Genomic DNA, 56023 nt, shown 5'->3' with positions numbered 1-56023 from the left:
GGACTGGGCCGAGTCCTTCTTCAACTTCTACTACACGTCCTTCCACTTCGTGGTGCCGCTGACCATCATGGGTGTGCTGTACGTCCGCCGCCCCAGCGACTACCGCTGGGCGCGCTCGTCGCTCGCGTTCGCGACGGTGCTGGCGCTGCTCGGCTTCTGGCTGTACCCGCTGGCCCCGCCGCGACTGATGCCCGGCATGGGCTTCATCGACACGGTGCACGGCCCGCAGGACCTGGCCAACCCCGACTACGGGGCGATGACGGCGGTCACCAACCAGTACGCGGCGATGCCGTCGCTGCACTTCGGCTGGTCGCTCTGGTGCGGCCTGGTCGTGCTCGTCCTCGCGCCGAAACTGTGGATGAAGCTGCTCGGCCTGCTCCACCCGCTGTTCACGGTCTGCGCGATCGTGGCCACGGCCAACCACTGGGTCCTGGACGCGGCGGGAGGCGCGGCGGTGGTGGGCGCGGGCTTCGGCCTGACCTACCTGCTGGCGGGCCGGCGACAGCTGCGGGTGCCGGCGGGGTCGGTGCCGGTCGCAAGAGCGGACACCCAGGTGGAAGCCCCGGTTCCGGCCGCCCCGAAGTAACACGCGCGCACCCAGGGAGTACGGGTCTTCCCCGCACCCCCTGGGGTGGATCGTCGCGTTCAGGCCAGCATCCGCCCACGGGGGCCGTTCCGCCACTTGGGGGAGTGGTGCATACCCTCGGCGCATGATCCGCCGCTTCGCCGAACGCCTGCTGCACACCCTTGCCCGCGACGACGAGGACCTGGTGTGCTCACCGGCCGGGCTGTGGCAGGGGCTTGCCGTCATGGCGGCCGGTGCGCGCGCCGAGACCGCCGACGAACTGCGAGAACTCCTGGGCGTGGCGGGCCCCGTCGCGGCCGAGGCGGTCCGTGAACTCGCCGTACGCCGTGAACCGGCGCTCGCCGCCGCGGTATGGAGCAGGAAGCCGATGCGCGAGGACTTCCGGGCCCGGCTCCCGCATGTCGGCTACGGCGGGCTGGACGACGCTGCGGCGATCGACGCATGGGTGCACGGGGCGACGTCGGGCCTCGTTGAACGCCTGCCTCTCGCACCGGACCCAGATACCTCGTTTCTCCTGGTCAGCGCCTTCGGGGTACGGGAGGCGTGGGCGACGCCCTTCGAGGACGAGGACACCGAGTACCGGCCCTTCACGGACGCGCGGGGCAATCGGGACAGGGTGCCCATGATGACGCGGAAGGTGCCGGCGGCCGGCGCGTGATGGATGGTCTTGTCGGGGTTCTGGTGGGGCCGCCCTCTGGGTCTTGATGGTTGCGACTTCGGGCCGGGTGTCAAGGGCGCTCCTGCGTCGCGTCGGCTGCGCCGATTGCGCTGCGCTTCACCCTTGACTCCCGTCCCTGCGCCGCTGAAGGGGCCTTGGGAGGGCGGCCGGGGAGCGGGGCGGTCCGCTGCTCGCGCGCGGTGCGGCGCCGTGGCCGTCTGCGGCGCGGTTCGCCCTGCGGGGCTGCGCGGTAGTGGAGTGGGGTGACGCGGGCTGGCTTAGCGGCCGTCCGTCGGGGAGCAGTTGGCGTTCAGACCCTCGCTTCGGTGGGCGGGTGGAGCCCTCCGGTCCCGGCGAAGGGGCTGTCGGCGGCTGTCGGGCCGGTGGGGATGTGACGGGTGGGGTGTTGGGGGCGGGTGTGGTGGCCCTGGGCCTGATCCTGTACACGGATTCCGGCTCCACCGGAATCCGTGTACGGGATCTGTTCTGGCGGGGTCCCGGTGGCCCCGCCGGCTGTCCTGATGCCCCGCCGACCGGCCTCGTCCGGTACCGGAGGGGCGCCACCCGCCCACGGTAGCGAGGGTCTGAACGCCAACTGCCCTCCGGCGGGCGGTCGCTGAGCCGGGTCGCCACCACCCCATTCCACTGCTGCGCAGCCCCGCAGGGCGAACCCGGCCGCAGTCGCCGACGGCGAATCGCGCCCGACCACCCCTTGCGCCGACCCTTCCCCGGCCGCCCTCCCAAGGTCCCTTTCAGCGGCGCAGGGGCGGGGGTCAGGGGTGGGCGGAGCCCATCGCGCAGCGACGCGACGCAGGAGCGCCCTTGACGCACGGTCCGGAGCCGCGACCATCAAGACCCAGAGGGCGGCCCTTGCCAGGAACAGCCGGGGCGCAGGAACCGCCAGGCCCCAGCAACCCCGGGGTCCGGCGGGAGGCAGGGGCGTGGCGGGGGGTGAGTGGCCCCTGCCTCCCACGGCAGGCCGGGTCAGCCGTGCGTGACCTGGAGCTCCTTGATGCCGTTGAGCCAGGCCGAGCGCAGCCGCCGCGGGTCGCCGGCCAGGCGCAGGCCGGGGAGGACGTCCGCTATCGCGTTGAAGATCAGGTTGATCTCCATCACGGCCAGGGACTTGCCGAGGCAGAAGTGCGGGCCTCCGCCGCCGAAGCCGAGGTGGGGGTTCGGGTCGCGGGTGACGTTGAACTGCTCGGGTGCGTCGAAGGCTTCGGGGTCGTTGTTGGCCGAGGAGTAGAAGATCCCGACCCGGTCGCCCTTCTTGATCTGCCGGCCGCCCAGCTCGAGGTCCTGGGTTGCCGTGCGCTGGAAGGAGACCACGGGCGTGGCCCAGCGCACGATCTCCTCGGCCGCCGTCTCCGGCCGCTCCCGCTTGTAGAGCTCCCACTGCTCGGGGTGGGTGAGAAACGCGTGCATGCCGTGGCTGATGGCGTTGCGGGTGGTCTCGTTGCCCGCGACCGCCAGCAGGATGACGAAGAAGCCGAACTCGTCGTTCGACAGGTTGCCTTCGTCCTCCGCCGCGACCAGCTGGGACACGATGTCCTTGGCCGGGCACTCCTTGCGGGCGGCGGCGAGGTTCATCGAGTACGAGACGATCTCCATCGCCGCCTCGGCGCCGATCTCCTCGGTGATCGCGTACTCCGGATCGTCGTACGCCGCCATCTTGTTGGACCAGTCGAAGATCTTGGCTCGGTCCTCCTGCGGTACGCCGATGAGTTCGGCGATCGCCTGGAGCGGGAGCTCCACCGCGATGTTGGTGACGAAGTCGAAGCTGCCGTCGTCCTTCGCGCCTGCCAGCGCGGTCTCGACGATCGTGCGGGCGCGGTTGCGGAGCGCCTTCTCCAGGGACCGGATCGCCCGGGGTGTGAAGCCGCGCTGGACGATCTGGCGTACGCGGGTGTGCTCCGGCGGGTCCATGTTGAGCATGATCAGCTTCTGGACCTCGATCTGGTCACGGCTGATCGACTCGTTGAACCGGATGACGGCGGTGTTGGTGTTGGAGGAGAAGAGCTCGGGGTGCGTGGAGACGTGCTTGACGTCGGCGTGCCGGGTGACGGCCCAGTAGCCGTCGTCCTGGAAGCCGGAGATACCGGACGGCTGGGTGCACCACCAGACCGGGGCGGTCTTGCGCATCTCGGCGAACTCCGGGTGGGGGACCCGGGCTTGGAGCAGATCGGGATCGGTGAAGTCGAACCCTTCGGGCAGATGGGGGCAGTCCTTCGGCAGCTTCAAGGTCAACTCCAGGTCTGGCGGTGGTGTCGGTGACACGGGTGGTCACGGGGGTGTTGATGACACGGCTTGTCTGACGACCCATCAGAAGTTGACCGAAAGGTAGTAACGAGTTCTACAAGTGGCAAGGGTCACGGCGGGATCTGTTGCGGGCAAGGGGTGCGGTAGGGGCGTGCAAGACCCTTGCGTACCGGGGGTAGCACTCATAAGACTGCTCTGAGAACTAGAACGCGTACTAGTTCGGCCGTAGGGCGCCGGGACGCTCAGCGGCTGAGTGAGGAGAGGACGAGCTCATGGCCGCGGAACCCGTCATCGTCGAAGCCGTACGCACCCCCATCGGCAAGCGCGGAGGCGCGCTCGCCAACCTGCACCCCGCCTATCTGCTGGGCGAGACCTACCGCGAACTCCTCGGCCGCACCGGCATCCACGCCGACTGCGTCGAGCAGGTGGTGGGTGGCACGGTCACCCACGCCGGCGAACAGTCCATGAACCCCGCGCGCAACGCCTGGCTGGCGATGGGGCTTCCGTACGAGACCGCGGCGACGACCGTGGACTGCCAGTGCGGTTCCTCGCAGCAGGCCGGCCATATGGTCGCGAACATGATCTCGGCCGGTGTCATCGACATCGGCATCAGCTGCGGGGTCGAGGCGATGTCACGGGTGCCGCTGGGCAGCGGGTCCAAACACGGCCCCGGCAAGCCGTTCCCCGACGAGTGGAACGTGGATCTGCCGAACCAGTTCGAGGCGGCCGAGCGCATCGCCCGTAATCGTGGGCTGACCCGCGAACGGGTCGACTCCCTGGGGCTGCTGTCGCAGGAGCGGGCGGCCGCGGCGTGGTCCGAGGAGCGCTTCAAGCGCGAGACGTTCGCCGTGCAGGTGCCCACGACCGAGGAGGAACAGTCCGCCGGGCAGGGCATGTGGCGGCTCGTCGACCGTGACGAGGGGCTGCGGGACACCAGCATGGAGGCGCTCGCCAAACTGAAGCCGGTCATGCCGACCGCTGTGCACACCGCCGGCAACTCCTCGCAGATTTCGGACGGAGCGGCCGCCATCATGTGGTCGTCCAAGCGGATGGCGCGCGCCCTGAAGCTCAGGCCGCGCGCCCGGATCGTCGCGCAGGCGCTCGTCGGCTCGGACCCGCACTACCACCTCGACGGGCCGATCGACGCGACGCGCGCGGTGCTCGGCAAGGCGGGCATGTCGCTCAGGGACATCGACGTGGTGGAGATCAACGAGGCGTTCGCATCGGTGGTGCTGAGCTGGGCGCAGGTCTTCGAGCAGGACCTGGAGAAGGTCAACGTCAACGGCGGCGGGATCGCGCTCGGGCATCCGGTGGGCGCGACGGGGGCAAGGCTGATCACCACGGCTCTGCACGAGCTGGAGCGCAGGGACAAGGAGTTCGCACTCATCACGATGTGCGCGGGCGGGGCGCTGGCGACCGGAACCATCATTCAGCGGCTCTGAGCGGCCACGAGCACGAAGGCCCCGAGTTGCTCGACCAGGGGAAAGGCCGAGCATCTCGGGGCCTTCAAGAAAGCCCTGTGGGGCGCCTCACCCTCCAGGGACCCTGTCCGGGGTCTCGAATGTGACCTGCGCCTCGAAGGCGGCCCGTCGTGTGGCGCGGCGCAGCGCCTTGAGGACCGTCGAGCCGATGGTCAGGGTCAGTACGACGGTGAGCACCGCGCGCCCCAGGTCCCAGCCGAACGAGGTCGCCGCGCAGTAGGCGAGGAAGCGGACCAGGTTCTCGTGGACCGGGTCGCCGGGGTGGAACGAGATGCCGGTGGAGAGGCCGCCGATGTACGTCCAGCCCTGGAGGTTCATGACCGTGCCGTAGGCGAAGGCGGCGAGGGCCCCGTACGCCCCGAGCATCAGCAGCTCGGCGCGGCCGCGCAGCCGGTCCGGCCCCGGCAGCAGTCCGGCGCCCATCGTGAACCAGCCCATCGACAGCATCTGGAACGGCATCCACGGGCCGACACCGCCGGTGAGCAGCGCGGACGCGAACATCGTGACCGAGCCGAGTACGAAGCCGAAGCCGGGTCCAAGGACGCGGCCGCTCAGCACCATCAGGAAGAACATGGGCTCCAGGCCCGCGGTGCCCGCGCCGAGAGGCCGCAGCGCGGCGCCGACCGCGGCGAGCACGCCGAGCATCGCCACCGCCTTGGCGTCCAGCCCGGTGTCGGCGATCGTCGCGACGACGACGGCCACCAGGAGCGGGAGCAGCGCGGCGAAGAGCCAGGGGGCGTCGGCGGAGTGGGCGAGACCGGAGTCGGCGTCGGCGAGGAGCGGCCAGCCGAAGGCGATGACGCCGATCGCGCTGATCAGGGCGAGGGCGGCGATGGAGCGCGGACCGAGCCTGATCGGGCGGGCGCTCACAGGGCGTCCCTGACCTGGGCGACGGTCAGCCACTTCTGCGGGGCGAGGATCTTGGCGACCTGGGGTGCGAAGGCGGGGGACGAGACGACGACCTCGGCGGTCGGGCCGTCGGCGACGACCTCGCCGTCGGCCAGGATCACGACCCGGTGCGCGAGGTCGGCGGCCAGCTCCACGTCGTGGGTGGCCAGGACGATGGCGTGGCCCTCGGCGGCCAGATCCTTGAGGACGGCGACCAGCCGGGCCTTCGCCGCGTAGTCCAGACCGCGGGTCGGCTCGTCGAGGAGGAGGAGCGGGGGCCGCCCGGTGAGCACGATGGCCAGGGCGAGGGCGAGGCGCTGCCCCTCGGAGAGATCACGTGGGTGGGTCGCGTCCGGTACGTCGGGGAGCAGCTCGCTCACCAGGGCACGGCAGGAGCCGGGCACGGCGCCCGCGTCGTCATCGGCCGCGGCGCACTCGGCGGCGACGGTGTCCGCGTACAGCAGATCGCGCGGCTCCTGCGGTACGAGGCCGACCTGGCGGACGAGCTCGCGGGGGTGGGTGCGGTGCGGGGTGAGTCCGCTGACGAGGACGGTGCCGGAGGTGGGCTCGACCATGCCGACGAGGGTGGCGAGGAGGGTCGACTTACCGGCGCCGTTGCGCCCCATGAGGGCGACGGTTTCGCCGGGGGCGACGGTGAGGGTGAGGCGGCGGAGAGCGTCGACGCGGTCGCGACGGACGGTGAGGGCTCGGGCCTCGGCGAGCGGGATGCCGCCGTCCGGGCCGGAGCGCGCCGCCCTTGCCGGGGCGCTGCCCCGGACCGCGAGCCTCCATCGCCGGCGGGGCTCGAGGTTGCCGGCTGCGGCGGCAACGTGAGCCTGTCCGGCGTTCGAGGACACGCCCGAAGGGTGCGCGGGGTCTGGGGCGAAGCCCCGGTTACGGGAAGGGGCGGGGTGGGGAAACGCCCCGCCAGGCGCTCCCGCAGCGCACCCGCCCGCCGCCTCGCGTCCCGCACCGACAGTGCCACCGGATCCCACCCCGCCAGCCGGCCCAGCGCCACCACCGGCGGGTGCACCGGCGAGACCGCCATGATCTCGGCCGGGGCCCCGACGACCGGCGGCGTACCGGGCGCGGGCAGCAGGATGACCTGGTCGGCGTACTGCACCACCCGCTCCAGTCGGTGCTCGGCCATCAGCACCGTCGTGCCGAGGTCGTGGACCAGCCGCTGCAGCACTGCCAGCACCTCCTCCGCCGCCGCCGGGTCCAGCGCGGACGTCGGCTCGTCGAGCACCAGCACCTTGGGGTGCGGGGTCAGCACCGAGCCGATCGCGACGCGCTGCTGCTGGCCGCCGGAGAGCGTCGCGATCGGGCGGTCGCGCAGCTCGGCGAGACCCAGCAGGTCCAGCGTCTCCTCGACGCGGCGGCGCATCACCTCGGGGGCGAGGCCCAGCGACTCCATGCCGTACGCCAGCTCGTCCTCGACCGTGTCCGTGACGAAGTGGGCGAGCGGGTCCTGGCCCACCGTGCCGACGAGATCGGCGAGTTCGCGCGGCCTGTGCGTACGGGTGTCGCGGCCGTCGACGGTGACGCGGCCGCGCAGGGTGCCGCCGGTGAAGTGCGGGACCAGTCCGCACACGGCACCCAGGAGTGTCGACTTGCCGACACCGGACGGGCCGACGAGGAGCACCAACTCGCCTTCGGGGACGGTGAGATCGACCCCGCTGATCGCGGGCGCGCCGGCGTCGCCGTACGTCACCGACACGTTGTCGAAGCGGATCACGGGGTCGACTCCTTGGGTGGTACGGGGGCCACGAAGGCGGGCAGCAGCCCGATGAGGATGCTCGCGGCGGGCCACAGCGGCAGGGTCGGCGCGGTCAGCGGTACGACTGGGGGGTGCAGGGCCTCCGGATCGTAGGTACCCGCCCGGATCATCAGCACCGCGACGACCGCACCCGATCCGGCCACGAGCCAGGACCGCGGGCCCCAGCGGTCCGGGCGGTACCGGGTGCGTACGGAGCGGCGGCCGCCGAGCCGCAGCCCCGCCATCGCTGCGAGGAGCCCGGCGATGAGGAGAGGCAGCCCGTACGAAGCGCCCGCCGCGGCGAGCAGCCCGTAGGAACCGGCGCACACGCCGAGGAGCCCGCCGAGGGTGAGGACGGTGGTGGTACGGCGGACGGCGGGCGGGACGTCGGCCGTCCGCCCGTAGCCGCGCGCGTCCATCGAGGCGGCGACGGCGACGGACCGCTCCAGCGCGCCCTCCAGGACGGGCAGCCCGATCTGCACGATCGCCTTGACGCCGCCGGTGGGGCGGCCGCGCAGCCGGCGGGCGGTACGCAGCCGGACGACGTCCGCGACCATGTTCGGCGCGAAGGTCATGGCGACGACTACGGCGACGCCGGCCTCGTAGAGCGCGCCGGGGAGGGACTTGAGCAGGCGGGCGGGGTTCGCGAGGGCGTTGGCGGCGCCCACACAGATGAGGAGCGTGGCCAGCTTCGCGCCGTCGTACAGGGCGAAGAGGACCTGCTCGGCGGAGACCCGGCCGCCGATCCGGACGCCTCGGGCCCAGTCGGGCAGCGGGACTTCGGGGAGGGCGAAGAGGACGTGCGTGCCGGGGATCGGGGAGCCGAGGACGACGGAGAAGAGGACGCGGACGGCGATGACGAGCAGCCCGAGCTTGACGAAGGCCCCGTAGGAACGGGCCCAGGGCGCGTCGGTGCGCCGGGCGGCGACGACGTACCCGGCGACGCCGACGAGGAGCCCGAGGAGGAGGGGATTGGTGGTCCGGGACGCGGCGGCGGCGAGCCCGAGCGCCCAGATCCACCAGGCCCCGGCGTGCAGGGCGTTGCTCCGGTTCGCCTCGGGCGTCCGCAGCCGCGTGCGCATTCTCCAGCCCGTCCGGCGATTGAGGACACCCGCAACGGTCGTACGGGAGTTTGCGGGCGCAGCCCCCGGTTCGGAGTCCATCGTCATCGCTTGCGGCGGCGGGACTGCCACACCGCCGCCGCGCCCAGCGCCAGGACAGCCGCGAGTCCGGCCAGCAGACCTGCCGACGGGCCGCCGCCCGCCGAGTCGCCGGCCCGGTCGCCGGCCGGCTGCCCGCCGGAGGAGGCCGGGGCCTTCGGCACGTCGCCGGAGCCGGACACCTGCTCGCCGCAGCCCGACCTCGGGTAGCCGGAGATCCCGCAGAGCAGCGCGTTGCTGTTGTACCGCAGCGGCTTGGCCACCGACGCCAGCGCCTCCGCGCTCGTCGCGTCCTCGCCGACCTGCGCGCACGCGGACCGCGACGCGGGCGGCGTCTCGCCCTTCGGGGCGTCCTCCGCCGTGCCGGGGTCGATCACGAGCGCGATCCGCTTCGTGCCGTCCTTCGGCGGCGTGCGCCCGCAGATCGCCTCGAAGTCCGGAGCGGTGCGCGGCTGCGCCGAGTCCCCGCTGTCCTCGCTCACCGAGAAGCGGAAGCCGTTCACCGAGCCGTCGGCCGGCCTCGCGGTGGCAGGGCCCTCGGTGGCGTACGTCCACTTCCCGCCGCCGCTCTGCCAGAACGACCAGTAGCGGTATCCGGCCGCCTGCGCCGGACCCGCGCCCAGCACCGTGAGCGCGGCGCCGAGCGCGAGGACGAGGGACAGGAGCCGGGTACGCGTCACAGCCGCTGGTTCTTCTTGCGGCCGCTGATGAGGAAACCGGCGCCGACGCTCGCGACGAAGAACACGCCGGCGATCCACCACACCCCGATGCCGGAGTCCGAGTCCGACTCCGAGGAGTCCTTCTTCTCGGCGGCAGCGGGCTTCTGGGACTCGGGCGCCGGGCCCGTCGCGTTGAGCGCCGACACCAGGTCCATGCCGCCGAAGCTCTTCGGGTCCGCCCCGCTGGCGTGTGCCGCGAAGATCAGCTGGGCGTAGGCCGCCGGACCGGACTCCTTCGCCCAGGCCGCCGCGTTCTGCCGCAGCCACTCCAGCGGCTTCTTCGCCTGGTCACCCAGCCCCTGCGCGGACAGCGCGACAACCGCGTCCGCCGTGTTCCCGAAGTCCGGCTTGGGCGTCGGATCCGTGGCGCCGGGCATGGGCGCCGTGTCCAGGTGCCCGGTCTTCGCGAGCGCGGCCGCCAGGTACACCGCGCCGTTGTGCGCCGCGCCTTCCGCCGTCGTGGCCTTCTCGCAGACCGTTCCCTTCGCGTCCTTCTCGCCCGCGGTCACGACCAGGCCCTTGCCGTGCGCGCCGAGCACGCCCGCCGCCGTGGAGTCGGCGACGATGCCGGGGGTCTTCTGCTGGTAGACGAACGCGCCGCCGTCCTTCCCGCCGCACGGCTTCGCGAACGTCAGCAGCGCGTCGTACGGCGTCTTCCCGCCCTTCGACTTCACCGTGTCCGGCTTCTCGCCCGCCGCGGCGAGCGCGCCGATCACGAGGGAGGTGGAGTTGGCGTCGCTTGCCCCGCCGGGGTTGTAGCCCCAGCCGCCGTCCGCGTTCTGTACGGACTTCAGCCAGCCGACGGTCTTGCGCACCGTGGCGTCCTGCCCGCCGAGCGCGGCCAGCGCCTGCACGGCGACCGCGGAGGCGTTGGAGTCCGGCGGCAGCTTGGCGTCGCACGGCTTGGCGGCGTCCGCGCGGTACGAGAGGAAGCCGCCGCTCGCGCACTGCTGTCCGGTCAGCCAGTCCACGGCCTTCGCGGCGGGCTTCACACCCACGGTGTCCTGCGCGAGCAGCGCGACCGACTGCCGCCAGACACCGTCGTACGTCGGATCGCCCGCCCCGTACAGACCGGACGGCATGAGGGCCGACGGCGTCGGCTTCGGGGACGGCGCCGCGAACGCGGTCGGCGCGGCGGCCGAGGCAATGGCTATGCCGAGCACGGCGGAGGCGGCGAGCGCTGCGGCGCTGCGGCGAAGGCGAACGGTGGTCATGACGGGCTGGGCCTCTCCTGCGGGAGCCGGGCACAGGCACGCTGACGCACCAGGGCTCCGGCGCCGTATTCCTCGACGGTGCCGGCCACCGGCGGGTGCCGGTGACGCGAGCCGGTCACGACCGCGTACGGGGCATTCCGGCTCACCGCCTGCGACGGCGGTTCACGGTTGCGGGTCAGCGCCGGATTTGCACCGGCTTTCCCCCGTACGGGCATGATGACGACTCGCACACTGTACCGGCCGGTCAGTGGCCCTCGACGGCCCCCTGCGGTCAGACGGCCACGTACGTCGTGGGGACGCTCCCCGTCAGCACCTCGGCGCGCCCCAGCTTCACCAGCCGGCGCAGATGTGCCTCCGCCTCCGAGACGGCGATGTTCCGCGATCCGTACGGGATCTGCTCCCAGGGCCGGTTCCACTCCATCCGCTCGGCGACCTGCCAGGGGGTGAGGGGCACGGCCAGCAGCGCGAGCAGCCCGGTGAGCCGGTCCTCGTGGTGGGCGAGCAACTCCCGTACCCGGGACGCCGCGTCGGGGAAGGCGTACTGGTGCGCCGGGAGCACCTCGGCCGGGGCGAGGCGGCCGATGCGCTCCAGGGAGTCGAGGTAGTCGCCGAGGGGGTCGCCGGCGGTGGCGTCGTCCGGGTCCTCGTAGAGGCCGATGTGCGGGGTGATCCCGGGGAGCAGATGGTCGCCGGAGAAGAGCCGGCCATGGCCGGGTCTGCCGGCGGGGTGGGCCTCCTCCAGGTGGAGGCAGACATGGCCGGGCGTGTGGCCCGGGGTCCAGATGGCGCGCAGCCGCCGGCCTGCCAGGCCGAGGAGCTCACCGGGGACGATCTCCCGGTCGGGCAGGGCGGCGCGCAGCCCGGGCAGCGTCCGTATCCGCCCCGATGTGCGGGCCTCGCGCAGCGGCGCGGTGTGCTCGTCGGGGGCGCCGGCCCGGGTGAGTTTGTCCGCCAAGTAGTCGAGCCAGAGGGCTGGTTCGGCGTCCCGGGTGCGGCGCACCACGGCGCTGTCGGCGGCGTGCATCGCGATCCAGGCGCCGGAGGCGTCCCGCACCTGCCCGGAGAGGCCGTGGTGGTCGGGGTGGTGATGGGTGATGACCACGCCGTGTATGTCGGCGACGGAAACGCCGAGGGAGCCGAGCCCGGCGACGAGGGTGTCCCAGGAGGCCGGGTCGTCCCAGCCGGTGTCGATGAGTACGGGCCCGCTGTCGGTGTCGAGCAGATGGACCAGGGTGTGGCCGAGCGGGTTGTCCGGTATGGGCACCTCGATGGACCAGACGCCCCCGCCGTGCTCGGTCACCTGGGTCATGGTGCTCTCATCTCTGCTCGGCGGCACGGCCATTGCTCACTATAACTAGAACTCGTTCCAATGGTCGCCCAAGTCGACTGTCATTCCAGGGGAGTTGACTGACCTGCGACGATCGCTCCACTGGCCGTCCTCGCTAGTCGACGCGCCGCCGCTGATGCGGACACTCCGGACCGAATCTAGACTGGCCCGAAGTGGGGAAAAGTCCTGACTTAGGGATGTGTGCACCATGGCCAAACGAGGAAACAAGCGACGCGCCCGTAAGAAGAAGAAGGCCAATCACGGCAAGCGTCCCAACGCCTGAGCCGGCCGAGCACGCCCGAGAGCGCCGGCCGGAGACTGCCAACCGCCCGTGACCTCGACGAACGTGCGCGATCGATGGTGCCCCCTGTGCTGGTCGGCTGACCGGCCCGGCGGTCGCACAACTCGAGCAGCAGCCCCCGCCCCGTGGGAAACCACTGGTCGGGGGCTCTTTCGTCGCTGCCATTGCTCCCTGTAACTAGAACTGATATCAGTTCTGAAACAGTGTCAGATAAGCGCCGGGTCGCAGGAGGCAGCAGCCATGACCGAGCTTGTGGAACACGGAAAGCTGTTCATCGGCGGGGAGTTGACCGATCCTCTCGGCAGCGACGCCATCGAGGTCGTATCGCCCCACACCGAGCAGGTCATCGGGCGCGTCCCGCACGCCTCGCCGGCGGATGTCGACCGGGCGGTGGCCGCGGCCCGCAAGGCCTTCGACGCGGGGCCCTGGCCGCGGATGACGCTCGATGAGCGGATCGCAGTCATCACGCGGATCAAGGACGCGATCGCGGTACGGCACGAGGAGATCGCCCGCTCCATCAGCTCCCAGAACGGCTCCCCGTACTCCTGGAGCGTGCTCGCGCAGGCGCTCGGCGCGATGATGGTGTGGGACTCGGCGATCACCGTCGCGCGCGGCTATGCGCACGAGGAGCGGCGGGCGGGAGTGCTCGGGCCGATCCTCGTCCGGCGTGAGCCGGTGGGTGTGGTGGCGGCCGTCATCCCGTGGAACGTCCCGCAGTTCACCGCCGCGGCCAAGCTCGGCCCCGCGCTGCTGGCCGGCTGCACGGTCGTGCTCAAGCCCTCGCCCGAGACGCCCCTGGACTCGTACATACTCGGCGAGATCGCCCAGGAGGCGGGGCTTCCGGAGGGCGTTCTCTCGATCCTCCCCGCGGACCGGGAGGTGAGCGAGTACCTGGTCGGGCACCCCGGTATCGACAAGGTCTCCTTCACCGGGTCCGTCGCGGCCGGCAGGCGGGTCATGGAGGTCGCCTCGCGCCATCTCACCCGCGTCACACTGGAGTTGGGCGGCAAGTCGGCGGCGGTGATCCTTCCGGACGCGGATCTGGCGTCGACGGTGGCCGGGATCGTCCCGGCGGCCTGGATGAACAACGGGCAGGCGTGCGTGGCCCAGACCCGTATCCTCGCGCCGCGCAGCCGCTACGACGAGATCGCCGAGGCGTTCGCGGCGGCCGCGAGCGCTCTGGTGGTGGGCGACCCGCTGGACGCGGCGACACAGGTCGGACCGCTGGTGGCCGGTCGGCAGCAGCAGCGCTCCCTCGACTACATCAGGATCGGGCAGGAGGAAGGCGCCAAGATCATTGCGGGCGGCGGGCGTCCGGCCGGCCTGGAGCAGGGCTGGTACGTCGAGCCGACGCTCTTCGGTGGGGTCGACAACTCCATGCGCATCGCCCGCGAGGAGATCTTCGGGCCGGTGATCTGTCTGCTGCCGTACGGGGACGAGAGCGATGCGGCGAAGATCGCGAACGACTCCGACTACGGGCTCAGCGGCAGCGTGTGGACGGCGGACGTCGAGCACGGCATCGACTTCGCGCGGCAGATCAGGACGGGGACGTACAACGTCAACACGTTCAGTCTCGACATGCTCGGGCCGTTCGGAGGCTACAAGAACTCAGGCCTGGGGCGGGAGTTCGGACCCGAGGGGTACGGCGCGTACCTGGAGCACAAGATGATCCACCTGCCGGCCGGGTACGGCGAGAACTGAGGGGCGAGGCGATGGGAGACCGCTGGCATGTGGAGGTCGACCGGAGCGTGTGCATCGGCTCCGGCCTGTGCGTCGGCAACGCGCCGGACGGCTTCGAGCTCGACTCGGCGCGGCAGTCGCATCCGCGGGCGGCCGACGCGGACGCGAATGAGCGGATCCTGGCGGCGGCGGAGAGCTGTCCGGTGGAGGCGATCGCGATCACGCTGGCGGAGAGCGGGGAGCCGGTGTTCCCGCCGGAGGAGTAGGGCCCCGGGGCCTTGCCGGGTCTCCGCCCCGGACCCCGCGCCTCAAACGCCGGCGGGGCCGTCTTCGGGCGCGGCCCAGGGTCTTTCGTTTGGATCAGGCCGGATGAGTGAGCGGGGTCTGGTGCGTGCGATCGCAAGGCGGAGGAGGGAGGCATGGCGGAGCCATGCCGACCGACGACAACGCGGCGAGCGTGCGTGCCAGGGCACGCGAGCCCGGCAAGATCCAAACGAGAGGCCCTAAGGGCGCCGCGGTGTCGTCAGGTCGATCAGGCGGCACACCATCTCGATGTCGATCTTCACCTGCGCGATCGACGCCCGCCCCGAGAGCCATGTGATCAGCGCCGAGTGCCAGGTGTGCTCGATCACGCGGACCGCCGACAGCTGCTCCGGCGTCGGGTTCTCCAGCCCCATCGCGTCCAGGATGATCGCCGTCGTCTGGCGCGAGACCGTGTCCACCTCGGGGCTCACGCTGCGGTCCGCGAAGGTCAGCGCCCGCACCATCGCGTCCGCGAGATGCGGCTCGCGCTGGAGCGCGCGGAAGGCGCGCATCAGCGTCTCGGCGACCCGCTCCGCCGCGCTGTCCCCGGCCGGGGGCCGTTTCCGCAGCGCCGTGTGCATGTGCTGGAGCTGGTCCTGCATCGTGGCGACCAGCAGATGGATCTTGGAGGGGAAGTACCGGTAGAGCGTGCCGAGCGCGACGCTCGAGGACTCGGCGACCTCGCGCATCTGCACCGCGTCGAAGCCGCCGCGGCTCGCCAGCTGCGCGCTGGCGTGCAGGATGCGACGGCGGCGCGCCTCCTGCCGTTCTGTCAGGGGCGGCGACGCCGGCCCCCCTGCCGGCTTGACTTCGGCTTTCATATGTCCCGTTCCATGCGCGAGTACGGATCGCACAGCATGGCATGCCCCCGTCGTGGCGCGAATCACCTGATCCGGCCCTTACAGCAGCGCTACCTGCCGGTAGATTCGAAGCTCCTTGAACGATCAAGTCTGAAACTTGTTCTAGATTAGCGCCAGCAGTTACGCTCCGGCGAAAACGCAGTGAGAAGGGGGCCGTGAGTGACCGCTGAGGCCATAGAGGCCGGCCCTCGTACGGGCCCGTCCGGCGGCGGTGACGATCCGCTGCGCATCGCCCTCCTCACCTACAAGGGAAACCCCTTCTGCGGTGGTCAGGGCGTCTATGTACGGCACCTCTCGCGCGAGCTCGCCCGCCTCGGTCACAGCGTCGAGGTGATCGGCGCCCAGCCCTATCCCGTACTCGACGAAGGCGTGCCGCTCACCGAGCTCGGCAGCCTCGATCTGTACCGGAGCCCTGACCCCTTCCGTACGCCGAAGCGCGGTGAGTACCGCGACTGGATCGACGCCGTCGAGGTCGCGACGATGTGGACCGGCGGCTTCCCGGAACCGCTGACCTTCTCGCTGCGCGCCCGGCGCCATCTGGCCGCGCGCCGCGGTGAGTTCGACGTCGTCCACGACAATCAGACACTCGGCTACGGGCTGCTCGGCGACCTCGGAGCGCCGCTGGTCACCACCATTCACCACCCGATCACCGTGGACCGGCAGCTCGAGCTGGACGCCGCGGACGGCTGGCGCAGGCGGGCGTCCGTACGCCGCTGGTACGGCTTCACGCGGATGCAGAAGCGGGTCGCGCGGCGGCTGCCGTCCGTGCTGACCGTCTCCGGCTCCTCGCAGCAGGAGATCGTCGACCACCTCGGGGTGCGGCGGGACCGCGTCCACGTCGTCCACATCGGTGCCGACACCGACCTTTTCTCGCCGAACCCGGCGGTCGCGGAGGTGCCCGGACGGATCGTCACCACCTCCAGCGCGGACGTGCCGCTCAAGGGCCTCGTCCATCTCGTCGAGGCACTGGCGAAGATCCGTACGGAGAACCCGGCCGCGCATCTCGTCGTCGTCGGCAAGCGCGCGGAGGACGGGCCGGTCGCCCAACTGATCGAGCGCTACGGGCTCGAGGGCGCGGTCGAGTTCGTCAAGGGCATCTCCGACGTGGAACTGGTCGACCTGGTGCGCAGCGCGCAGGTGGCGTGTGTGCCGTCGCTGTACGAGGGCTTCTCGCTGCCCGCGGCGGAGGCGATGGCGACGGGCACGCCGCTTCTCGCCACGACCGGCGGCGCGATCCCGGAGGTCGCGGGCCTGGACGGCGGCACATGCCTGGCGGTCCCGCCCGGCGACGCGGGCGCGCTCGCGGCCGGCCTGGGCCGCTTGCTGGGCGACCCCGGACTGCGGGCGCGGCTGGGGGCGGCGGGCCGGGAACGCGTGCTGGAGCGGTTCACCTGGCGACAGGCGGCGATCGGCACGGCGAACCACTACCGTGAGGCGATCGCGACGAAGGCGCTCGCGGGGGGTACGGGGTGACGTGTTCCGGGCGGGCTGCCCGCCCGTATGCTGCCCCCTCGGCGGCCCCGGGCCGGCCCCACCGCCCCGTACTCGATTCCTCGACCGAGAAAGCAGGACCTCGTGCTGACCGTCGACTTCTCCCGCTTCCCCCTCGCCGCGGGTGACCGTGTGCTCGACCTGGGGTGTGGTGCGGGGCGGCATGCGTTCGAGTGCTACCGGCGCGGGGCGCAGGTCGTGGCCCTCGATCAGAACGGCGACGAGATCCGCGAGGTCGCCAAGTGGTTCGCCGCGATGAAGGAGGCGGGTGAGGCGCCCGAGGGTGCCACCGCCACCGCCATGGAGGGCGACGCGCTCAACCTGCCCTTCCCCGACGAGTCGTTCGACGTCGTGATCATCTCCGAGGTCATGGAGCACATCCCGGACGACAAGGGCGTGCTCGCGGAGATGGTGCGGGTGCTCAGGCCCGGCGGACGGATCGCCGTCACCGTGCCCCGCTACGGCCCCGAGAAGATCTGCTGGGCGCTGAGCGACGCGTACCACGAGGTCGAGGGCGGCCACATCCGCATCTACAAGGCGGACGAGCTGCTCGGCAAGATGAAGGAAGCCGGTCTCAAGCCCTACGGCACCCACCACGCGCACGCGCTGCACTCGCCCTACTGGTGGCTCAAGTGCGCCTTCGGTGTCGACAACGACAAGGTCCTGCCCGTCAAGGCGTACCACCAGCTCCTGGTCTGGGACATCATGAAGAAGCCGCTGGCCACCCGGCTCGCCGAGCAGGCGCTCAACCCGCTGATCGGCAAGAGCTTCGTGGCGTACGCGACCAAGCCGCACCTGCCCGTGGCGGCTGCCAAGTGACAAGTCCCGAGCGGACCGAACACCTCGTCCTGCCCGGAGTCCTCACCGCAGAGGAAGCCGCCGAGACCGTTGCCGGGATACTCGCCGTGCAGCGCGAGGACGGCGCGATCCCCTGGTTCCGGGGCCACCACCTCGACCCGTGGGACCACACCGAGGCCGCCATGGCGCTGGACGCGGCCGGCGAGCACGAGGCCGCGGCCCGTGCGTACGAGTGGCTGATCCGGCATCAGAACGAGGACGGGTCCTGGTACGCCGCGTACGCGGACGGTGAGGCCGACCGGCCCACCGACCGGCCCACAGACCGCGGCCGTGAGACCAACTTCTGCGCGTACATCGCCGTCGGCGTCTGGCACCACTTCCTCGCCACGGGCGACGAGATATTCCTCGACCGGATGTGGCCCGCCGTCTTCGCCGCGATCGAGTTCGTACTGGCGCTGCAGCAGCCCGGCGGCCAGATCGGCTGGAAGCGGGAGGCGGACGGCAGCCCCGTCAACGACGCGCTGCTGACCGGCAGTTCATCGATCCACCAGGCGCTGCGCTGCGCGCTGGCGATCGCGGAGGAACGCGAAGAGCCGCAGCCCGACTGGGAGTTGGCGGCGGGCGCCCTCGCCCATGCGATCTGCCGGCACCCCGAGCGTTTCCTCGACAAGAACCACTACTCGATGGACTGGTACTACCCGGTCCTCGGCGGTGCGATGACGGGCGCGGACGCCAAGTCCCGTATCGAGGGCGGCTGGGACGATTTCGTCGTGCCGGGCCTCGGGGTACGGTGCGTGCTGCCCAACCCGTGGGTGACCGGCGGCGAGAGCTGCGAACTCGCCCTGGCGCTCTGGGTGATGGGCGAGTCCGACCGGGCGCTGGAGATCCTGCAGTCCGTCCAGCATCTGCGCGTCGAAGGCGGCATGTACTGGACGGGGTACGTCTTCGAGGGCAGCCGCGCGGTGTGGCCGGAGGAGCTGACCACGTGGACGGCGGGTTCGCTGCTGCTGGCGGTGGCGGCGCTGGGGGGCGACGAGGCGACGACGGCGGTGTTCGGGGGCGAGCGGCTGCCGCGCGGGCTGGCGCCGGACTGCTGCTAGCCCCTCCCGAACCTGGGGCTCCGCCCCGGACCCCGCGCCTCAAACGCCGGCGAGGCTTGAGTTGCCTAGTGTCGGCGCAGGCGGCCGGCCACCGCGTGGCCCACGAACAGGTACACCACGGCCGCCAGGCCGTAACCCGCCACCACCCGCGCCCACGCGTCGTCGAAGGTGAACAGGTCGTAGGACCAGCCGGCCAGCCAGCGCGCGGCGTCCTGGATGAAGCCGACCAGGTCGTTGGCCCTGTTGGCGTCCAGCAGGTACATCAGGATCCAGAGGCCGAGTATGACGGCCATGACATCGGCAACGATCATGATGACCGCTGCGGCCTGATTCGTTCCGTTGCGATGAGTAGGGCTCATAAGCATCAGGTTGCCGCTTGTGAGCGTGTGAAACCCTCAAGCACGGCCTAGGAGTTCAGCTCGGCCAGTACGCGCAGGGTGTGCGCGTCCGGGGCCGTCACCAGCAGATCCGTGACCGGGCCCTTGCGCCACAACTCCAGCCGTTCCGCGATCCGTTGGCGGGGCCCGACCAGCGAGATCTCGTCGGCGAAGGCGTCCGGCACCGCCAGCACCGCCTCCTCGCGTCGGCCCTCGGCGAACAGCCGCTGGATATGGCGGGCCTCGGACTCGAAGCCCATCCTGGCCATCAGATCCGCGTGGAAGTTACGGGCGGCGTGGCCCATGCCCCCGATGTAGAAGCCGAGCATCGCCTTCACCGGCAGCAGTCCTTCGGCGACGTCGTCGCAGACTTTGGCGCGGGCCATGGGGGCGATCAGGAAGCCTTCCGGAAGGTCGGTGAGCGAGGTCTCGTACACGTCCGTCCGCAGCGGGGACCAGTACAGCGGGAGCCAGCCGTCCGCGATGCGCGTCGTCTGGGCGATGTTCTTCGGGCCCTCGGCGCCGAGCAGCAGGGGCAGTGAGGCGCGCAGGGGATGCGTGATCGGCTTGAGGGGTTTGCCGATGCCGGTGGCGTCCTCGCCGCGGTAGGGATGGGAGTGGTAGCGGCCCGCCAGCTCAACAGGGGCCTCGCGCCTGAGGACTTGGCGGATCACCTCCACGTACTCGCGCGTCGCCGTCAGCGGGCTCTTCGGGAACGGGCGGCCGTACCAGCCCTCCACCACCTGCGGCCCCGACAGGCCGAGCCCGAGCATCATCCGCCCGCCGGAGAGATGGTCCAGGGTCAGCGCGTGCATCGCGGTGGCGGTGGGGGTGCGGGCGGCCATCTGTGCCACCGCCGTGCCGAGCCGGATCCGCGAGGTGTGCGCCGCGATCCAGGTGAGCGGGGTGAAGGCGTCGGAGCCCCAGGCCTCCGCCGTCCACACGGAGTCGTAGCCAAGACGCTCGGCCTCACGGGCGAGTTCGAGATGTCTGGGGTCCGGGCCGCGGCCCCAGTAGCCGAGAGCGAGTCCGAGTCGCATGCGGGGTCCCCTCCAGCCGTACGTTTCTGACGGTGCGTCAGAGTACGGCAACGGCCCCCCGCCCGGAAGGGCGAGGGGCCGTGCTGGACCAGTGCGCGGGATCAGCCGCGCTGGATGCCCGAGGTGTCCTGCAGCACGCCACGACGGCCGTCCTGCGTCTGGGCCACCAGGCCGGGACCGCGCTGCTCGACCGCCAGGTACCAGGTACCGGGCGCGAGTTCGGCGATCGGGGTCGGCGAACCGTCCTCGCCGTACAGCGGACGGGCCACCGGCACCGCGAACCAGAACGGCGTGAAGTCGGCGGGACCGCCCGCGGCCTGCGGCGCGGCCGGAGCCGGCTGCTGCTGCTGACCCGGCTGCGGCTGGGCGCCGTAGGGCTGGGGCTGACCCTGCTGAGCGCCGTAGGGCTGCTGCTGGGCACCCGGGTAGCCGTAGCCGGCTCCGGGGACGCCCGGCTGCGCGCCGTACGGAGTCGCCGCGGGCTTCGGGGCGCCGATGAGGGCGGCCTGGAGGGCCGGGACGAGCGGGGTGGCGACCGCGGCACCGACCAGCACGAGGCTGGCGATCAAGCCGAGGATGATCGCACCGCCCGCGTCCTCCGCCTCGAACATCCACATGAGGATGACCCAGGCGGAAGCGGCGGTGAGCGCGACACCGAGCTGTCCGAGGTCCAGACCCGCGACCTTGCGGGGCTGGGGCAGCCCGCGGTTGACCACGATCAGCGCTGCGCCGACCACGCCGGGGAAGTAGCTGCCCCACCCCATCGGCGTGAACTCCCAGGTGTTCGGGACAGCGTCGCAGAGGGAGCCGGAGCAGTCGCTCGTGTTGAGGAACGAGGCGATGAACAGCAGGACCGCTGCTCCGATCACCACGCCATCGCCTCGAGTGAGGGAGCGGATGTTCACGTAAAAGTCCTTCGTCGGTCGTCTCATCGGGGCGGTCGTCGCTGCCGCCGTTACGGCGGTGTGCACGGCGCGGAGCTCGGGGGTGACTCCCCATCGTAGAGGTGAATCTATCGTCTGCCCGTTCCGGACGTCTGCCGGGTATCGGAGTTACCGGTCGAGGTAGCTGCTGATGCCGTCCGCCATTCCCTGCGCCGCTTTCTGCCGCCAGTTGGAGCTTGTCAGCAGCGCGGCGTCCTTGGGGTCACGCATATTGCCGCATTCGATGAACACCTTGGGCACGGTGGACAGATTCAGGCCGCCGAGATCCGCCCGTACGTCCAACCCCGTGCCGCCGCCCACATAGTTGGAGGGGGCGCTGCCGGTCGCGCGTACGAACTTTCCGGCGATCCGCTCGCCGAGGTCGCGCGAGGGCCCGACGATCTTCGCGGTGTCGGCCGCGCCCCCCTTGACCAGGGCGGGGAGGATCAGATGGAAGCCGCGGTTGCCGGTGGCCGAGCCGTCGGCGTGGATGGAGATGACCGCATCTGCCTTGGCCTTGTTGCCGATTTGTGCGCGTTCGTCGACGCATGGACCGAAGGTGCGGTCGTTGTCGTAGGTGAATTTGACGGTTGCGCCCTGCTTTTCGAGCAGCGTGCGAAGACGGTGTGAAACATCGAGGGTGAATTCGGCCTCGGTGTAACCGGCGTTGGTGGACGTGCCCGTCGTGTCGCATTCCTTGCGGTTCGTGCCGATATCCACGAGTTTATTGATTTCGCTCGTGTGCTGGAAATTACGAGGATTGTGCCCGGGGTCCACGACCACGACCTTTCCTGCGAGCGGCCCCGGGAGGCCCGTGGGGGCCGTGGACGCGGCGGTGGGGGAGCCGGCGGGCGCCGACGGTGTCGCCGCGGAGGGTGTGGGCGCCGGGCCCGGCTTGCCCGCGGTGGTCGACTGGCTCGGCAGCGGCAGCACCTTCGGCGGCTCGGTCTCGTCCGGGCCGCTCATCGCCTGCCAGACCAGCCACCCCGCGAGGGCGGTCGGCACCAGCGCGGCGATGACGATCGTGAGATTGCCGCGCCCGTTGCGGCGCGGCTGGGTGTGGGCCTGGTTCTCGTCGTACGACACCCTCGCGATGCTAAGCGGTGTCGGGGAAGTCCGGGTGGGTGAAGGTGGGGGTACCTCCCGTGCCCGTAGGGCTACGGGGGAGGGTCGAGGGCCGAGTCTGGCAAGGCGGAGGAAGGAGTCCACGCGGAGCGTCGGCGACTGACGACAACGCAGCCAGGCGACAGCCATCGGCCCGCGACGCCGCCCGGACTTCCCCGGGGCCGCTTAGGCCCTGTCCGCCCGACCTTGCCGGGCTCGCGACTCAGACTCCCCGGCCGGTACGGCGCAGGACGCGCAGGGAGTCGGTCACCGAGACCTCGGTGAACGCGCCGGACGCCAGTGCCCTGAGGTAGACGCGGTACGGGGCCTGGCCGGTCCACTCGTCCGCCGGGTCGGGGAAGACGTCGTGGATGACGAGGAGGCCGCCCTCGGCGACATGAGGCGCCCAGCCCTCGTAGTCCCCGCCTGCGTGCTCGTCCGTGTGGCCACCGTCGATGAACACCAGACCGAGTGGTGAACCCCACACCTTCGCGACCTGCGGGGACCGGCCGACGACCGCAATGACGTGGTCCTCAAGTCCGGCCTGGTGCAGGGTGCGGCGGAAGGTCGGCAGCGTGTCCATCCGGCCGACCTCCGGGTCCACGGTCTCCGGGTCGTGGTAGTCCCAGCCCGGCTGCTGCTCCTCGCTGCCACGGTGGTGGTCGACCGTGATCGCCGTCGTGCCCGCCTCGCGGGCGGCGTCGGCGAGCAGGATCGTCGAGCGCCCGCAGTACGTGCCCACCTCAAGCAGCGGCAGGCCGAGCCCGCCCGCCTCGACAGCCGCGGCGTACAGGGCGAGACCCTCCCGTACGGGCATGAAGCCCTTGGCCGCCTCGAAAGCGGCCAGCGTCTCCGGCTTGGGCGCGGCGGCCATGGTTCCTCCTGGTCGTACGGGGTGTCCGGCCGCCCATCGTGCCTCACACGTCGCACTCGAACCACACCGTCTTGCCTCCCGGCAGCGGCACCGTGCCCCAGCGGTCGGTCACCGCCTCGACCAGGAGCAGCCCCCGCCCGCCCTCGTCGAGCTCCTCGCCCCTGCACTCGGGGCGCACCGGACGCGGGCACCCGGCGTGCTCGTCCGCCACTTCCACCCTCAGTCCGTCCGGCCGCCGCAGGATGAGCAGCGTGCAGTGCCTGCCGGGCACATGCTGGACGACATTGGCGACCAGCTCGGTCAGCGCCAGCTCGGCGTCGTCGGTGAGCCCGGCCATGTCCCAGCGGGTCAGGAACGTCCGCAGGATGCGCCGCAGATGCCGAGCCGAGTGAGCACCCACGGTGAAGCCCATGCGGTAGCTGTCGCTGATTCCCGCTGGTGGGCTGTCAGTTGCGTGATTCATGTCACCAGGGTGGAGGGGCGCGGTTACGCTCGGCTACGAACGGAAACGAACGCCGCGAGGCGTGAGCTTGGGGGTGACCGCCACATGGTCAATATCCGCGACCTTGATCCCAGCGCATCGCCGCTGGACTACTACGGCTCCGAATTACGCCGCCTGAGAGAGGACGCCGGGCTGAAGCAGGGCGAGCTCGGCTGCTGTGTCTTCTGTACGGCGTCACTGATCGGCCAGATCGAGACGGCGCGGAAGGTGCCGACGCGGGACTTCTCGGAACGGGTGGACGCGGCGCTGGGGACGGGCGGGGTGTTCTCGCGGCTGGTGGGGCTGGTGTTGCGCAGTCAGTTGCCGAACTGGTTCCAGGCGTACGCGGAGATGGAGGCGCGGGCGGCGTACATCTACTCCTACCAGGCTCAGTTGGTCGATGGCCTGGTGCAAACCGAGGTGTACGCACGGGCCGTGCTGGGTGTACGGAACGAGGAGAATCTCGACGCGAAGGTGGCCGCTCGGATGGAGCGGCAACGCATCCTCGACCGTGAAAGTCCGCCGCTGAGCTGGGTGGTGCTGAGCGAGGCAGTCCTGCATCAGGAGATTGGTGGCCCTGACGTCATGCGGAACCAACTGGCCCACCTGTTGGAACTGCGGGGGCGGGAGTGGGTGAAGGTGCAGATCCTGCCCTTCGATGCCGGTGCGCACGCGGGGCTGCCGGGCTCGTTCAGCCTCTTGCGATTCGAGGACGACCCGGATCTCGTCTACACCGAGGACTTCGTCCAGGGCCATATGACGGCCAATCCGCAAGTTCTCAGGGAGGGTTCACTCCGTTACGATCACTTGCAGGCCGCCGCGCTCTCCGTGGAGGATTCGGCGGCATTGATCGCCCGCGTAATGGAGGAGCGTTATGGGGACCAACCAGAACCTGACGGGCGCCCAGTGGCGTAAGTCGTCGTACAGCGGCGACACCGGCGGCGCCTGCGTCGAGTGCGCCCCGCTCGGCGCCGCCGCCTGGCGCAAGTCGTCGTACAGCTCTGACACCGGTGGCCAGTGCGTCGAGGTCGACGCTCAGCCCTGCCGTATCGCCGTTCGTGACTCCAAGAACCCTGACGGCCCCGCCTTCACCGTCACCCCCGCCGCCTTCGCGGCCTTCGTCGCTGCCCTGTCCGATCGAGTGTGACCTGCGATTCGCAAGGCGCGGAGTAGTGCTCCGCAAGCTGTGACCGGCCGCGACGGCCGGACCGGCGGCTACTTCGCGACCGACGGCTCCGGCTCCTCGTGGCCCGGCACGCTGGTGGCGTTGTCGAGGTTTTCCTCCACCCAGGTCCGCAGGAGACGCAGCGGCACGGCTGCGCCTTGGCCGAGCTCAGTCAGGGCGTACTCCACGTGCAGGGGCACGGCAGGGTAGACGGTGCGGTCGACGAGCCCGGTGTCCTCCAGGCGTCGCAGGGTCTGGGTGAGCACCTTGGGGCTGACGCCCTGCAGGAGCCGCTGCAGGGCGCCGAAACGCAGCGGGCCGTCTTCGAGAGCTCCGATGGCGAGGGCTGACCACTTGTTCGCCAGCAGGTCCAGCATGGCGCGGCAGGGGCACTGGGCCGCGTAGACGTCGTGGTGGGCGTGCTGCCCGTTCTGGCAGTCAATGGTCACGGGAACGCTCCTCAGCAGCATGCTTCCCATCGGGAAGTAGGTTCCCTTGATGGTAACTACCTCCCTGGGGATACGGTCAAGCCCACCGGGCGGAGGGCCGATAAAGGGGCCTTTCGGCATTTTTGTTCAAGGGAGAAGACTCATGTCCTCGATGCGCGCGGTCGTGCAGCACGCCTTCGGCGGCCCCGACGTCCTGCGGGTGGAGGAGGTGCCCCGGCCCGTGCCGCTTCCGACCGAGGTCCTGGTGCGGGTGCACGCCGCCGGGATCAACCCGGTCGACTGGAAGACCCGGGGTGGCGGCGGCATGGCCGGCGTGCTCGGCGAGCCGCCGCTGACCCTGGGCTGGGACGTCTCCGGCGTCGTGGAGGAGACCGGCTTCGGCGTGACCACCCTCAAGCCCGGCGACGAGGTCTACGGCATGCCGTGGTTCCCCCGCGCGGCCGGCGGCTACGCCGAGTACGTCACCGCCCCCGCCCGCCAGTTCGCCCGCAAGCCCGCGAGCATCAGCCACGAGCAGGCCGCCGCTGTACCGCTGGCAGCCCTCACCGCCTGGCAGGCCCTGGTCGACACCGCCGACGTCCGCCCCGGCCAGCGTGTGCTGATCCATGCCGCCGCCGGCGGCGTCGGACACTTCGCCGTCCAGTTCGCCAAGCACCTGGGCGCCCACGTCACCGGCACCGCCAGCAGTGCCCGCCACGACTGGCTCACCGCACTCGGCGCCGACGAACTCATCGACTACACCACCGTCCGCTTCGAGGACGCCGCCAAGGACATCGACGTCGTCATCGACCTCGTCGGTGACGGGCACTTCAACACCAGCACCCGCTCGTTGGACGTGCTGCGCCCCGGCGGACTGATCGTCGCGATCCCCGGCGGCGTCTCGCCCGAACTCCTCCAGGAGGCCCAGTCCCGGGGGCTGCGCACCAGCGCCTTCCTCGTCGAGCCCGACGGCCCGGCCCTGACCCGCATCGCCGAACTCATCGACGCCGGCGAGGTGAGCGTGGAGGTCGAGGAGGTCTTCCCGCTGGAGCAGGCCGCCCAGGCCCACACCCGCGGCGAGAGCGGCCGCACCCGCGGCAAGCTCGTCCTGCGCGTCACCTCCTGACCTCCGCTAGGGCGGGTTTTAGAAGTCCCGCCTGCCCCGCGACGCCTGGCACGCACACTCGCGATGTTGTCGGAGTCGCCCAAGTACGTCCAGTACGAGGGCGATCCTCCGCCTTGCGATTGCACGCACCAGACGCCGCAGGGCCCGCCCTCCGGGCGGACGGCGCTACTTCAAAAACCCGCCCTAGTCGCCGCCCACGCCACCCGGCGGCAGCACGGTGCACCACGCAAAGCCGCACAGGTCGGCCTTCATCCTCGCCACCTGAGCCGGGTCATGACCTGGGGGCGCTGAACGGCGCCCACTTCTTGATGGCGAAGGATGAGCCGTCACGGCGGACCTCAGCGGCTCCCGGGCCGGTGAAGTGCGCGGGGATGAGCAGGGCGTTGGTGTCCGCGGCGTACTCGAGGACACGCCGACGGGAGTTCGCCGCAGCCTGCTGATCCGCGCTCAGGCACGTATCGACGTGCGGCTCGAGGATCTGGAGGGGAGTGTGGATCAAGTCTCCGACAAACAGGGCCCGTTCGGTACCGGACCGCAGGTGAAGCACCGCTGAGCCCGGCGTGTGCCCAGGGGCGGGTTCCAGCCGGATATTGCCGTCGATGCGATGAGAGGTCTCCCACAGCAAGGTCTGGCCGGCGCGGTGAACGGGATCGATGCTGTCCTCGAACCGGCACCAGCAAGTGTCCTGTCCGACTGAACGTTGCGAGCACTGATGTCCACGAGAACGGGAGTCAGCTGCCGCAGGCTTTTCCCCGGGCTTGTCCGTCACTGCCCGGTCCGGTTGGTGAGGGGCTGTTGAGAGGCGGCCGGTGGTGCGAATAGTGCCTGGACGGTTGCGGTGGCCAGGTCTCGCAGCCAGGTGTGGGCGCGGTCGTTGTCGTAGCGCTGGTGCCACAGCAGGTACAGGGGGACGTCGGGCAGCGGGAGTGGCGGCGGCAGTGTGGCCAGGCCGAGTTGTTCCCGGGCCGTGCGGGTGACCGCGTCGGGGAGGGTGACGACCAGGTCGGAGTCGAGGGCGAGTTGCAGTGCGAAGGCGGCGGTGGGCCCGGCGGCGACGACGCGTCGTTCGAGGCCGCGTGTGGTCAGGGCATCATCGATCGGGTCGCGCAGGCTTCCGCGCCGCGAAACGGTGAGGTGTTCGGCGGCTGCGTAACGCTCAAGGCTCAGCGGGCCTGCGGTGAGCGGGTGGCCCGGGCGGACGGCGACGACCAGCCGGTCCCTGCCGACGAGGCGGTGGCGGATGTCGGGGAGCGTCGGAGCGCTGGAGCTTGATTCGAGGTCGACCTCACCCCGGCGCAGCTCGGCGTCGTCCGTCCCGGGTTCGGCGGACAGGCGCAGCCGGACGCCGGGGGCCTGATGGTGGACGGCCGTGGTCAAGGCGGTGCCGCGTGCGGCGGTCAGGGCGTCGTGCCAGCGCACGGTGAATACCCGCTCCAGAGCTGCCAGGTCGAGTTCCTGCTGTGCGGACAGAAGTTGGTGGGCCTGTTGCACGAGGGCGTGGACCTCGGCCCGCGTGGCCAGCGCGCGGGTGGTGGGGACCATGCTGCGGCCGGTGCGGACGAGGATCTGGTCACCGGTGGCTTTGCGGATGCGGCCCAGGGAGCGGCTCATCGCCGGTGCGGTGACGTGGAGGCGGGCTGCAGCGCCGGCAACGCTGCCCTCTTCCAGCAGGGCGTCCAGGGCCGTGAGCAGGTTCAGATCCAGTTGCATGACAGTAACTCTACAAGTAACAAGCGTGCACTTGTTGTTAATAACCAAGCGGCCTACCTTCGAAGTGCGGGGGCGAGTCAACCGCCCCGCTTCGACCGATCCAGGGAGCCCACCCATGAGCACAATCATGCCTTTCGCCGCCGACGCGACCCTCCTGTCCGACGTGACAGCTGCGGTGAAGACCGCCGGCGCCACGCTGCGCGACCGCCACACCTCGCACACCCGGGGCGTGACTATGGACGAGGTCGTCGGCGAGATCCACGCCAACGACGAAGCGGTGCTGGACGTGCTGCGGGAACCGCTGCTGCGGGCCCGGCAAGGGTCGCAGTGGGCCGAGGACGAGCTGGCCGGCGGCGCGCTCCCGCCCGGGGAGTGGTGGGTCGTCGACCCCGCCGAGGGCAACATCAACCACGTCCACGGCATGGACGACTGGGCCGTCACCGCCACCCTGGTCCGCGACAACCAGCCGGTACTCACCGTCGTCCACCTGCCGCTGACCGGCGACACCTACACCGCAGTCGCCGGCGGCGGTGCCCGCCTCAACGACCGTCCCCTGAAGGTGTCCGCCAAGACCGACCTGGGCGCCGCGCTCATCGGCACCGGCCAGGCCAAGCCCGGCGAGGACGAGCGAACCTTCCGGCGGATCGGTGACTCCGTCACCGCCATGCTCATCAACGGCCTGGTCGTGCGCGTGTCCGTTCCCGCCACGATGCAGCTCATCCACGTCGCCGCCGGACGCATGGACGCATTCTGGCAGTTCTCCGACGTCCGCTCCGGCCTGGTCGCCGGCGCCCTGCTGGTCTCCGAGGCCGGAGGCACCGTCACCGACCTGACGGGCGAACCCTGGAACACCGGCAGCCGCGACTTCCTGGCCGCCGCCCCCGGCATCCACGGCGCCGCCCTCAAGGTCCTCTCGCCGATCGCCTGACCGGAAGTCTCCGCTCTCTTCCCCACCCCGATACCGCAAGGAGCATCACCGCATGACCAACATCGGCATCCTGGGCGCCGGCCGCGTCGGCACCAACCTCGCCGGCAAGCTCTCCGCAGCCGGACACCATGTCACCCTCGGCGGCCGGAGCCCCGAAGACACCGCCGCCCGCACCATTGGGCTCGCCCCGCCGGTCGCCTTCGCCGACCAGCGCACCACTGCCCGCACCGCGGACATCGTGATCAACGCGACGCCCGGCGACAGCACCCTGGACCGCCTCACCGACCTGCGCACTGAGCTCTCCGGAAAGATCCTCATCGACGTCTCCAACGCCACCCGCGACGCCGCTGACGGCCTGCCCGGCGACCTGTGCTATCCCGGCAGCAGCCTCGCCGAGAAGCTCCAGGCCGCGCTCCCCGACACCCATGTGGTCAAGACTCTCAACACCATGCTTTTCATGGTCATGACCGCTCCCGAGGCCCTGGCCACCCCACCGACCGCCTATCTCTCGGGCGATGACGAACACGCGAAGAGGACTGTCACCGGCCTGCTCGGCGACCTGGGCTGGCGGCCCGAACGGATCGAGGACCTCGGCGACATCAGCACAGCCCGCGCCACCGAGGCCATGATCCTGGTCGTGCCCCACATCCTGCGCCGACACGGCTTCAAGCCCTTCGCCGTCTCCCTCGCCCGCTGACTCACCAAGACGGGCTTTCGACCAAAACCAGGTAGGGGTCTGTCCAATGCGATGCGCGGTGTATCTGACCTTCCGTCAGATTGGAACGTGTTCTAGTCTGCCCGCATGGGCATCGGAATCACGCATGAGCAGCGCGCGTTGGCCGAGTCGGTGCGTGGCTGGCTCGCCCGCGCCGTGCCGCCCGAGGAAGTGCGCAAGCTGCTCGACGCGCCCGGTGCAGAGGTCGGGCGGCCCGGGTACTGGGACGGTGCGGCGGAGCAGGGCATCCTCGGCCTGCACCTTGCCGAAAAGTACGGCGGCGGGGGCGGGACGGTGCTCGACCTCGCCGTCGTACTGGAGGAGACGGGCCGGGCCGCGCTGCCGGGGCCGTATCTGCCCAGCGTGCTCGCGTGCGCCGTGCTGGCCCGCGCCGGCCGGGGGGATCTGGCGGCCGCGCTCGCGGGAGGGGAGCGCATCGCGGCCGTCGCCCTCGGTCCCGGGACGCTGACCGCCACCGGGACCCCGGACGGCTTCCGGCTCGACGGCACCGCGCCGCCTGTCCTCGGCGGCGGGCAGGCCGATCTGCTCGTACTCGAAACCGGCACCGGCTGGCTCGTGGTGGACGCGGAGGCGCTCACCGTCCGCGTGCAGGAGAGCGCCGACCCGACCCGGCCGACCGCCGAGGTCACCGCCCATGGCGTGACCGTGCCCCGGGACCGCGCACTGGACATCGACACCGCTCTCGTACGGGACCTTGCCTGCGTGTTGTTCGCGGCCGAAGCGTGCGGAACTGCCGCCTGGGCCCTGCACGCCGCCGCCGAGTACGCCAAGGTTCGTGAGCAGTTCGGGCGGCCCATCGGACAGTTCCAGGCGGTCAAGCATCTGTGCGCCGACATGCTGGTGCGCGTCGAGCAGGCCCGCGCGCTGGCGTGGGACGCGGCACGCGCCGTGGACGAGGCCGCCGACGTACGGGGTCTGGTGGCATCGCTCGCCGCCGGGGCCGCGCTGGACGCCGCGTACTCCTGCGCCAAGGACTGCATCCAGGTGCTCGGCGGGATCGGCTTCACCTGGGAGCACGACGCGCATCTGTATCTGCGCCGGGCTCTCGTCGCGCGCCAGTTGCTGGGGCCGGGGGACAGCCATCGGCTGCGGGCGGTCCGGCTCGCGGCGGGCGGGGCGCGGCGGGAGCTGCGGCTGGAGCTGCCGGCGGAGGCCGCGAGCTACCGGGGACCGGCCCGGGCGGTGGCCGAGAGCGTACGAGGGCTCGACCCGGCCGCCGTACGCAGGGAGCTCGCACCCACCGGGTATGCCGCCCCGCATCTGCCGGCGCCGTACGGACTCGGCGCGGGAGCGGTCCAGCAGCTCGTCGTACAGGAGGAGTTGCGGGCCGCCGGGGTGCAGGTGAGCGACCTCGGGATCGCGACCTGGGTGGTGCCCTCGCTCCTCGCGTACGGGACGCCCGCCCAGCAGGAGCGATACCTGCGGCCGACACTGCGCGGCGAACTGCGCTGGTGCCAGTTGTTCTCCGAGCCGGGAGCCGGATCGGACCTGGCGAGTCTGCGGACCCGGGCCGAGAAGACCCCGGACGGCTGGCTCGTCAGCGGCCAGAAGGTGTGGACTAGCTCCGCCCAGCGGGCCGACTACGGCATTCTGCTGGCCCGTACCGACCCCGAGGCACCCAAGCACAAGGGGCTCACCTACTTCGTCGTCGACATGAAGCGGACGGACGGAATCGACATCCGGCCGCTGAAGGAGATCACCGGGGACTCCCTCTTCAACGAGGTGTACTTCGACGGTGCGCTGCTGCCCGACGACGCGGTCGTGGGGACGATCGGGGAGGGCTGGAAGGTCGCCCGCAACACCCTCGGCAACGAACGCGTCCACATGGCCGACCAGATGGCCTTCGACACGGGTCTTGAGGCACTGCTCGCGCGGGCGCCCGGCCTGGGCGGCGCGGACCGCCTGCGGATCGGGGCGGTGGCCGCAGAGGCGCACGCCCTCGCCTGCATCGGACTGAGGACCACGATGCGGCAGGTGTCCGGGCTCGAACCGGGCGCGGGCGCGTCCGTACGCAAACTCGTCCAGACCGTGCACCAGCAGAAGACCGCCGAGCTCGGACTCGAACTGCTCGGACCCGCAGGCGCGTTGAGCGAGGGCGCGGGCGCGCGGGCCGTGCACGGCTTTCTCATGTCGCGTTGCCTGACCATCGCGGGCGGCACCACGCAGGTACAGCTCAATGTCGTCGCCGAGCGCATCCTCGGCCTGCCCAGGGACTGAGAGGAAGACCATGAAGGCGTACATCGTCGGGGTCGGGACGACGAAGTTCGAGAAGCCCGAGTCGAGGGACTGGCAGTACTGGGACATGGCGAGGGAGGCGGGGACGCAGGCGCTTGCCGATGCGGGGATCTCGTACGACCTCGTCGAGCAGGTGCCCGTCGGGTACTGCTTCCAGGCGTCGACAGCGGGCCAGCGGGCGGCGTACGAACTCGGCCTGACCGGTGTACCCGTCTACAACGTCAACAACAACTGCGCGACCGGGGCGACGGTGCTGATGATGGCGCGGCAGTTCGTCGAGGGCGGCATCAGCGACTGCGTACTGGCGCTCGGGTTCGAGAAGATGACCCGCGGGGCGCTCGGGGCGGGTGCGGACGGCGGAAGCTTCGCCACGTCACCCGTCGCCCGGCACTACGGCGTCATGGCCGGCGCCCACGGCTTCGAGATGTCCCCGCCCACCGCGCAGATCTTCGGCAACGCCGCCCGCGAGCACATGGAGCGGTACGGCACGACCGAGGCGCAGCTCGCCGCCGTCGGCGCCAAGAACCACCGGCATTCGGCGAACAACCCAGACGCCCAGTTCCAGGACGTGTACTCGGTCGACGAGATCCTCGCCGCGAAGACGATCCACCGGCCGCTGACCAAGCTCCAGTGCTCGCCCACATCGGACGGCGCGGCTGCGGCTCTCGTCGTGTCCGAGCGTTTCGTGGTCCGGCACGGGCTGCACGACAAGGCCGTGGAGATCGCCGCCCAGGCCATGACCACCGACACCGAGGAGTCCTTCGCCTCCGGCTCCTGCATCGACGTCGTCGGCAAGCCGATGTCGCGGCAGGCCGCACGGAGCGTGTACGAGAAGTCCGGGCTCGGGATCGAGGACGTCGACGTCATCGAGCTGCACGACTGCTTCTCCATCAACGAGCTGCTGACGTATGAGGCGCTCGGCATGTGCGCGGACGGCGAGTCCGGCAAGCTCGTGGAGAGCGGGGCGACGACGTACGGCGGCCGGTGGGTGGTCAACCCCTCCGGCGGACTGATCTCCAAGGGCCATCCGCTCGGCGCGACCGGTCTGGCCCAGGCGGCCGAACTGGTCCGGCAGTTGAGGGGAGAGGCGGCGCGACGGCAGGTGGCGGACGCGCGGGTGGGGCTCGCGCACAACATCGGGCTGGGCGGGGCGGCGGTGGTGACGCTGCTGCGGAAGGGCTAAGCGGCCCCGGGGAGGTCCGGGCGGCGTCGCGGGCCGATGGCTGTCGCCTGGCTGCGTTGTCGTCAGTCGCCGACGCTCCGCGTGGACTCCTTCCTCCGCCTTGCCAGACTCGGCCCTCGACCCGCTCCTTCACCCACCCGGACTTCCCCGACACCGCTTAGTGCACATCTCGGAAGCGACGTCATCCGCCCTTTTAGCTCCTCGACGTGGTCGGCAACGACGTGTTGCCGGCGATCCGGCGCGAGCATGCTCGCGGTCCAGGTCGGCCAACTTCCCGATGGGCAGTGACCGTGTCGGCAGACGGTCACCGGGGTGCTGTTGGCGGACAGGTTCGGCCGTTGTGAAGCCAGTAAGCGACATGTTGCAGCGGGCGCGGTCCAGGTGTACTGGGATGGGCCGATTCACGGTAGTCGGCACGTCTGGGGCGGACATGAGTGACTTTGTTGGAGCGGCATCGGCCCGGTCCGCGGATGCGGCGGCCGGGAAGCATTGTCTGTGTGGTGCCGAGGCTCACGAAGGCGAGCCGGGAGGCGCCGAGGATCGGTTCCGGGGTCTGCTGGAGGCGGCACCGGACGCCATGATCATCGTCGACGACACCGGCACCATCAAGCTCGTCAACGCGCAGACGGAAGCTCTGTTCGGCTACCAGCGCGAGGAACTGCTGGGTCACCCTGTCGAGTTGCTTGTCCCGGGCCGTTTCCGCGTCCACCACGCCGACCATCGGGACGGCTACGCCAACAACCGCCAAGTGCGTCCCATGGGTGCGGGGTTGGAACTGCACGGACTGCGCAAGGACGGGACTGAGTTCCCTGTCGAAATCAGTCTCAGTCCGCTGGAAACCACTGACGGCCTTCTTGTGTCCGCCGCCGTCCGCGACGTCAGCGACCGCAAAGCCGCCGAGGATCGGTTCCGGGGTCTGCTGGAGGCGGCACCGGACGCCATGATCATCGTCGACGACACCGGCACCATCAAGCTCGTCAACGCGCAGACGGAAGCTCTGTTCGGCTACCAGCGCGAGGAACTGCTGGGTCACCCTGTCGAGTTGCTTGTCCCGGGCCGTTTCCGCGTCCACCACGCCGACCATCGGGACGGCTACGCCAACAACCGCCAAGTGCGTCCCATGGGTGCGGGGTTGGAACTGCACGGACTGCGCAAGGACGGGACTGAGTTCCCTGTCGAGATCAGTCTCAGTCCGCTGGAAACCACCGGCGGCCTTCTTGTGTCCGCCGCCGTCCGCGACGTCAGCGACCGCAAAGCCGCCGAGGAACGCATCGCCGAACTCGCCGCGCTCGTCGAGTCCTCCCAGGACGCGATCCTCGCCAAGACCCTCGACGGCCACATCACCTACTGGAACGCCGCCGCCCAGCGGCTGTACGGCTACACCCGGGCCGAGGTCATGGGCCAGCACGTGTCCCTGCTCGCCCCGCCCGAACGCCGGGACGAGATCACCGTACTCATGGACCGGCTGCGTAACGGAGAGAAGGTCGAGCACTTCGAGACCCTGCGCCTCACCCGCTCCGGCGGCCTGCTGGACGTCGACATCACCCTCTGGCCCACCCGCGCCGCGAACGGCACAGTCACCGGCACATGCGCCATCGTCCGCGACATCAGCGACCGCAAGCAGGCCGAGGCGGAACTGACCGTCCTCTACGAGCAGCAGCGCCACATTGCCCTCACCCTGCAGCGCAGCCTGATGGGTACCCCGCCCGCCATCCCAGGCCTTGCCACCGCCAGCCGCTACCGGCCCGCCACCCAGGGCGCCGGGGTCGGCGGCGACTGGTTCGACCTCGTCCCACTCGGGGCCGGCCGGGTAGGCGTCCTGATCGGCGACGTGATGGGCCGCGGCCTGGAAGCCGCCGCCGTCATGGGCCAGTTGCGCTCCGCCGCGCACGCCCTGGCCAAGACCGGCATGCAACCCCGACAGCTCATGCAGGCCCTGGACACGTGCGTCGCCGACCTGGACGTCCCCGACCAACTGGTCACCTGCTGCTATCTGGTCATCGCCGCCGACGCAGGCGAGGTCACGGTCTGCTCGGCCGGCCATCTGCCCACCCTGATCGCCACCCCCGGCGAAGGCGCCCGGGCGCTTCCGGCGCCCGTGAACGCACCCCTTGGCGTCGGGGACGTCCTTTACGAGCAGTCCAGCGCCGTCATACCGCCCGGCGCCACCCTCGTGCTCTACACCGACGGCCTGATCGAAACCCCCGGCAGCGACATCGAGGATCAACTCGCCGAGCTCACCACCACCCTGAGCGACCTCTTCGCCACCACCCCCGATCTGGAGGCCGCCGCCGATCACGTCCTGGCCACCCTGTTGCCCGACGTCGAGGGCCACAACGACGACGTCACCCTGCTGCTGACCCGGCTGCCCGACGCGCCCCTGGCCGCCGTCACCACCGACCTGCCCGCAGTCCCCGACTCCGTGCCCGAGGGCCGCGCCTTCCTCAGCAAGGCCCTCACCTCCTGGGACTGCACCGAAGTCGCGGACGAGGCACGGCTCCTGCTCTCCGAGGTCCTGACCAACGCCGTCCAGCACGCCCAGGGACCCATCGGCCTGCACCTGCGCCGCACCGCCACTGATCTCACCGTTGAGGTCGGCGACCGCAGCCCTCATCTGCCCCAGCCCCGGCTCGCGGCCGAGGACGAGGAGTCCGGCAGGGGACTGATCCTCGTCCGTGCCCTCGCCGACAGCTGGGGAGTGCGTCCCACCGACGATGGCAAGACCACCTGGTTCACCCTCGAGCTGTAAGTGGAAACGACACTCTGAGCCGCTGCCCGTTCGCACGGGCCGGATGTGTGGCCCCGCCCTACAGCCAGCCCTGCCGCCGTGCCGTCCGCACCGCCTCCGCGCGGTTCCGCGTGCCCGTCTTGCCGATCGCCGACGACAGATCGTTCCGTACCGTCGATTCGGACAGACGCAGCGTCCCCGCGATGCCGGACACCGTCGCCCCGTCCACCGACGCGTTCAGCACATCCCGCTCGCGCGCGGTGAGCGGGCTCGGGGCCGCGCTCAGGGCCGCCGCCGACAGGGCCGGGTCGATGACCGTCTCGCCGGTCAGGACCTTTCGGATCGCTCCGGCCAGTTCCTCCACGGGCCCGTCCTTGATCAGGAACCCCGCGGCCCCGGCCTCCATCGCACGGCGCAGATAGCCCGGCCGTCCGACGGTGGTGAGGATCAGTACCCGGCAGTCGGGCACCTCGTCCCGCAGATCGGCGGCCGCGTCCAGCCCGCTGCGGCCCGGCAGTTCGATGTCCAGCAGGGCCACATCGGGCCGTGAGGTGAGGGCCGCATCGACGATGGCGTCGCCCCTGCCGACCTGCGCGACCACCTCGATGTCCGGCTCAAGGCCGAGCAGCAGCGCGAGGGCGCCGCGCATCATGCCCTGGTCCTCGGCGAGGAGGACACGTACGGACTTGGCGGGCCGGTGGTCCTGGGGCATCTCCTCCACGACTCCAGGGTATGGCGGCCGGGCACTACACGAACGTCGAGATCGTCTACAGGAGGAAGAAGCAGGAAGGAGGACGGATGCTGGACGCCGATGACATGGTGAGGACACTCCGGAGGCTGAGAGCAGAAGGGGCGGGTTTCTGCGCCCTGATCGAAGCCCTCAGGCGCGACGAAGAGTTCCGGCTGACCCCGCTCCGCCTGATGTGGGCCTTCCAGGAGGCGCTCGGGCTCCCCTGGGTGCAGTTCCGCGATCACCTTCTGGAGTGCCTCGACGCCGACCTCCGGCCCCTCGTCCCCGAGGACGAGATCGACCGCAGGGCCGAGGCGCTGCTCTCCCGCTACGTGACCGGGGAGCGGTAGCCGACGGGACGGAAGGGGCCGGCGCGGTCCGCGTGAGATGCGCGGACCGAACCGACTCGATATCGGTGATCCGGGCGGATGATCTCGCTCCTGACCTACCATCACTTCATTTCTGACATGCAGTCAGGAGTCTTCCCAAGTATTGAGGGCTGCGTTATACATAGTGGCCATCGGCCTAGAACGCGTTCTAGAACGGGCGCCGGGGCCGGCCCCGTACGACCTCGGTGCGGCCGACGGTGCGGACGGCCGCGCCGAGGTCTTCCACTCCTCAAGGAGCAGCATCCTCATGCCCATTGATGCCGCCAAGGCCGTCGCCGCCGAACCCCGCAGCGCCGAGATCGCATGGGACCACAAGGACATCCAGCTCTACCACCTCGGCCTCGGCGCGGGCATCCCCGCCACCGACCCCGACGAGCTGCGCTACACCCTCGAGTCGAAGCTGCATGTCCTGCCCAGCTTCGCCACCGTCGCGGGCGCGGGCAAAGGCGTCATCGGCGGGCTCACCGGACCCGGCCTCGACATCAGCCTGGCATCCGTACTGCACGGCGGGCAGACCATCCTGCTCCACCGGCCGATCCCGGTCAGGGGCAGGGCCGTATCGACGTCCCGGATCGCGGCGGTCTACGACAAGGGCAAGGCCGCGATCCTCGTGCTGCGCACCGAAGCGGCCGACGACGAAGGCCCGCTGTGGACGAGCGACGCCCAGATCTTCGTACGCGGAGAAGGCGGCTTCGGCGGCGACCGCGGCCCCTCCGTCCGCCTCGAACTCCCGCCCCGCGAGCCGGACAAGGTGGTCGAGAAGGCCATCCGCGAGGATCAGGCGCTGCTCTACCGGCTCTCCGGCGACTGGAACCCGCTGCACGCCGACCCCGAGTTCGCCAGGCTCGCCGGCTTCGACCGGCCCATCCTGCACGGGCTCTGCTCGTACGGAATGGCGCTGAAGGCGGTCGTCGACACAGTGCTCGGCGGGGACGTCGGCCGCGTCCGCTCGTACACCACACGCTTCGCCGGCGTGGTCTTCCCCGGCGAGACCCTGCGTATCCGAATGTGGGCCGGAGACAGTCAGGTGCACGTATCGGTGACGGCCGTGGAGCGGGACGACGCGCCGGTCCTCGCCGACACCATCGTCGAACATTCGTGAGCACTTCCTGAGAGGAGCCGCACCGTGCGCGCAGCCGTACTGCACGAGATAGGGCAGGACAAGCTCGAAGTCCTCGACGACGTCGAGGCGGTGGGCTTCGGCCCCGGCAAGGTCAGGATCCGGGTCCGGGCCACCGGGCTGTGCCACTCGGACGTCTCCGCGATGAACGGCGTGCTGCCCCAGCCCGCGCCCTTCATCCCCGGGCACGAGGGCGCGGGCGAGATCATCGACATCGGCGACGGTGTGAGCGGCCTGAGCCAGGGCGACCGGGTGCTGCTGTGCTGGCTGCCCGCGTGCGGGGTCTGTCCCGCCTGCAAGCGCGGCCAGACCCAGCTCTGTCTCGCGGGCTTCATGAACGCAGGCACCCCCAACTTCAAGCGCCCCGGCGGCGATGTCTTCGGCTTCGCCGGCACCGGCACCTTCACCGAGGAGGTCGTCGTCGACGCGGGCTGCGCCGTGCCGATCCCCGACGATGTGCCCTTCGACATCGCCGCGCTGATCGGCTGCGGCGTCACCACGGGCCTCGGCGCCGCCATCAACACCGCGGATGTGGCGGCCGGTTCCTCGGTCGCCGTCATCGGCTGCGGCGGCGTCGGCATCTCGGCGATCCAGGGCGCGCGGCTCAAGGGCGCGGCCCAGATCGTCGCCGTCGACCCGGTCGCCTCGCGGCGCGAGGCCGCGCTCACCTTCGGTGCGACAGAGGCCGTCTCGCCGGACGAACTGGCCGACGCCAAGCAGCGCATCACCTCGGGTGAGGGCTTCGACTACGTCTTCGAGGTCGTCGGCAGGTCGGCGACGGCCCGTACCGCGTACGAGACGACCCGGCGCGGCGGCACGCTGTGCATCGTCGGCGCGGGCGCCATGGACGACTTCCTCCAGCTCAACATGTTCGAGCTGTTCTTCGACGAGAAGCGGATTCTGCCGTCGATGTACGGGGGCGGGGACGTGCTCACCTCGTACGAGCGGGCCATCGCCCTGTGGCGGGCGGGCCGGATCGACCTCGAAGGGCTGATCACCCACCGGGTGCGGCTCGCGGAGATCAACGACGCGCTGGCCCAGATGCGTTCGGGCGAGGCGCTGCGCACCTGCATCGAGATCTGAGAGGACTCGGAGTGTCTTTGATGTCACTGCCGCTTGAGGGCCTGTCCGCGATCGTGACGGGGGCGGGCCGCGGTCTCGGCCGCGCCGAAGCCCTTGAACTCGCCCGTCTCGGCGCGAGCGTCGTCGTCAACGACTATGGGCGTCCCGGCCGGGACGGTTCGGGCGACGCCTCGGCGACCCCGGCCGAGGAGGTCGCCGCGGAGATCCGCGCGGCGGGTGGCTCCGCCGTGGCCCACCAGGGCGATGTCTCCGACTTCGGGCAGGCCCGCGATCTGGTCGGGCTGGCCGTCTCCACGTACGGCAAGCTCGACATCCTGGTCAACAACGCGGGCATTCTGCGGGACCGGATGGTCTTCTCCATGAGCGAGGAGGAGTGGGACTCGGTGATACGGGTCCACCTCAAGGGCCACTTCAACACCACGCACTTCGCGTCGGTCCACTGGCGCGAGCGCTCCAAGGCGGCCGGGGGCCCGGTCTACGGCCGGATCGTGAACACCTCGTCGGAGGCGTTCCTCGCGGGCTCGGCGGGTCAGCCGAACTACGCGGCGGCGAAGGGCGGGATCGTCGGTCTGACCACGTCGACGGCGCTCGCGCTGTCCAAGTACGGCGTCACCGCGAATGTGATCTGCCCGCGCGCCCGGACGCGTATGACGCAGGACGTCTTCGCGGGCTTCCAGGAGCCGGAGGACGGCAGCCTCGACGCCCTCGCCCCGGAGCATGTGGCGCCACTGGTCGGCTATCTCGCCTCCCCGGCGGCGGCCAAGGCCAACGGGCAGCTGCTGGTGGTGCACGGGGGCATGGTCGCGGTGGTGGAACGGCCCAAGGTGGCGGCGAAGTTCGACACGTCGAAGGACGTGTTCAGCTATGAGGAGCTGGAGGGGGTGCTGGGCGCTTACTACGAGGACCGGCCGCTGAACGAGACGTTCGCGGCGGCGGAGGTCTTGGGCCTGAAGCGGGGCGGCGTGGCTTGACCGGGGTGGCTTGACCGGGGCTTGTCCTCAATCGCCGGACGGGCTGGATACTCCAGCCTCGCCGGCGTTAGGGCGTGTTCTAGAAGTCCCGCCTGCCCCGCGGCGCCTGGCACGCGCACTCGCGATGTTGTCGGAGTCGCCCAAGTACGTCCAGTACGAGGGCGATCCTCCGCCTTGCGATTGCACGCACCAGACGCCGCAGGGCCCGCCCTGCGGGCGGACGGCGCTACTTCAAAAACACGCCCTAGCGGCGCGGGGTCCGGGGCGGAGCCCCGGCAAGGGCGGTCAGGCCGGGCTGCTCACCTTCCCGGGCGGCGGTGGCGGCCGTGCGACGGAGTCGTCGAGTCCTCCGTCGTCGCCGCACCGCCCCGGTGCCTTCCGGCGCCACCGGCACCCGCACCGCTCGTACCGCAGGCGCCGCCGGCCCCCGCACCCCCCGGACGCTCCTCTGTCGTGTCGGTTCGTGCTTCATACATGTGGGAAGTCACCCCGTTGTGATCGCTGTAATACGTGTCGCAGGGCACCGGCAGCATCCCCAGCAGCCCCGGCCCCGCGCCAGAATTCAATCAGGGGCCGCACGGCCCGTGAGAGGCGCCTGCTGCAAAGGCATCGGCCTGCACACAAGAGGAGCCCCGGCGCCCACGGACGGTTCCCCACCTGCGTGTTCCGCTTGTGCCGGTTCTGTGATCATGTCACGTCTGGTGATCACATCCGGTACGCAAACGTCCTCGGGCGCCTCCATCCGCGCCACTCCACACCTCACCGCCCCCGTCGCGTACGGCAGGTGCAGCACCCCCTCCCGGCTCCACAGCCCAGCCCCCGCCAACCACCCCTCCGGGGCGGCCAGTTGGTGCAACCGTCGCCCGGCCGGGCGCCAGACGCCCAGCCGGCTCCCCGCCGCCCCGTCGATCCGCAGCGCCACCGCACAGCTCTCCGGCGTCAGCATCTGGCCCGGCTGCACGGCGAACGGCGTCACCGCGCAGTCCGCGAGCCGCAGGCACTCCGGGAAGCGCACCGGCCGCAGACTGCTCAGCACGCCCCAGCCGAGCCGGTCGTGACCCGGCGCGTTCGAGCGGATCAGCAGCAGTCCGCTGTCCGGCTCGGCGAGCAGCAGCCGGTCGTCGCTCTCCTCCGTGATCTGCAGCAGTGGCGTCACCTCCCCGCCCCGCTCCAGATCGACCGCCACCGCCTTCACCGGGCCGCCGTCCAGCTGTCGGTCCAGGGCGAGCATCCGCCCCGTGCGGTCCAGCCAGACCCCGCCGGAGCAGTGCCCCGGCACCTCGGCGACATGCTCCGGCCCGAACGCCCCGCCCGCCACCAGCCAGATCGCGGTGGACCCCTCGCCGGGTGCCAGGGCGTACGCGCTGACGCCGTCGGGCGAGGGCGGCAGCAGTGTCAGCCGCGCCGACTCGATCGCGCCGAGCGGCAGTTCACCCGTCCCCGGCCCTGTCGGGTAGAGCAGCGAGAAGGCGTGCCTGCCCTCCACCCGCCGCCGGATCAGGACCCGCCCGTCGGTCAGCGGCAGCACATCGGCGTCCCGCTCCTCCGGCTGGTCGAGCGGCAGCGGCACCGCGTACGGCTCGGGTCCGTCGAGCGTCCACCGCTCCGGGAACAGGGCCTCACCGTCCCCCGCCAGCCGGGCCGCGTACGTCCCGTCCGCGGTCATCGTGAATCCCGTACTCCCCACGGCTCCGTCCTCCGCGGCGGTCTCGATGGCACAGACTGTCATCGGATGCTCACCTCCGGCGACCGAAGCTAGTTTTCGCACTTCCTGCCGAACAACACGAGACCCAGCTCTTCACACATAAGGGTGGCCAAGGCGGGATTCGCCTGAGAGGGAGGGGGCGATTGTGCAGCGAGGTGCCGGTGCCTGAAGTCAGGCACCCCTGAGTTCGGATCAGGGGTACCCAGTGTCCCTACGCCGCCGCGGCACCTCCGCAGCAGCGATCCGCGCACGTATTTGATCAAGTAGGTCGCCTCGTCGGGCAAGTAGTGGCAAGTCTTCGGGCAAGTCGGCGGACAAGTCGGCAGATGAGCGATGGCCTGCGGGGCACGGACGGAAGGTAGCCTTTCCTCCGTGCCCCGTCTGTCTGAAGTCCTCGCCGCGCTCGACGCCCTGTGGCCCCCGGAGCGGGCCGAACAGTGGGACGCCGTCGGCACGGTCTGCGGGGACCCGGACGCCGAGGTCACCCGGGTCCTGTTCGCCGTCGACCCGGTAGGGGCGATCGCCGACGAGGCCATCGAGCTCGGCGCACAGCTGATCGTCGTCCACCACCCGCTCTATCTGCGCGGTACGACGACGGTCGCGGCCTCCACCTTCAAGGGCCGCGTCGTGCACACCCTGATCAAGCACGACATCGCCCTGCACGTCGCGCACACCAACGCCGACTCCGCCGACCCCGGTGTCTCCGACGCCCTCGCGGGCGCGCTCGACCTCCGGGTCGTACGCCCCCTGGTCCCGGACACGACGGATCCGAGCGGCCGCCGCGGCCTCGGCCGGATCTGTGAGCTCGACCATCCCGAGACCCTCGGCGAGTTCGCCGCACGCGCCGCGAAGCGGCTGCCCGCCACCGCGCAGGGCATCCGTATCGCCGGCGACCCCGACTCCCTCGTCCGTACCGTCGCGGTCAGCGGCGGCTCCGGCGACAGCCTCTTCGACCAGGTGCGGGCCGCGGGCGTGGACGCCTTCCTCACCGCCGACCTGCGCCACCACCCGGTCTCCGAAGCCACCCAGCACTCACCCCTGGGGCTGGTCGATGCCGCCCACTGGGCCACCGAGTGGCCCTGGTGCGAGCAGGCAGCCGCCCAGCTCGACGCGATTTCCGACCGGCACGGCTGGGGCCTTCGGGTCCACGTCTCGCACACGGTCACCGACCCCTGGTCCTCCCACCACACTTCTGGAGCCCCCAACTGAACGCCGATCCCGCCGACCAGATCCGACTGCTCGACGTCCAGGCCCTCGACGTACGTCTGTCGCAGCTCGCCCACAGGCGCAACTCGCTGCCCGAGCACGCCGAGATCGAGTCGCTCACCAAGGACCTCGCACAGCTGCGCGACCTGCTGGTCGCCTCGCAGACCGAGGAGAGCGACACCGCCCGCGAGCAGACCAAGGCGGAGCAGGACGTCGACCAGGTGCGCCAGCGCGCCGTCCGCGACCAGCAGCGGCTGGACTCGGGCGCGGCCGCCTCGCCCAAGGACCTGGAGAACCTGCAGCGCGAGATCGTCTCGCTCGCCAAGCGCCAGGGCGACCTGGAGGACGTCGTCCTCGAGGTCATGGAGCGCCGTGAGTCCGCGCAGGAACGCGTCACCGAGCTGACCGGACGGGTCTCCTCCGTCCAGGCCAAGCTCGACGACGCGACCGCGCGCCGGGACGCCGCGCAGGAGGAGATCGACACCGAGGTCGCCTCGGTCACCAAGGAGCGCGAGGTCGTGTCGGGCTCCGTGCCGGCCGATCTGCTCAAGCTGTACGAGAAGCTGCGCGTCCAGCAGGGCGGGGTGGGCGCGGCCCGCCTCTACCAGCGCCGCTGCGAGGGCTGCCGGCTGGAGCTGAACATCACCGAGGTGAACGAGGTCAAGGCGGCGTCCCCCGACACGGTGCTGCGCTGTGAGAACTGCCGTCGCATCCTGATCCGTACCTCCGAGTCGGGTCTGTAATGCGGGAGTTCGTCGTCGAGGCGGACGGCGGCTCCCGGGGGAATCCGGGCCCGGCCGGGTACGGCGCGGCCGTGATCGACCCCAGGACGGGGGAGACGCTGGCCGAGGCGGCCGAGTACATCGGTGTGGCGACGAACAATGTCGCCGAGTACAAGGGCCTGATCGCGGGGCTGAAGGCCGCGAAGGCCCTTGACGCGGATGCTTCGGTGCGGGTCCGGATGGACTCCAAGCTGGTCGTCGAGCAGATGTCGGGCCGCTGGAAGATCAAGCACCCGGACATGAAGCCGCTGGCGGCGGAGGCCGCCCGTATCCTCCCCTCCTCGCAGGTCACCTACGAGTGGATCCCGCGCGAGAACAACAAGCACGCGGACCGCCTGGCCAATGAGGCGATGGACGCGGGCAAGAAGGGCAAGCGGTGGGAGCCCTCGCGCTCCACCGCGGCGCTCGACTCGCGGGACGCGGAAGCGGCGCGGGTGGTGGGCGACGCGGCGGCGGGCGCGGCGAAGGCGAGGGCGGCGCTCGCGGGCCGGACGTCGGGCGGTTCGGCCGAGCTGCCGGACGCCGAGGCGGCCGGGACCAGCGAAGCCGAGACGGTCGGCTGGGGCCCCGCCGACCTGGGCGTGCCCGCGACCTTCGTCCTCCTCCGCCACGGCGAGACTCCGCTCACCCCGGAGAAGCGCTTCTCGGGCAGCGGCGGCACCGACCCGTCCCTTTCCCCGGTCGGGCTGCGCCAGGCGGAGGCGGTCGCAGCCGCCCTGGCTGCGCGTGGCACGATCCAGGAGATCGTCAGTTCGCCGCTGAAGCGCTGCCGCGAGACCGCGGAGGCCGTCGCCGCGCGCCTGAACCTCGATGTCCGCGTCGAGGACGGCCTGCGCGAGACGGACTTCGGCGCGTGGGAGGGCCTGACGTTCGCGGAGGTACGTGAGCGGTACGCCGAGGACCTGACGGCCTGGCTCGCCTCCCCGAAGGCGACCCCGACGGGTGGCGGCGAGAGCTTCGCCACGGTGGCCCGCCGCGTCTCGTCGACCCGCGACAAACTGCTCGCCCACTACCCGGGCCGCACCGTCCTGCTGGTCACCCACGTCACCCCGGTGAAGACCCTGGTCCGCCTGGCACTGGGCGCCCCGCCGGAGTCGCTGTTCCGCATGGAGCTGTCGGCGGCGTCGCTGTCGGTGGTGGCGTACTACGCGGACGGCAACGCGTCGCTGCGCCTGCTGAACGACACGTCGCACCTGCGCTGAGGGGCCCCGCCGTAATGCAGGTGCGCCGACGGGCCCGCCCGTAAGAGCATCTGGCATGACCTGGCATCTGACCGAGGACGTCGAGGAGTTCCGCCGCGCCGCCGACGGCTACCTCGCGCGCGATCCCGCCCGCAGCACCGCCCTGCTCACCATGAGCGAGATGGTGCGGCGGCACGGACCGCAGGCGTACGGGGACGCGGGGCCCGCGCGGTTCGGGTGGTGGCGGGAGGGCGGCGGCGCCGTCGAGGGCGCGTTCGTGCAGACGCAGCCGCGGCGGCCGCTGCTCGGGCCGATGCCGGAGAACCTCGCCCGCTCGCTCGCCCGGGAGCTGCGCGCCGTCGGGCCCGGGCTCAGTGGTGTGAGGGCCGCGGACGGCGCGGCCAAGACCTTCGCCGACGAGTGGACGGGCGGTGGCGACTGGCGCGTCGACGTGCGGCTGCGGCTGTTCACGCTCGGGGAGCTGACGCCGCAGGAACCCGCGCCGTCCGGCCGGGCGAGGCAGGCCGGCGCCGACGACATCGCGCACGCCGCCGCCTGGATGAAGAGCTTCGTCGCCGACGTCGGCGACCCGTCCGACGCGGACCATGACTACACGGAGAACGCCGCCCGCCGCATCGCCGACGGACTCCTGTACCTGTGGGAGGAGACGGACGGGCGGCCCGTCTCGATGGCCGCCCACTCGCCCCTCATCGCGGGACAGTCCCGGGTCGCCTCCGTCTACACCCCGGCGGGGCTCCGCGGACGCGGATACGCCGGCGCGATCACCGCCGCCGTCAGCCGCGCAGCCCTCGACGCGGGCGCCGAACACGTGCTGCTCTTCACCGACCTGGCCAACCCCACGAGCAACGCCCTCTACCAGCGCCTCGGTTACCGCCCTGTGGCGGACTACCTGGACGTGGAGTTCATCTAGGTCCTTGTCCGGCCGATCTTGCCGGGCTCGCGTGCCCTGGCACGCACGCTCGACTGATCCGGCCCGATCGACCGGACAGGACCTAAGGGCGGCCGCGCAGCGAGGCCGCTTCGGCGGCCAGCGCCTCGACCCGCGCCCAGTCCTTCGAGGCGATCGCGTCCGCCGGCACCATCCACGTACCGCCCACACACCCCACATTCCCCAGCCCCAGATACGACGGCGCCGAGGCGAGCGAGATACCGCCCGTCGGGCAGAAGCGAGCCTGCGGAAGCGGCCCGGCAAGGGACGTGAGATATGCCGTGCCGCCCGCGGCCTCCGCCGGGAAGAACTTCATCTCGCTCACCCCGCGCTCCAGCAGCGCCACGACCTCCGACGTCGTCGAGACACCCGGCAGGAACGGCACGCCCGACGCCTTCATCGCGTCCAGCAGACGTTCCGTCCAGCCGGGGCTGACCAGGAACCGCGCCCCCGCCGCCACCGCCGCGCCGACGCCCCCGGACGAGATCACCGTGCCCGCGCCGATCACCGCGTCCGGCACGTCAGCCGCGATCGCGCGGATCGCGTCGAGCGCGGCGGGCGTACGCAGCGTCACCTCGATCGCCGGCAGCCCGCCCGCGACCAGAGCCCGCGCGAGCGGTACGGCATCGGCGGCGTCCTCGATGACGACGACCGGAACGACGGGTGCGAGATCCAGGACAGAAGGCATGGCCCTCATCCTGCCCGGCACTCTGCGTACCGCACAACGAGCGTTGCAGACAGTGCAACGGAAGAAGGGGTGACGCCGAGAGTGGCAACGCAGGGAGTCGCAACGCGGGAGTGGCAACGCCAGAACGCAACACGTGCGCTCAGTGGATCTGCGCGACCACCACATCCAGCGCCCACGCCCGCCCCGCCCTGCCCGGCGCCTGCGCCTCCACCACGTACCCCAGCTCCCGCAGCACCTCCACCAGCTCACCCGGACCCGCCGGCTTCGCGCCCGCCATCAGCAGGTCCCGTACCAGCCGGCCCTTCGTCGCCTTGTTGAAGTGGCTGACTACCGACCGCTTCTCGACCCCGTCGACCACCTGCGAGTGCAGCACCCGCACCGTCGCCGTACGCCCCGCGACCTCGCCCTTCGGCTTCCACGCCGCCGCATACGCAGAGGACCGCAGGTCCAGTACGAGCCCGCTGCCCGCCGCCTCCGGCAGCACCGCCTCCATCGCGCCCCGCCAGTACGCGCCCAGCGCGCCGAGCCCCGGCAGCTTCACCCCCATCGAGCAGCGGTAGGACGGAATCCGGTCACCCACCCGGACCGCGCCCCACAGCCCCGAGAACACCAGCAGCGACTGCCGCGCCCGCCGCCGCGCGTCCGGCTCCAGCGTCGCCAGACCTAGCGCGTCGTACAGCACACCCGTGTAGATCTCCCCGGCCGGCCGGGTCCCCGCGGTCCGCAGCTCCACGTTCTTCGCGATCTCACCGCGCAGGCCCTCGCTCAGCCCGAGGACCTCCCGCGCCTTCTCCTCGTCGGCCGCGCACAGCTCGAGAAGTTCGTCCAGCACCGCGGCGCGCGCCCCGGCAAGACCCGGCAGCGACAGCGACTCCGCCTTCAGCGGAGCCCCACGCCCGGAAGCGGCCTTACCCTCCGACGGCGGCAACAGCACGAGCACGGCAAGTCTCCTTCGTACGTACGGGGACGGGGGTGCGGCCCCCGCGCCAGCCTACGGTCATCCCCGGCGCCACCGGGGTGCCCATCCGGGGTGCCGTCCGCCCCGGCCCGCCATACGCTCGGTCCATGCCCCGCCGCCATATGCATGTGACCGGCGCAGCCGAGGCTCCGCTGAGGGCCGCCCTGCGAGAGCTGCGTACGACGCTCGACGTGCCCGAGGACTTCGCGCCCGCCGTCCTCGCGGAGGCGGAGGCCGCCGCCAAGGCCCCGCGGCTGCCGGAGCATGACGCCACCGACATCCCGTTCTTCACCGTCGACCCGCCGGCCTCCGTCGACCTCGACCAGGCGATGCACCTCGCCCGCCGCGAGGGCGGCGGCTACCGCGTCCACTACGCGATCGCCGATGTCGCGGCCTTCGTCACCCCCGGCGGCGCGCTCGACGCCGAGGCCCACCGCCGTGTGCAGACCCTGTACTTCCCCGACGAGAAGGTCCCGCTGCATCCGCCGCTGCTCTCCGAGGGCGCCGCCAGTCTGCTGCCGGACCAGACCGCGCCCGCGCTGCTCTGGCGGATCGACCTCGACGCCGAGGGCCGCGCCGTGACGACCGAGGTGCGCCGTGCGCTCGTACGCAGCCGGGCCAGGCTCGACTACGAGGGCGCGCAGAAGCAGATCGACGCGGGCACCGCCGGGGAACCGCTCGCCCTGCTCAAGGACGTCGGCCTGCTGCGCGAGGCGCTGGAGCGCGAACGCGGCGGCATCTCCCTCAACGTCCCCGACCAGGAGATCGTCGAGCGCGACGGTGCCTACTTCCTCGCGTACCGGGCCCCGCTCCCCGCCGACGGCTGGAACGCCCAGATCTCCCTGCTCACCGGCATGGCCGCCGCCGACCTGATGACGGCATCGGGCGTGGGCATCCTGCGCACCCTGCCCACCGCCCCGGACGGCGCGGTGGCGAGGCTGCGCCGCTCGGCCAAGGCGCTGGGCATCGGCTGGCCGCACCATGTCTCGTACGCGGACGTGGTCCGCTCCCTCGACCCGCACAACGCCCGCCATGCCGCCTTCCTGGAGGAGTGCACCAGCCTGCTGCGCGGCGCCGGCTACAGCGCCTTCTCGGGCGGCAAGCTGCCCTCGCCCGCGGTCCACGCCGCCGTGGCCGACGAGTACACGCACTGCACCGCGCCGCTGCGGCGGCTCGTCGACCGGTACGCGGGCGAGCTGTGCGTGGCGGCGGTGGCCGGGCAGGCGCCGCCGGAGTGGGTGACGGCCGCGCTGGAGGAGCTCCCGCAGGAGATGGCGGACGGCTCCCGGCGTGCCAACACGGTGGAGCGCGAGTGCGTCGACATCGTCGAGGCGGCGCTGCTGAAGGAGCGGGTCGGCGAGGTCTTCGACGCGTTCGTGGTGGACGTGAAGGAGAGCGAACCGGCGGTCGGGACGATCCACTTGGAGGACCCGGCGGTGGTGGCCCGGATCGACGGCGGGACCACGAGGCTTCCGCTGGGGGAGCGCGTACGGGCCCGGCTCACACAGGCCGACCCGGGGACGGCGAAGGTACTGTTCGCTCTCGCGTGAGGGCGGCCACGACGCCCTTCGGTTCGGTCGGCGTGGAGCGGATGGTGTGCGTGCTCCCGCGCTTTCCCAGAGCCCCCGTGCGCCTGCGGTGAGTGCCGCCGGCATGCGTCAGGGGGACCGGCGATCGCCGCGGAGCGCCTCTGGATTCCCGTGATCGTGTGCCACGATCGAGGGAACGATCCCCATCTCACGGACGGGCGGTACGGCGATGTCCCAGTCTGACGAGCGACCGAGGAAGGAGCGCGACATGAGTGCCATGCCGCATGAACCGCTCACGCAGGCGGACGTCCTCCTGGAGGGCTTCCTGGCGCTGGACACGCCGGAGGGTTTCCGGGCGGAGCTGATCGAGGGGGAAATCGTTGTGACACCGCCGCCGGACGGGGATCATGAGGACTGCATCGGCCTGATCGTGGACCAGGTGATCAGGGGCTCGCGGACCGCCATGCAGTTCTCCGGAAACAAGGGCCTCAAGCTGCCGAGCGGGGGGAGATGCCCCAAGAGCCACGTGATCCCCGACGGCACCTTCGCCCCCATCGAGCTTCGGCTGTTCCGGGGCGCGAACCCCTGGATGCCGTGCGACGGTGTGGCACTCGTCGTCGAGGTCACCTCGACACGGGCGACGGTCGACCGTGAGGACAAGCGGCGCTGCTATGCCCGAGGGGGCATCCCGTTGTACCTGCTGGTCGACCGTGACGAGTCCTCGGTCACGCTGTTCGGCGAGCCGGAGGGCGAGGACTACAGCCAGCGGTGCTCCGTATCGTTCGGCAAGTCCCTGACGCTCCCCGAGCCATTCGCCTTCGACCTGGAAACGGCGGCCCTCACCTGAGGAACCCCTGGCGCCGCTCACGCCCGAGAGTCTCTGAGGCCCACACACGGCAGGTAGCATGGTCGCCACGGCAGACGAGCCGGGCGGACGGCCGCGTGGAGATCCTCACGGATCTCCCCGAGGAACGTCCGGGCTCCACAGGGCGAGGTGGTGGCTAACGGCCACCCGGGGTGACCCGCGGGACAGTGCCACAGAAAACAGACCGCCGGGGACCTCGGTCCTCGGTAAGGGTGAAACGGTGGTGTAAGAGACCACCAGCGCCTGAGGTGACTCAGGCGGCTAGGTAAACCCCACCTGGAGCAAGGTCAAGAGGGGCCGCTGTAAAAGGCGGCCCTGCGCGGACGTTCGAGGGCTGCCCGCCCGAGTCCGCGGGTAGACCGCACGAGACCGGCGGCAACGCCGGTCCTAGATGGATGGCCGTCTCCCCGGCCGCCGCGAGGCGACCGGGTGACAGAACCCGGCGTACAGCCCGACTCGTCTCTCGCCCTCGCAAGGGGGCCGACTCTAGGGCCTCTGACCAGGTAGTTTTCCTGGCCAGAGGCCCTTTGGCGTGTCCCGAAGCGGGCAAGCTGCACCCCGATACGTACCGGCTCAAACCGGACCGCGTGGCTACGCGAGTAGCCACGAGAGTAGCCAGGAAGGCGGTCGGGAGATGGCCGCCGCCGCGGTGAGATCGTCAGGCTGCGTTGTCTCCTCGACGGTGTCGCCCACCCATGCGCCGACCGTGTGCTCGGGGATGCCATTTTGGAGACGGTTCACTTGACGAGATGCATGAGCAGGGTCGCGAACCTGAGTTCGTCCGCCGGATGCATTCCACTCGCCGAGGTGTTCTTCCAGGTCATCGTGACCATCGGCATATCGCCTTCGGTCACAGAGACTTCAGTACCGGCGTAGCGCTTTCCCTTGGTGGTCTCGGTACGGAGCCTCTTCGCGATCTCCTGCGCCTTCTCGTCGTTCGTGGCAAGCGCGCACAGCGTCTCTGAGGGAGCGCCGTCATCGCCGATACGTCCACCGACCGCGAAGAGTCGAGAGATGGCGCGGGGCCTCTCCTTCCCGAAGAAGTTGGCTTCGTAGACGTCACTGCCGAGGCACTTGGCCACCGCCTTGTACAAGGAATCGTCGGCGAGCGTCTTCCCCTCCGGGACCAGCGGAGAGAGCCCTTCCTTCTTCGACTCACCCACGAGTACGTCCCCAGTGACCTCGTACTGCCGATCCTTCCCATTGCTCAGGCGCATGCCCCGCCCAGACTTCTCGGCCCGGTAGTCGCGCTTGGCCAGAGCCTTGCTGATGGCGTCCTTGTCGAAGTCCCCCGTAAGACGGTTGCTGAGGTCGCCTACAACGAGCGAGGTCTGGACGTCGCGCTCATCGAACCCCATCAGCGTCCGAAGTGAGTTGCTGGTGTAACCGATGGAGGCGTACTCCGGGATCCCATAACGATTGAAGTTCGCATACAGCTTCTCGTCCTTCTTGACGAGCGCACGTGCAGTGCGGACATTCAAGTAGCTCACGGTCGTGCCGGAGACGGCAGCCGGGGCGCTGTCCAGGACACCCATCAAACCTCTGCTACCGCTCGCGGACTTACCGTCCCCCTCCGACGAGCAGCCGACCACTGCTGTCGCTGTGACAGCAAGGACCACAAGTGCACTGAGTGACTGGAGAATCCGCATGGGCGGAAGTCTGGCACAGGCACTTCGCGTTGGTGAAGGGGAAAGCGGGTGCCCCCCCACGAGGGGCGCCTCGGCCGGACGTTGTTGCCATCGGGGAGCCTCAGTTAGGCGAATCCTGACTTATTCGCTACCTGTTCCCAGGCCGTAGTCCGACCGGATTTGGCTGCTGGCGGAATTGGCCAAGTCTTCCGCGCCTCCGGTCCAGTTCGGAGCGGATGTCCGGGTGATCCCTCGCGTGGCACCTCAGTGACCCGCGAGCAGCTTCACGCCCACGACCCCCACGCCGATCGCAGCGTCCACAAGGCCCGAGACGACTGCGCTCAGTGGCCCATTGCCCATCCGCAGGCCGGTCCGCCAGCCCCACAGGAACAGGCTCGCCACCAGCACTCCGGCACTGATCAGCAGCGCGGTGTCCAGATCCACCGCGCGCAGCGCCGACAGACCGATCAGTACCAGTGGCCCCACGGCGCTCAGCAGCAACGGGCTGGAGACATGCAACGCCGTTCGGATCTCCGCCCGGCTCGCCCCGCGCCCGCTCACAGCACGGTGCGACTGCTCGTCCGCGACCAGTGTGGCCAGCCAGACCCCGAGCGCTGTCACAGCTACGGTGAGCGCTGCTTCGGCGTGCTCGGTGTTGTCCTCGCCGGCGAGGGACACCACGACAGCGGCCAGCGTGATGGTCGCGTAGATGCGTTCCTTGAGCCGCGCGGCCGCGGTGTCGCCGCCGCGGGCGGCGGTGGCGGCGGGGTTCTGCTCGGAGTCGACCGGTCGGCGTTCCGGGTCCGGTGTCGTCATGCCGACACGGGGTCGGACACGACGAGGGCGGGATTCATACGCGCACCCTTCCGCCGTGAAGCCACTGTGCCCCCAAATGCGTACTTCAGGGGCAAACTGTAGTCGACCGGACGGAACGTCGACGCGTATCCGCGACTGCGCGCCGTCGGGCTAGACGGCTCCGTCGCTCAACGAACGCTCGGCGATACCGCGCAGATGTGCCGCGAAGACCTCCGACGCGTCCGGCGTGAGCGTACGCAGCGCCACCATCGCCGTGATGATCACGTCGCACAGCTCCGACTCCACGTCCTGCCAACTGTGCGTCGTCCCCTTGCGCGGGTTCTGGCCCGTCGCCCCGATGATGGCCCGGGCGACCTCGCCGACCTCCTCCGAGAGCTTCAACATCCGTAGCAGCGTCTCCTGTTCGCGTGCGCGGTCGCTCTCCGCCTCGAGCCAGGCGTGCAGGCGGTCGACGGTGTCCCAGGCGGGGTCCAGGGTGTGCTTCATGCGGGCAGCCTGCCATGCGGTGGGTGCCCGGCGAGGGGCGATTCCGGAACGCTGGGCAGAGCGAGCCCGGCGAGCCGCCCGGTCGCGCGGGTGGCCGTCGCCAAGGGGTGAGGCGGGGTGCGGCGGTGTAGGGATGGAGGTGGCTCTGCCCCGTCCCCGCAACGAAGGAGACATCGTGACCATTTCCGTGGACCGGCTCACCGAACCCGCCGTACGCGCCTTCGTCGGCGCACTCAACGCCAATGACCGCGAGAGCTTCCAGGCGGCCCTCGGGCCCGACGCGACCATGTCCGACGACGGAAGCGACCGCGACCTTCACGAGTGGACCGACCGCGAGATCTTCTCCTCGCGCGGGCGCATGGAGATCGAGTCGCAGTCCGCCGACGGGCTCTCCCTCGTCGCCCGCTATCGCAACGACACCTGGGGCGAGATGCGGACCGCGTGGACGTTCAAGGTCGAGGGCGGGAAGGTCGCCCGCTTCGAGACCGGGCAGGCCTGAGGCCTGTCCGGCCACGGTCTGCGCGCCGCGTTCCTCGTTACCGCGGGCGTCGCAGCCCTTGCCTTGGTGTGCGCTCCAACTCGTAACGTCCTTCCCCATGGACGCAATCCGGAACAGGACGCTGGGACGGTCCTCTCACGCCAAGCGGATTGACGGGTGCCGTCGGTGGCGCGGGACGCGGGGCCGCGCCGCCTGGTCTCAGGCGTCGGCCGCGTACCGCCAGAAGTCCCGCATCAGTGCGGGGAAGCTCGGTCCGGCCATTTCCAGCTGGCTGAGCAGGATGGTGACGGTGCCGGTGGACGCCGTGATGTGTGCTGCCGTGCCGGTGCCGCCGACCCAGCCGTAGCGTCCCGGCACGTTCCAGGGTTCGAGCGCCTCGACGTCGACCGAGGCGCCGAATCCCCAGCCCATGCCCTCGAGGAACAGCCCACTGTCCGTGCGCTGGGACGGGGTCAGGTGGTCGGTGGTCATCTGCCGCACCGAGTCGGGTGTGAGCAACCGGCGCTCGCCCGCGGTCCCTTCGGCGAGCAGCATCCGGCCGAAGGCGAGCCAGTCGTCGGCGGTGGAGACCAGACCACCGGCGCCGGAGGGGAAGGCGGGCGGTGTGCTCCACTGCCCGTCGGGGACGTCGACAAGTTCGAGTCCGCCCGCCGGATCGGTCCGGTAGTAGCTGGTGAACCGGTCGAGCTTGCCGACCGGTACCTCGAATGCGGTGTCGACCATGCCGAGCGGCTCGAAGATCCGCTCCGACAGGAACTCGGGCAGCGGCCGGCCCGAGACCCTGGCGATCAGGACGCCCTGGATGTCGGAGCTGGTGTTGTACAGCCAGGCATCACCCGGCTGGTGCAGCAGCGGAATGCGGGCGAGCGCCGCCATCCACTCGTCCGGGGGCGGGACGATCTGCGGCTGCGGCGGCCCCTGCTTCAGCTCGCTGAACAGCGGCGCGACGGCCGGCAGGGAGAAGTCGGACGGGAAGCCGTGCCCGGCGCGGGAGGTGAGCAGGTCGAACACGGTGATCGGCCTGGCGACTGGCACCACGTCGTCGACGGGACTGCCAGGTGTGCGCACGACGCTCGGTGACGCCAGCTCCGGCAGCCACTGCCCGACGGGGTCGTCCAGCGCGATCAGGCCGTCCTCGACCAGCATCATGACCGCCGCGGCGATGACGGGTTTGGTGATCGAAGCGATGCGGAAGATCGATTCCCTGGCCATCGGGGAGGTGCCGTCGGCGTCGACAGCGCCGACGGCCTGCACCTCGACCCCCTCGCCGCGAGCCACCAGGCCCACCGCTCCCGGCAATGATCCGTTGCTGACATGCTTCTGCAGGGTGTCGTGCAGGTCGGTCATCGGTCCACCTTCTCGTGTCCGGTCAGAAGGAAGACTCCCGCCGCGCCGCAGAATCATCGAGCCGGTGTCATCGAGTACACCCGACCTCAGGGCGCCCCGTGCACGGGCGGGCGACGCGCACCCAAGAGCCGGCACCCAAGAGCCCGCACCCCGGGCCTTGCGCCCCAAGTCGCTCAGCCCCGGCCGATATACGGCATCCCCGTCGCCATCACCGTCGCGAACTGCACATTCGCCTCCAGCGGCAGCTCCGCCATATGCCGCACCGTCCTCGCCACATCGCCCGCCGCCATCACCGGCTCCACCACCACCTCCCCGTTCGCCTGCAGAATCCCCGCCCGCATCCGCTTCGTCATCTCCGTCGCCGCGTTCCCGATGTCGATCTGGCCGCACGCGATCCCGTACGCCCTCCCGTCCAGCGACAGCGACTTCGTCAGGCCCGTCATCGCGTGCTTCGTCGACGTGTACGGAGCCGAGTTCGGGCGCGGCACATGCGCCGAGATCGAGCCGTTGTTGATGATCCGGCCGCCCTGCGGCGTCTGATCCTTCATCACCCGGAACGCCGCCTGCGCGCACAGGAACGCGCCGGTCAGGTTGACATCCACCACAGAACGCCAGTCCTCGTATGAAATGTCCTCGAAGCGGACGCCCCGAGGTCCGGACGTGCCCGCGTTGTTGAAGAGCAGGTCGATACGGCCGTAACGCTCGAGCACCGCCGCGAAGAGCGCCGCCACTCCATCCGGATCAGCCACATCCGTCGGGACACAAAGGACTTCCCCGCCCGCCGAACCGCCCGCCAGCGACGCCGTCTCCTCCAGCGCCTCCGCCCGGCGCCCCGCCAGCCCCACCGACCAGCCCGCCTCAGCCAGCGCAAGCGCGACGCTGCGGCCGATGCCCGAGCCCGCTCCCGTCACCACGGCAACCTTCACAACCGCGCTCGCAGCGCTCTCGGCGTTCATGGATGCGCAGCGTAGTCCCGTACCTGTACGGGGAACTCATCCGACCGACATACGGATGTTGTGTACTCGACAACGCAGAGTCGTCGGCCCCTACTCCAATGCGAGAGGACAACAGCCGTCAGGGGAGGGGCACATGACACACTCGCCGAACCGCCACGCGCACGCGCCCGAGTTGAGAGCCGCCGCCCAGCACCTCGGTCGCCGCAGATTCCTCACCGTCACCGGTGCCGCGGCCGCGCTCGCCTTCGCCGTCAATCTGCCCGGCACCGCCCACGCCGCCGAGCTCGACGCCAAGAAGATCACCGAGGACCCCTTCACGCTCGGCGTCGCGTCCGGAGACCCGCAGCCCGGATCCGTCACGCTGTGGACCCGACTCGCGACCCGCCCGTACGAGCCCGACAGCGGGCTGCCCCGAGCCAGGGTCCAGCTGCGCTGGGAGCTCGCCCACGACGCGCGGTTCACCCGTGTCGCCAGGCGCGGATCCGTCACCGCCCACCCCGAGTTCCACCACAG

At 70.8% G+C, this 56023-nt stretch carries 53 protein-coding genes, 1 other RNA gene and 2 pseudogenes (2 of these 56 cut by a window edge); 30 read left to right on the top strand and 26 right to left on the bottom strand.

From position 1 onward, the window contains the following. Positions 1–586 carry the final stretch of a bifunctional glycosyltransferase 87/phosphatase PAP2 family protein gene (locus SLUN_RS11605; protein WP_108154680.1) on the top strand. 1385 nt of this gene lie to the left of the window's left edge, so 586 of the gene's 1971 nt are visible here — the last part of the coding sequence; the start codon falls outside the window, past its left edge; it ends in the stop codon at positions 584–586. A 124-nt stretch (positions 587–710) separates the two neighbouring features. Next, on the top strand, positions 711–1244 hold the full coding sequence (locus SLUN_RS11600) for a serpin family protein (RefSeq protein ID WP_108148414.1): 534 nt from the start codon (positions 711–713) through the stop codon (positions 1242–1244). Positions 1245–2228: 984 nt separating this feature from the next. Here SLUN_RS11600 and SLUN_RS11595 read toward each other — a convergent pair. After that, positions 2229–3485, bottom strand: a complete 1257-nt coding sequence (locus SLUN_RS11595; protein WP_302851572.1) for a cytochrome P450 — start codon at positions 3483–3485, stop codon at positions 2229–2231. Between the two features lie 290 nt (positions 3486–3775). Here SLUN_RS11595 and SLUN_RS11590 point away from each other — a divergent pair, with 290 nt between their 5' ends. Then, positions 3776–4945, top strand: coding sequence for a steroid 3-ketoacyl-CoA thiolase (locus SLUN_RS11590; protein ID WP_108148413.1), 1170 nt, complete (start codon positions 3776–3778; stop codon positions 4943–4945). An 87-nt stretch (positions 4946–5032) separates the two neighbouring features. On the opposite strand, the gene SLUN_RS11585 is transcribed toward SLUN_RS11590, so the two are convergent. The 6 genes and pseudogenes from SLUN_RS11585 to SLUN_RS11560 form a co-directional block, all read right to left on the bottom strand. Then, a complete protein-coding gene (locus SLUN_RS11585) occupies positions 5033–5854 on the bottom strand; it encodes an ECF transporter S component (RefSeq protein WP_108148412.1) in 822 nt (273 codons plus the stop codon). After that, positions 5851–7610, bottom strand: a pseudogene (locus SLUN_RS42040) (ABC transporter ATP-binding protein). Before SLUN_RS42040 ends, SLUN_RS11585 begins: the two are co-directional and overlap by 4 nt. After that, positions 7607–8713 (bottom strand): energy-coupling factor transporter transmembrane component T, encoded by a 1107-nt coding sequence (locus SLUN_RS11575; protein ID WP_108148411.1) that lies wholly within the window; start codon positions 8711–8713, stop codon positions 7607–7609. Before SLUN_RS11575 ends, SLUN_RS42040 begins: the two are co-directional and overlap by 4 nt. A gap of 83 nt (positions 8714–8796) precedes the next feature. Then, positions 8797–9471 (bottom strand): SCO2322 family protein, encoded by a 675-nt coding sequence (locus SLUN_RS11570; RefSeq protein WP_108148410.1) that lies wholly within the window; start codon positions 9469–9471, stop codon positions 8797–8799. Next, a complete protein-coding gene (locus tag SLUN_RS11565) occupies positions 9468–10724 on the bottom strand; it encodes an SCO2321 family membrane protein (RefSeq protein ID WP_108148409.1) in 1257 nt (418 codons plus the stop codon). The genes SLUN_RS11570 and SLUN_RS11565 overlap by 4 nt, the downstream gene beginning before the upstream one ends. A 271-nt stretch (positions 10725–10995) precedes the next feature. Next, positions 10996–12033, bottom strand: coding sequence for a Strvi_7410 family MBL fold metallo-hydrolase (locus tag SLUN_RS11560; RefSeq protein WP_108148408.1), 1038 nt, complete (start codon positions 12031–12033; stop codon positions 10996–10998). Between the two features lie 226 nt (positions 12034–12259). Between SLUN_RS11560 and SLUN_RS42320 the strand changes: the two genes are divergently transcribed. The 3 genes from SLUN_RS42320 (at position 12260) to SLUN_RS11545 (ending at position 14298) form a co-directional block, all read left to right on the top strand. Next, positions 12260–12334 (top strand): 50S ribosomal protein bL37, encoded by a 75-nt coding sequence (locus tag SLUN_RS42320; RefSeq protein ID WP_100661309.1) that lies wholly within the window; start codon positions 12260–12262, stop codon positions 12332–12334. 258 nt (positions 12335–12592) lie between these two features. Beyond that, positions 12593–14053, top strand: a complete 1461-nt coding sequence (locus SLUN_RS11550) for an aldehyde dehydrogenase (protein ID WP_108148407.1) — start codon at positions 12593–12595, stop codon at positions 14051–14053. Positions 14054–14064: 11 nt separating this feature from the next. Then, positions 14065–14298 (top strand): ferredoxin, encoded by a 234-nt coding sequence (locus SLUN_RS11545; RefSeq protein ID WP_108148406.1) that lies wholly within the window; start codon positions 14065–14067, stop codon positions 14296–14298. Positions 14299–14535: 237 nt separating this feature from the next. Here the strand turns inward: SLUN_RS11545 and SLUN_RS11535 are convergent, their stop codons facing one another. Next, positions 14536–15156: a TetR family transcriptional regulator gene (locus SLUN_RS11535; RefSeq protein WP_108148405.1), complete on the bottom strand. Its 621-nt coding sequence runs from the start codon at positions 15154–15156 to the stop codon at positions 14536–14538. A gap of 198 nt (positions 15157–15354) precedes the next feature. Between SLUN_RS11535 and SLUN_RS11530 the strand changes: the two genes are divergently transcribed. From SLUN_RS11530 to SLUN_RS11520, 3 genes are all read left to right on the top strand, one after another. Beyond that, positions 15355–16668 carry a glycosyltransferase family 4 protein gene (locus SLUN_RS11530; protein WP_108148404.1) on the top strand — a complete coding sequence of 438 codons (1314 nt, stop codon included), beginning with the start codon at positions 15355–15357 and terminating at the stop codon, positions 16666–16668. Positions 16669–16770: 102 nt separating this feature from the next. Continuing rightward, positions 16771–17505 carry a class I SAM-dependent methyltransferase gene (locus SLUN_RS11525; RefSeq protein ID WP_108148403.1) on the top strand — a complete coding sequence of 245 codons (735 nt, stop codon included), beginning with the start codon at positions 16771–16773 and terminating at the stop codon, positions 17503–17505. Then, positions 17502–18584, top strand: coding sequence for a prenyltransferase/squalene oxidase repeat-containing protein (locus SLUN_RS11520; protein ID WP_108148402.1), 1083 nt, complete (start codon positions 17502–17504; stop codon positions 18582–18584). Before SLUN_RS11525 ends, SLUN_RS11520 begins: the two co-directional genes overlap by 4 nt. A 65-nt stretch (positions 18585–18649) precedes the next feature. Here SLUN_RS11520 and SLUN_RS11515 read toward each other — a convergent pair whose 3' ends face one another. From SLUN_RS11515 to SLUN_RS11490, 6 genes are all read right to left on the bottom strand, one after another. After that, on the bottom strand, positions 18650–18943 hold the full coding sequence (locus SLUN_RS11515; protein ID WP_108148401.1) for a hypothetical protein: 294 nt from the start codon (positions 18941–18943) through the stop codon (positions 18650–18652). A gap of 47 nt (positions 18944–18990) precedes the next feature. Further along, positions 18991–20001: an LLM class F420-dependent oxidoreductase gene (locus tag SLUN_RS11510; RefSeq protein WP_108148400.1), complete on the bottom strand. Its 1011-nt coding sequence runs from the start codon at positions 19999–20001 to the stop codon at positions 18991–18993. Positions 20002–20102: 101 nt separating this feature from the next. Further along, positions 20103–20906 carry a hypothetical protein gene (locus tag SLUN_RS11505; RefSeq protein ID WP_108148399.1) on the bottom strand — a complete coding sequence of 268 codons (804 nt, stop codon included), beginning with the start codon at positions 20904–20906 and terminating at the stop codon, positions 20103–20105. A 147-nt stretch (positions 20907–21053) separates the two neighbouring features. Further along, the gene (locus SLUN_RS11500; protein WP_257153704.1) at positions 21054–22010 is read right to left on the bottom strand and encodes an N-acetylmuramoyl-L-alanine amidase; all 957 of its coding nucleotides are present in this window, start codon (positions 22008–22010) and stop codon (positions 21054–21056) included. A gap of 241 nt (positions 22011–22251) precedes the next feature. Beyond that, on the bottom strand, positions 22252–22902 hold the full coding sequence (locus tag SLUN_RS11495) for a class I SAM-dependent methyltransferase (protein ID WP_108148397.1): 651 nt from the start codon (positions 22900–22902) through the stop codon (positions 22252–22254). A 43-nt stretch (positions 22903–22945) separates the two neighbouring features. After that, positions 22946–23365, bottom strand: coding sequence for an ATP-binding protein (locus SLUN_RS11490; protein ID WP_254710305.1), 420 nt, complete (start codon positions 23363–23365; stop codon positions 22946–22948). Positions 23366–23449: 84 nt separating this feature from the next. Here SLUN_RS11490 and SLUN_RS11485 point away from each other — a divergent pair, with 84 nt between their 5' ends. Continuing rightward, a complete protein-coding gene (locus SLUN_RS11485) occupies positions 23450–24298 on the top strand; it encodes a helix-turn-helix domain-containing protein (protein ID WP_108148395.1) in 849 nt (282 codons plus the stop codon). Further along, positions 24258–24530 (top strand): DUF397 domain-containing protein, encoded by a 273-nt coding sequence (locus SLUN_RS11480; RefSeq protein ID WP_108148394.1) that lies wholly within the window; start codon positions 24258–24260, stop codon positions 24528–24530. The genes SLUN_RS11485 and SLUN_RS11480 overlap by 41 nt, the downstream gene beginning before the upstream one ends. A 68-nt stretch (positions 24531–24598) precedes the next feature. Here SLUN_RS11480 and SLUN_RS11475 read toward each other — a convergent pair whose 3' ends face one another. Further along, positions 24599–24997, bottom strand: a complete 399-nt coding sequence (locus SLUN_RS11475; RefSeq protein ID WP_371413822.1) for a winged helix-turn-helix transcriptional regulator — start codon at positions 24995–24997, stop codon at positions 24599–24601. 142 nt (positions 24998–25139) lie between these two features. On the opposite strand from SLUN_RS11475, the gene SLUN_RS11470 reads away from it, so the two are divergent. Next, the gene (locus SLUN_RS11470) at positions 25140–26102 is read left to right on the top strand and encodes an NADP-dependent oxidoreductase (protein WP_108148393.1); all 963 of its coding nucleotides are present in this window, start codon (positions 25140–25142) and stop codon (positions 26100–26102) included. Positions 26103–26373: 271 nt separating this feature from the next. Here SLUN_RS11470 and SLUN_RS11460 read toward each other — a convergent pair whose 3' ends face one another. Continuing rightward, on the bottom strand, positions 26374–26871 hold the full coding sequence (locus SLUN_RS11460; RefSeq protein WP_257153703.1) for an MBL fold metallo-hydrolase: 498 nt from the start codon (positions 26869–26871) through the stop codon (positions 26374–26376). After that, entirely contained in the window at positions 26868–27812 is a 945-nt protein-coding gene (locus tag SLUN_RS11455; RefSeq protein WP_108148392.1) for a LysR family transcriptional regulator, read from the bottom strand. Before SLUN_RS11455 ends, SLUN_RS11460 begins: the two co-directional genes overlap by 4 nt. 115 nt (positions 27813–27927) lie before the next feature. Here SLUN_RS11455 and SLUN_RS11450 point away from each other — a divergent pair, with 115 nt between their 5' ends. From SLUN_RS11450 to SLUN_RS11430, 5 genes and pseudogenes are all read left to right on the top strand, one after another. Then, positions 27928–28740: an inositol monophosphatase family protein gene (locus SLUN_RS11450; RefSeq protein WP_108148391.1), complete on the top strand. Its 813-nt coding sequence runs from the start codon at positions 27928–27930 to the stop codon at positions 28738–28740. A 31-nt stretch (positions 28741–28771) separates the two neighbouring features. Continuing rightward, positions 28772–29437, top strand: a pseudogene (locus SLUN_RS11445) (NADPH-dependent F420 reductase); the annotation flags it as partial. A 105-nt stretch (positions 29438–29542) separates the two neighbouring features. Beyond that, positions 29543–31693 carry an acyl-CoA dehydrogenase family protein gene (locus tag SLUN_RS11440; RefSeq protein WP_108148389.1) on the top strand — a complete coding sequence of 717 codons (2151 nt, stop codon included), beginning with the start codon at positions 29543–29545 and terminating at the stop codon, positions 31691–31693. A gap of 10 nt (positions 31694–31703) precedes the next feature. Beyond that, positions 31704–32894 carry a lipid-transfer protein gene (locus SLUN_RS11435; RefSeq protein ID WP_108148388.1) on the top strand — a complete coding sequence of 397 codons (1191 nt, stop codon included), beginning with the start codon at positions 31704–31706 and terminating at the stop codon, positions 32892–32894. A gap of 430 nt (positions 32895–33324) precedes the next feature. Continuing rightward, positions 33325–35643 (top strand): SpoIIE family protein phosphatase, encoded by a 2319-nt coding sequence (locus SLUN_RS11430; RefSeq protein ID WP_170146567.1) that lies wholly within the window; start codon positions 33325–33327, stop codon positions 35641–35643. 58 nt (positions 35644–35701) lie between these two features. Here SLUN_RS11430 and SLUN_RS11425 read toward each other — a convergent pair whose 3' ends face one another. Continuing rightward, positions 35702–36334 carry a response regulator transcription factor gene (locus SLUN_RS11425; protein WP_108154676.1) on the bottom strand — a complete coding sequence of 211 codons (633 nt, stop codon included), beginning with the start codon at positions 36332–36334 and terminating at the stop codon, positions 35702–35704. 86 nt (positions 36335–36420) lie between these two features. Here SLUN_RS11425 and SLUN_RS11420 point away from each other — a divergent pair, with 86 nt between their 5' ends. From SLUN_RS11420 to SLUN_RS11405, 4 genes are all read left to right on the top strand, one after another. Beyond that, positions 36421–36702, top strand: a complete 282-nt coding sequence (locus SLUN_RS11420) for a hypothetical protein (protein WP_254710346.1) — start codon at positions 36421–36423, stop codon at positions 36700–36702. A 286-nt stretch (positions 36703–36988) separates the two neighbouring features. Next, complete coding sequence (gene chsH3, locus SLUN_RS11415; RefSeq protein WP_108148386.1) at positions 36989–37843, top strand: enoyl-CoA hydratase ChsH3; 855 nt, start codon at positions 36989–36991, stop codon at positions 37841–37843. A 24-nt stretch (positions 37844–37867) separates the two neighbouring features. Then, positions 37868–38944, top strand: coding sequence for a Zn-dependent alcohol dehydrogenase (locus tag SLUN_RS11410; RefSeq protein ID WP_108148385.1), 1077 nt, complete (start codon positions 37868–37870; stop codon positions 38942–38944). Positions 38945–38964: 20 nt separating this feature from the next. Further along, entirely contained in the window at positions 38965–39915 is a 951-nt protein-coding gene (locus tag SLUN_RS11405; protein ID WP_108148384.1) for a 3-oxoacyl-ACP reductase, read from the top strand. Positions 39916–40477: 562 nt separating this feature from the next. Here the strand turns inward: SLUN_RS11405 and SLUN_RS11395 are convergent. Further along, a complete protein-coding gene (locus SLUN_RS11395) occupies positions 40478–41644 on the bottom strand; it encodes a hypothetical protein (protein WP_108148382.1) in 1167 nt (388 codons plus the stop codon). A gap of 348 nt (positions 41645–41992) precedes the next feature. Between SLUN_RS11395 and SLUN_RS11390 the strand changes: the two genes are divergently transcribed. Genes SLUN_RS11390 through SLUN_RS11375 form a run of 4 tightly spaced genes read left to right on the top strand, consistent with a single transcriptional unit; the run spans position 41993 to position 45720 of the window. Then, positions 41993–42829 carry a Nif3-like dinuclear metal center hexameric protein gene (locus SLUN_RS11390; protein WP_108148381.1) on the top strand — a complete coding sequence of 279 codons (837 nt, stop codon included), beginning with the start codon at positions 41993–41995 and terminating at the stop codon, positions 42827–42829. After that, positions 42826–43569, top strand: coding sequence for a zinc ribbon domain-containing protein (locus SLUN_RS11385; protein ID WP_179955313.1), 744 nt, complete (start codon positions 42826–42828; stop codon positions 43567–43569). Before SLUN_RS11390 ends, SLUN_RS11385 begins: the two co-directional genes overlap by 4 nt. After that, the gene (locus SLUN_RS11380; protein WP_108148380.1) at positions 43569–44810 is read left to right on the top strand and encodes a bifunctional RNase H/acid phosphatase; all 1242 of its coding nucleotides are present in this window, start codon (positions 43569–43571) and stop codon (positions 44808–44810) included. Before SLUN_RS11385 ends, SLUN_RS11380 begins: the two co-directional genes overlap by 1 nt. A 55-nt stretch (positions 44811–44865) precedes the next feature. Then, entirely contained in the window at positions 44866–45720 is an 855-nt protein-coding gene (locus tag SLUN_RS11375; RefSeq protein ID WP_108148379.1) for a GNAT family N-acetyltransferase, read from the top strand. Between the two features lie 82 nt (positions 45721–45802). Here SLUN_RS11375 and eda read toward each other — a convergent pair whose 3' ends face one another. Beyond that, positions 45803–46426, bottom strand: coding sequence for a bifunctional 4-hydroxy-2-oxoglutarate aldolase/2-dehydro-3-deoxy-phosphogluconate aldolase (gene eda, locus SLUN_RS11370; protein WP_108148378.1), 624 nt, complete (start codon positions 46424–46426; stop codon positions 45803–45805). Positions 46427–46565: 139 nt separating this feature from the next. Next, on the bottom strand, positions 46566–47366 hold the full coding sequence (yaaA, locus tag SLUN_RS11365; RefSeq protein ID WP_108148377.1) for a peroxide stress protein YaaA: 801 nt from the start codon (positions 47364–47366) through the stop codon (positions 46566–46568). Positions 47367–47491: 125 nt separating this feature from the next. Here yaaA and SLUN_RS11360 point away from each other — a divergent pair, with 125 nt between their 5' ends. The 3 genes from SLUN_RS11360 (at position 47492) to rnpB (ending at position 50241) form a co-directional block, all read left to right on the top strand. Next, a complete protein-coding gene (locus tag SLUN_RS11360) occupies positions 47492–48934 on the top strand; it encodes an RNB domain-containing ribonuclease (RefSeq protein WP_108148376.1) in 1443 nt (480 codons plus the stop codon). 256 nt (positions 48935–49190) lie between these two features. Beyond that, positions 49191–49760, top strand: coding sequence for a Uma2 family endonuclease (locus SLUN_RS11355; protein ID WP_503461809.1), 570 nt, complete (start codon positions 49191–49193; stop codon positions 49758–49760). A gap of 75 nt (positions 49761–49835) precedes the next feature. Next, an RNA gene (rnpB, locus tag SLUN_RS11350) (RNase P RNA component class A) lies at positions 49836–50241 on the top strand. Positions 50242–50515: 274 nt separating this feature from the next. Here rnpB and SLUN_RS11345 read toward each other — a convergent pair. From SLUN_RS11345 to SLUN_RS11335, 3 genes are all read right to left on the bottom strand, one after another. Continuing rightward, positions 50516–51427, bottom strand: a complete 912-nt coding sequence (locus tag SLUN_RS11345) for a hypothetical protein (RefSeq protein WP_159100223.1) — start codon at positions 51425–51427, stop codon at positions 50516–50518. Between the two features lie 243 nt (positions 51428–51670). Then, complete coding sequence (locus SLUN_RS11340) at positions 51671–52222, bottom strand: hypothetical protein (RefSeq protein WP_254710023.1); 552 nt, start codon at positions 52220–52222, stop codon at positions 51671–51673. Positions 52223–52372: 150 nt separating this feature from the next. Next, entirely contained in the window at positions 52373–52708 is a 336-nt protein-coding gene (locus tag SLUN_RS11335) for a MazG-like family protein (RefSeq protein WP_108148373.1), read from the bottom strand. A 175-nt stretch (positions 52709–52883) separates the two neighbouring features. Between SLUN_RS11335 and SLUN_RS11330 the strand changes: the two genes are divergently transcribed. Then, positions 52884–53207, top strand: a complete 324-nt coding sequence (locus SLUN_RS11330) for a nuclear transport factor 2 family protein (protein WP_108154672.1) — start codon at positions 52884–52886, stop codon at positions 53205–53207. A 198-nt stretch (positions 53208–53405) separates the two neighbouring features. Here SLUN_RS11330 and SLUN_RS11325 read toward each other — a convergent pair whose 3' ends face one another. Both SLUN_RS11325 and SLUN_RS11320 read right to left on the bottom strand, forming a co-directional pair. Further along, the gene (locus tag SLUN_RS11325) at positions 53406–54554 is read right to left on the bottom strand and encodes a serine hydrolase domain-containing protein (protein WP_108148372.1); all 1149 of its coding nucleotides are present in this window, start codon (positions 54552–54554) and stop codon (positions 53406–53408) included. A gap of 173 nt (positions 54555–54727) precedes the next feature. Then, positions 54728–55510, bottom strand: a complete 783-nt coding sequence (locus tag SLUN_RS11320; RefSeq protein WP_175297712.1) for an SDR family oxidoreductase — start codon at positions 55508–55510, stop codon at positions 54728–54730. A gap of 133 nt (positions 55511–55643) precedes the next feature. Here SLUN_RS11320 and SLUN_RS11315 point away from each other — a divergent pair, with 133 nt between their 5' ends. Beyond that, positions 55644–56023 carry the start of an alkaline phosphatase D family protein gene (locus tag SLUN_RS11315; RefSeq protein ID WP_108148371.1) on the top strand. It continues 1255 nt past the right edge of the window, so only the first 380 of its 1635 coding nucleotides appear in the window; the start codon lies at positions 55644–55646; the stop codon falls past the right edge of the window.

Source organism: Streptomyces lunaelactis (assembly GCF_003054555.1).
GTDB lineage: Bacteria > Actinomycetota > Actinomycetes > Streptomycetales > Streptomycetaceae > Streptomyces > Streptomyces lunaelactis.
This window is presented reverse-complemented; position numbering and strand designations above follow the sequence as displayed.

Bases quoted from the DNA above. Each gene is read 5' to 3' on its own strand.
- SLUN_RS11420 (WP_254710346.1), top strand. From the start codon at position 36,421: ATGCTGGACGCCGATGACATGGTGAGGACACTCCGGAGGCTGAGAGCA.
- SLUN_RS11345 (WP_159100223.1), bottom strand. From the start codon at position 51,427: ATGCGGATTCTCCAGTCACTCAGTGCACTTGTGGTCCTTGCTGTCACA.
- SLUN_RS11485 (WP_108148395.1), top strand. From the start codon at position 23,450: ATGGTCAATATCCGCGACCTTGATCCCAGCGCATCGCCGCTGGACTAC.
- SLUN_RS11600 (WP_108148414.1), top strand. From the start codon at position 711: ATGATCCGCCGCTTCGCCGAACGCCTGCTGCACACCCTTGCCCGCGAC.
- SLUN_RS11490 (WP_254710305.1), bottom strand. From the start codon at position 23,365: ATGAATCACGCAACTGACAGCCCACCAGCGGGAATCAGCGACAGCTAC.
- SLUN_RS11495 (WP_108148397.1), bottom strand. From the start codon at position 22,902: ATGGCCGCCGCGCCCAAGCCGGAGACGCTGGCCGCTTTCGAGGCGGCC.
- SLUN_RS11575 (WP_108148411.1), bottom strand. From the start codon at position 8,713: ATGCGCACGCGGCTGCGGACGCCCGAGGCGAACCGGAGCAACGCCCTG.
- SLUN_RS11470 (WP_108148393.1), top strand. From the start codon at position 25,140: ATGTCCTCGATGCGCGCGGTCGTGCAGCACGCCTTCGGCGGCCCCGAC.
- SLUN_RS11440 (WP_108148389.1), top strand. From the start codon at position 29,543: ATGGGCATCGGAATCACGCATGAGCAGCGCGCGTTGGCCGAGTCGGTG.
- SLUN_RS11535 (WP_108148405.1), bottom strand. From the start codon at position 15,156: ATGAAAGCCGAAGTCAAGCCGGCAGGGGGGCCGGCGTCGCCGCCCCTG.
- SLUN_RS11340 (WP_254710023.1), bottom strand. From the start codon at position 52,222: ATGACGACACCGGACCCGGAACGCCGACCGGTCGACTCCGAGCAGAAC.
- SLUN_RS11405 (WP_108148384.1), top strand. From the start codon at position 38,965: ATGTCACTGCCGCTTGAGGGCCTGTCCGCGATCGTGACGGGGGCGGGC.
- SLUN_RS11325 (WP_108148372.1), bottom strand. From the start codon at position 54,554: ATGACCGACCTGCACGACACCCTGCAGAAGCATGTCAGCAACGGATCA.
- SLUN_RS11435 (WP_108148388.1), top strand. From the start codon at position 31,704: ATGAAGGCGTACATCGTCGGGGTCGGGACGACGAAGTTCGAGAAGCCC.
- SLUN_RS11320 (WP_175297712.1), bottom strand. From the start codon at position 55,510: ATGAACGCCGAGAGCGCTGCGAGCGCGGTTGTGAAGGTTGCCGTGGTG.
- SLUN_RS11550 (WP_108148407.1), top strand. From the start codon at position 12,593: ATGACCGAGCTTGTGGAACACGGAAAGCTGTTCATCGGCGGGGAGTTG.
- SLUN_RS11515 (WP_108148401.1), bottom strand. From the start codon at position 18,943: ATGAGCCCTACTCATCGCAACGGAACGAATCAGGCCGCAGCGGTCATC.
- SLUN_RS11565 (WP_108148409.1), bottom strand. From the start codon at position 10,724: ATGACCACCGTTCGCCTTCGCCGCAGCGCCGCAGCGCTCGCCGCCTCC.
- SLUN_RS11450 (WP_108148391.1), top strand. From the start codon at position 27,928: ATGAGCACAATCATGCCTTTCGCCGCCGACGCGACCCTCCTGTCCGAC.
- eda (WP_108148378.1), bottom strand. From the start codon at position 46,426: ATGCCTTCTGTCCTGGATCTCGCACCCGTCGTTCCGGTCGTCGTCATC.
- SLUN_RS11380 (WP_108148380.1), top strand. From the start codon at position 43,569: ATGCGGGAGTTCGTCGTCGAGGCGGACGGCGGCTCCCGGGGGAATCCG.
- SLUN_RS11480 (WP_108148394.1), top strand. From the start codon at position 24,258: ATGGGGACCAACCAGAACCTGACGGGCGCCCAGTGGCGTAAGTCGTCG.
- SLUN_RS11590 (WP_108148413.1), top strand. From the start codon at position 3,776: ATGGCCGCGGAACCCGTCATCGTCGAAGCCGTACGCACCCCCATCGGC.
- SLUN_RS11395 (WP_108148382.1), bottom strand. From the start codon at position 41,644: ATGACAGTCTGTGCCATCGAGACCGCCGCGGAGGACGGAGCCGTGGGG.
- SLUN_RS11360 (WP_108148376.1), top strand. From the start codon at position 47,492: ATGCCCCGCCGCCATATGCATGTGACCGGCGCAGCCGAGGCTCCGCTG.
- chsH3 (WP_108148386.1), top strand. From the start codon at position 36,989: ATGCCCATTGATGCCGCCAAGGCCGTCGCCGCCGAACCCCGCAGCGCC.
- SLUN_RS11375 (WP_108148379.1), top strand. From the start codon at position 44,866: ATGACCTGGCATCTGACCGAGGACGTCGAGGAGTTCCGCCGCGCCGCC.
- SLUN_RS11545 (WP_108148406.1), top strand. From the start codon at position 14,065: ATGGGAGACCGCTGGCATGTGGAGGTCGACCGGAGCGTGTGCATCGGC.
- SLUN_RS11560 (WP_108148408.1), bottom strand. From the start codon at position 12,033: ATGACCCAGGTGACCGAGCACGGCGGGGGCGTCTGGTCCATCGAGGTG.
- SLUN_RS11510 (WP_108148400.1), bottom strand. From the start codon at position 20,001: ATGCGACTCGGACTCGCTCTCGGCTACTGGGGCCGCGGCCCGGACCCC.
- SLUN_RS11430 (WP_170146567.1), top strand. From the start codon at position 33,325: ATGAGTGACTTTGTTGGAGCGGCATCGGCCCGGTCCGCGGATGCGGCG.
- SLUN_RS11355 (WP_503461809.1), top strand. From the start codon at position 49,191: ATGCCGCATGAACCGCTCACGCAGGCGGACGTCCTCCTGGAGGGCTTC.
- SLUN_RS11425 (WP_108154676.1), bottom strand. From the start codon at position 36,334: ATGCCCCAGGACCACCGGCCCGCCAAGTCCGTACGTGTCCTCCTCGCC.
- SLUN_RS11455 (WP_108148392.1), bottom strand. From the start codon at position 27,812: ATGCAACTGGATCTGAACCTGCTCACGGCCCTGGACGCCCTGCTGGAA.
- SLUN_RS11335 (WP_108148373.1), bottom strand. From the start codon at position 52,708: ATGAAGCACACCCTGGACCCCGCCTGGGACACCGTCGACCGCCTGCAC.